The sequence below is a fragment of the Streptomyces mayonensis genome, from assembly GCF_018982965.1.
Classification (GTDB): domain Bacteria; phylum Actinomycetota; class Actinomycetes; order Streptomycetales; family Streptomycetaceae; genus Streptomyces; species Streptomyces mayonensis.
The window spans coordinates 1-56,015 of sequence record NZ_JACBYP010000027.1 but is presented as its reverse complement, the minus strand read 5'-3'; the positions used below and the strand labels follow the sequence as shown (position 1 = coordinate 56,015).

The 56,015-nt window shown below is 72.7% G+C and carries 54 protein-coding genes; 28 read left to right on the top strand and 26 right to left on the bottom strand.

Annotation, left to right across the window (positions count from 1 at the left end):
• The first annotated feature begins 168 nt into the window (after positions 1-168).
• The 4 genes from HZS56_RS13295 (at position 169) to HZS56_RS13280 (ending at position 4,915) form a co-directional block, all read left to right on the top strand.
• Positions 169-2,070 (top strand): SpoIIE family protein phosphatase, encoded by a 1,902-nt coding sequence (locus HZS56_RS13295; RefSeq protein ID WP_216720901.1) that lies wholly within the window; start codon positions 169-171, stop codon positions 2,068-2,070.
• 198 nt (positions 2,071-2,268) lie between these two features.
• A complete protein-coding gene (locus HZS56_RS13290; protein WP_216720900.1) occupies positions 2,269-2,724 on the top strand; it encodes a hypothetical protein in 456 nt (151 codons plus the stop codon).
• 112 nt (positions 2,725-2,836) lie between these two features.
• Positions 2,837-3,514: a class F sortase gene (locus HZS56_RS13285; protein WP_216720899.1), complete on the top strand. Its 678-nt coding sequence runs from the start codon at positions 2,837-2,839 to the stop codon at positions 3,512-3,514.
• 246 nt (positions 3,515-3,760) lie between these two features.
• The gene (locus HZS56_RS13280; RefSeq protein ID WP_216720898.1) at positions 3,761-4,915 is read left to right on the top strand and encodes a SchA/CurD-like domain-containing protein; all 1,155 of its coding nucleotides are present in this window, start codon (positions 3,761-3,763) and stop codon (positions 4,913-4,915) included.
• Positions 4,916-5,106: 191 nt separating this feature from the next.
• Here the strand turns inward: HZS56_RS13280 and HZS56_RS13275 are convergent, their stop codons facing one another.
• Both HZS56_RS13275 and HZS56_RS13270 read right to left on the bottom strand, forming a co-directional pair.
• On the bottom strand, positions 5,107-6,135 hold the full coding sequence (locus tag HZS56_RS13275; protein WP_216720897.1) for a methyltransferase: 1,029 nt from the start codon (positions 6,133-6,135) through the stop codon (positions 5,107-5,109).
• 56 nt (positions 6,136-6,191) lie between these two features.
• Positions 6,192-7,262: a right-handed parallel beta-helix repeat-containing protein gene (locus tag HZS56_RS13270; RefSeq protein ID WP_216720896.1), complete on the bottom strand. Its 1,071-nt coding sequence runs from the start codon at positions 7,260-7,262 to the stop codon at positions 6,192-6,194.
• A gap of 74 nt (positions 7,263-7,336) precedes the next feature.
• Between HZS56_RS13270 and HZS56_RS13265 the strand changes: the two genes are divergently transcribed.
• Positions 7,337-7,873 carry a cysteine hydrolase family protein gene (locus tag HZS56_RS13265; protein WP_216720895.1) on the top strand — a complete coding sequence of 179 codons (537 nt, stop codon included), beginning with the start codon at positions 7,337-7,339 and terminating at the stop codon, positions 7,871-7,873.
• A gap of 43 nt (positions 7,874-7,916) precedes the next feature.
• Here HZS56_RS13265 and HZS56_RS13260 read toward each other — a convergent pair whose 3' ends face one another.
• Both HZS56_RS13260 and HZS56_RS13255 read right to left on the bottom strand, forming a co-directional pair.
• On the bottom strand, positions 7,917-8,405 hold the full coding sequence (locus tag HZS56_RS13260; RefSeq protein WP_216720894.1) for a DUF5949 family protein: 489 nt from the start codon (positions 8,403-8,405) through the stop codon (positions 7,917-7,919).
• 73 nt (positions 8,406-8,478) lie between these two features.
• Positions 8,479-8,790: a hypothetical protein gene (locus HZS56_RS13255; RefSeq protein ID WP_253914177.1), complete on the bottom strand. Its 312-nt coding sequence runs from the start codon at positions 8,788-8,790 to the stop codon at positions 8,479-8,481.
• Positions 8,791-8,897: 107 nt separating this feature from the next.
• Between HZS56_RS13255 and HZS56_RS13250 the strand changes: the two genes are divergently transcribed.
• Together HZS56_RS13250 and HZS56_RS13245 are read left to right on the top strand one after the other, a co-directional pair.
• Entirely contained in the window at positions 8,898-10,367 is a 1,470-nt protein-coding gene (locus tag HZS56_RS13250) for a sialate:H+ symport family MFS transporter (protein ID WP_216720893.1), read from the top strand.
• A gap of 94 nt (positions 10,368-10,461) precedes the next feature.
• Positions 10,462-10,827, top strand: coding sequence for a transglycosylase family protein (locus HZS56_RS13245; protein WP_216720892.1), 366 nt, complete (start codon positions 10,462-10,464; stop codon positions 10,825-10,827).
• 265 nt (positions 10,828-11,092) lie between these two features.
• Here HZS56_RS13245 and HZS56_RS13240 read toward each other — a convergent pair whose 3' ends face one another.
• The 3 genes from HZS56_RS13240 to HZS56_RS13230 form a co-directional block, all read right to left on the bottom strand.
• The gene (locus tag HZS56_RS13240) at positions 11,093-12,004 is read right to left on the bottom strand and encodes an ABC transporter ATP-binding protein (protein WP_253914176.1); all 912 of its coding nucleotides are present in this window, start codon (positions 12,002-12,004) and stop codon (positions 11,093-11,095) included.
• Positions 12,005-12,247: 243 nt separating this feature from the next.
• The gene (locus tag HZS56_RS13235; protein ID WP_216720891.1) at positions 12,248-13,633 is read right to left on the bottom strand and encodes a cytochrome P450; all 1,386 of its coding nucleotides are present in this window, start codon (positions 13,631-13,633) and stop codon (positions 12,248-12,250) included.
• Between the two features lie 187 nt (positions 13,634-13,820).
• A complete protein-coding gene (locus tag HZS56_RS13230; RefSeq protein WP_216720890.1) occupies positions 13,821-14,573 on the bottom strand; it encodes a sulfite exporter TauE/SafE family protein in 753 nt (250 codons plus the stop codon).
• Between the two features lie 348 nt (positions 14,574-14,921).
• On the opposite strand from HZS56_RS13230, the gene HZS56_RS13225 reads away from it, so the two are divergent.
• From HZS56_RS13225 to HZS56_RS13200, 6 genes are all read left to right on the top strand, one after another.
• Complete coding sequence (locus tag HZS56_RS13225; RefSeq protein WP_216720889.1) at positions 14,922-16,103, top strand: sensor histidine kinase; 1,182 nt, start codon at positions 14,922-14,924, stop codon at positions 16,101-16,103.
• A complete protein-coding gene (locus HZS56_RS13220) occupies positions 16,100-16,501 on the top strand; it encodes a roadblock/LC7 domain-containing protein (protein WP_031032694.1) in 402 nt (133 codons plus the stop codon). The genes HZS56_RS13225 and HZS56_RS13220 overlap by 4 nt, the downstream gene beginning before the upstream one ends.
• The gene (locus HZS56_RS13215; protein ID WP_216720888.1) at positions 16,498-16,875 is read left to right on the top strand and encodes a DUF742 domain-containing protein; all 378 of its coding nucleotides are present in this window, start codon (positions 16,498-16,500) and stop codon (positions 16,873-16,875) included. The genes HZS56_RS13220 and HZS56_RS13215 overlap by 4 nt, the downstream gene beginning before the upstream one ends.
• Positions 16,850-17,440, top strand: coding sequence for a GTP-binding protein (locus tag HZS56_RS13210; protein WP_216720887.1), 591 nt, complete (start codon positions 16,850-16,852; stop codon positions 17,438-17,440). Before HZS56_RS13215 ends, HZS56_RS13210 begins: the two co-directional genes overlap by 26 nt.
• Before the next feature lie 15 nt (positions 17,441-17,455).
• On the top strand, positions 17,456-18,802 hold the full coding sequence (locus tag HZS56_RS13205) for a cytochrome P450 (protein WP_216720886.1): 1,347 nt from the start codon (positions 17,456-17,458) through the stop codon (positions 18,800-18,802).
• Between the two features lie 207 nt (positions 18,803-19,009).
• Complete coding sequence (locus HZS56_RS13200; protein ID WP_216720885.1) at positions 19,010-20,137, top strand: tryptophan dimethylallyltransferase family protein; 1,128 nt, start codon at positions 19,010-19,012, stop codon at positions 20,135-20,137.
• Positions 20,138-20,211: 74 nt separating this feature from the next.
• Here HZS56_RS13200 and HZS56_RS13195 read toward each other — a convergent pair whose 3' ends face one another.
• The 3 genes from HZS56_RS13195 to paaI all read right to left on the bottom strand — a co-directional run bounded on the left by HZS56_RS13195 (position 20,212) and on the right by paaI (position 23,473).
• Positions 20,212-21,510, bottom strand: coding sequence for a flavin-containing monooxygenase (locus tag HZS56_RS13195; RefSeq protein WP_216720927.1), 1,299 nt, complete (start codon positions 21,508-21,510; stop codon positions 20,212-20,214).
• A 152-nt stretch (positions 21,511-21,662) separates the two neighbouring features.
• Positions 21,663-23,009, bottom strand: coding sequence for a phenylacetate--CoA ligase PaaK (gene paaK / locus HZS56_RS13190; RefSeq protein ID WP_216720884.1), 1,347 nt, complete (start codon positions 23,007-23,009; stop codon positions 21,663-21,665).
• Positions 23,006-23,473: a hydroxyphenylacetyl-CoA thioesterase PaaI gene (gene paaI / locus HZS56_RS13185; protein ID WP_253914186.1), complete on the bottom strand. Its 468-nt coding sequence runs from the start codon at positions 23,471-23,473 to the stop codon at positions 23,006-23,008. Before paaI ends, paaK begins: the two co-directional genes overlap by 4 nt.
• A 227-nt stretch (positions 23,474-23,700) precedes the next feature.
• Here paaI and paaA point away from each other — a divergent pair, with 227 nt between their 5' ends.
• The 6 genes from paaA to HZS56_RS13155 all read left to right on the top strand — a co-directional run bounded on the left by paaA (position 23,701) and on the right by HZS56_RS13155 (position 29,109).
• Entirely contained in the window at positions 23,701-24,687 is a 987-nt protein-coding gene (gene paaA / locus HZS56_RS13180) for a 1,2-phenylacetyl-CoA epoxidase subunit PaaA (protein ID WP_216720882.1), read from the top strand.
• A complete protein-coding gene (gene paaB / locus HZS56_RS13175) occupies positions 24,684-24,986 on the top strand; it encodes a 1,2-phenylacetyl-CoA epoxidase subunit PaaB (RefSeq protein ID WP_216720881.1) in 303 nt (100 codons plus the stop codon). Before paaA ends, paaB begins: the two co-directional genes overlap by 4 nt.
• A gap of 9 nt (positions 24,987-24,995) precedes the next feature.
• Positions 24,996-25,823, top strand: a complete 828-nt coding sequence (gene paaC, locus HZS56_RS13170) for a 1,2-phenylacetyl-CoA epoxidase subunit PaaC (protein WP_216720880.1) — start codon at positions 24,996-24,998, stop codon at positions 25,821-25,823.
• Positions 25,817-26,332 (top strand): 1,2-phenylacetyl-CoA epoxidase subunit PaaD, encoded by a 516-nt coding sequence (gene paaD, locus HZS56_RS13165; protein WP_216720879.1) that lies wholly within the window; start codon positions 25,817-25,819, stop codon positions 26,330-26,332. The genes paaC and paaD overlap by 7 nt, the downstream gene beginning before the upstream one ends.
• Positions 26,332-27,438: a 1,2-phenylacetyl-CoA epoxidase subunit PaaE gene (gene paaE / locus HZS56_RS13160; protein WP_216720878.1), complete on the top strand. Its 1,107-nt coding sequence runs from the start codon at positions 26,332-26,334 to the stop codon at positions 27,436-27,438. Before paaD ends, paaE begins: the two co-directional genes overlap by 1 nt.
• A gap of 192 nt (positions 27,439-27,630) precedes the next feature.
• Positions 27,631-29,109, top strand: coding sequence for an alpha/beta hydrolase family protein (locus HZS56_RS13155; protein WP_216720877.1), 1,479 nt, complete (start codon positions 27,631-27,633; stop codon positions 29,107-29,109).
• Positions 29,110-29,239: 130 nt separating this feature from the next.
• Here the strand turns inward: HZS56_RS13155 and HZS56_RS13150 are convergent, their stop codons facing one another.
• Entirely contained in the window at positions 29,240-29,803 is a 564-nt protein-coding gene (locus HZS56_RS13150) for a tellurite resistance TerB family protein (protein ID WP_216720926.1), read from the bottom strand.
• 245 nt (positions 29,804-30,048) lie between these two features.
• On the opposite strand from HZS56_RS13150, the gene HZS56_RS13145 reads away from it, so the two are divergent.
• Positions 30,049-30,465 carry a GtrA family protein gene (locus tag HZS56_RS13145; protein ID WP_216720876.1) on the top strand — a complete coding sequence of 139 codons (417 nt, stop codon included), beginning with the start codon at positions 30,049-30,051 and terminating at the stop codon, positions 30,463-30,465.
• Between the two features lie 15 nt (positions 30,466-30,480).
• On the opposite strand, the gene HZS56_RS13140 is transcribed toward HZS56_RS13145, so the two are convergent.
• Both HZS56_RS13140 and HZS56_RS13135 read right to left on the bottom strand, forming a co-directional pair.
• Complete coding sequence (locus HZS56_RS13140) at positions 30,481-30,927, bottom strand: hypothetical protein (protein ID WP_216720875.1); 447 nt, start codon at positions 30,925-30,927, stop codon at positions 30,481-30,483.
• Positions 30,928-31,194: 267 nt separating this feature from the next.
• Complete coding sequence (locus tag HZS56_RS13135) at positions 31,195-32,031, bottom strand: sulfite exporter TauE/SafE family protein (RefSeq protein WP_216720874.1); 837 nt, start codon at positions 32,029-32,031, stop codon at positions 31,195-31,197.
• 94 nt (positions 32,032-32,125) lie between these two features.
• Here HZS56_RS13135 and HZS56_RS13130 point away from each other — a divergent pair, with 94 nt between their 5' ends.
• Positions 32,126-33,022, top strand: coding sequence for an AraC family transcriptional regulator (locus HZS56_RS13130; protein ID WP_216720873.1), 897 nt, complete (start codon positions 32,126-32,128; stop codon positions 33,020-33,022).
• On the opposite strand, the gene HZS56_RS13125 is transcribed toward HZS56_RS13130, so the two are convergent.
• The 4 genes from HZS56_RS13125 to HZS56_RS13110 form a co-directional block, all read right to left on the bottom strand.
• Positions 33,019-33,708 (bottom strand): GntR family transcriptional regulator, encoded by a 690-nt coding sequence (locus HZS56_RS13125; RefSeq protein ID WP_216720872.1) that lies wholly within the window; start codon positions 33,706-33,708, stop codon positions 33,019-33,021. The genes HZS56_RS13130 and HZS56_RS13125 overlap by 4 nt on opposite strands.
• A 126-nt stretch (positions 33,709-33,834) precedes the next feature.
• Positions 33,835-34,560: an aspartate/glutamate racemase family protein gene (locus HZS56_RS13120; protein ID WP_216720871.1), complete on the bottom strand. Its 726-nt coding sequence runs from the start codon at positions 34,558-34,560 to the stop codon at positions 33,835-33,837.
• Between the two features lie 72 nt (positions 34,561-34,632).
• The gene (locus HZS56_RS13115; protein WP_216720870.1) at positions 34,633-36,120 is read right to left on the bottom strand and encodes an NCS1 family nucleobase:cation symporter-1; all 1,488 of its coding nucleotides are present in this window, start codon (positions 36,118-36,120) and stop codon (positions 34,633-34,635) included.
• Positions 36,121-36,618: 498 nt separating this feature from the next.
• On the bottom strand, positions 36,619-37,674 hold the full coding sequence (locus HZS56_RS13110) for a LacI family DNA-binding transcriptional regulator (RefSeq protein WP_216720869.1): 1,056 nt from the start codon (positions 37,672-37,674) through the stop codon (positions 36,619-36,621).
• Positions 37,675-37,864: 190 nt separating this feature from the next.
• Here HZS56_RS13110 and HZS56_RS13105 point away from each other — a divergent pair, with 190 nt between their 5' ends.
• From HZS56_RS13105 to HZS56_RS13090, 4 genes are read left to right on the top strand one after another with little or no spacing between them, the layout of a single operon-like run.
• A complete protein-coding gene (locus HZS56_RS13105) occupies positions 37,865-39,238 on the top strand; it encodes an extracellular solute-binding protein (protein WP_216720868.1) in 1,374 nt (457 codons plus the stop codon).
• Between the two features lie 21 nt (positions 39,239-39,259).
• Entirely contained in the window at positions 39,260-40,201 is a 942-nt protein-coding gene (locus tag HZS56_RS13100; RefSeq protein ID WP_216720867.1) for a carbohydrate ABC transporter permease, read from the top strand.
• A gap of 2 nt (positions 40,202-40,203) precedes the next feature.
• Positions 40,204-41,103 carry a carbohydrate ABC transporter permease gene (locus tag HZS56_RS13095; protein WP_216720866.1) on the top strand — a complete coding sequence of 300 codons (900 nt, stop codon included), beginning with the start codon at positions 40,204-40,206 and terminating at the stop codon, positions 41,101-41,103.
• Positions 41,104-41,155: 52 nt separating this feature from the next.
• Positions 41,156-42,976: a glycoside hydrolase family 2 protein gene (locus tag HZS56_RS13090; RefSeq protein ID WP_216720865.1), complete on the top strand. Its 1,821-nt coding sequence runs from the start codon at positions 41,156-41,158 to the stop codon at positions 42,974-42,976.
• A 23-nt stretch (positions 42,977-42,999) separates the two neighbouring features.
• On the opposite strand, the gene HZS56_RS13085 is transcribed toward HZS56_RS13090, so the two are convergent.
• The 6 genes from HZS56_RS13085 to HZS56_RS13060 all read right to left on the bottom strand — a co-directional run bounded on the left by HZS56_RS13085 (position 43,000) and on the right by HZS56_RS13060 (position 49,425).
• The gene (locus HZS56_RS13085; RefSeq protein ID WP_216720864.1) at positions 43,000-43,938 is read right to left on the bottom strand and encodes a TauD/TfdA dioxygenase family protein; all 939 of its coding nucleotides are present in this window, start codon (positions 43,936-43,938) and stop codon (positions 43,000-43,002) included.
• A 338-nt stretch (positions 43,939-44,276) separates the two neighbouring features.
• A complete protein-coding gene (locus HZS56_RS13080; protein ID WP_216720863.1) occupies positions 44,277-45,110 on the bottom strand; it encodes a class II glutamine amidotransferase in 834 nt (277 codons plus the stop codon).
• Between the two features lie 34 nt (positions 45,111-45,144).
• On the bottom strand, positions 45,145-46,623 hold the full coding sequence (locus HZS56_RS13075) for a glutamate-cysteine ligase family protein (RefSeq protein WP_216720862.1): 1,479 nt from the start codon (positions 46,621-46,623) through the stop codon (positions 45,145-45,147).
• A gap of 149 nt (positions 46,624-46,772) precedes the next feature.
• Positions 46,773-47,270, bottom strand: coding sequence for a peptidylprolyl isomerase (locus HZS56_RS13070; RefSeq protein ID WP_216720861.1), 498 nt, complete (start codon positions 47,268-47,270; stop codon positions 46,773-46,775).
• Between the two features lie 49 nt (positions 47,271-47,319).
• On the bottom strand, positions 47,320-48,318 hold the full coding sequence (gene gap, locus HZS56_RS13065) for a type I glyceraldehyde-3-phosphate dehydrogenase (RefSeq protein ID WP_216720860.1): 999 nt from the start codon (positions 48,316-48,318) through the stop codon (positions 47,320-47,322).
• A gap of 150 nt (positions 48,319-48,468) precedes the next feature.
• Positions 48,469-49,425, bottom strand: coding sequence for a GlxA family transcriptional regulator (locus HZS56_RS13060; RefSeq protein ID WP_216720859.1), 957 nt, complete (start codon positions 49,423-49,425; stop codon positions 48,469-48,471).
• 67 nt (positions 49,426-49,492) lie between these two features.
• On the opposite strand from HZS56_RS13060, the gene HZS56_RS13055 reads away from it, so the two are divergent.
• Positions 49,493-50,017 (top strand): DUF2975 domain-containing protein, encoded by a 525-nt coding sequence (locus tag HZS56_RS13055; RefSeq protein ID WP_253914173.1) that lies wholly within the window; start codon positions 49,493-49,495, stop codon positions 50,015-50,017.
• Positions 50,018-50,024: 7 nt separating this feature from the next.
• Here the strand turns inward: HZS56_RS13055 and HZS56_RS13050 are convergent, their stop codons facing one another.
• The 3 genes from HZS56_RS13050 to HZS56_RS13040 all read right to left on the bottom strand — a co-directional run bounded on the left by HZS56_RS13050 (position 50,025) and on the right by HZS56_RS13040 (position 53,401).
• On the bottom strand, positions 50,025-51,389 hold the full coding sequence (locus HZS56_RS13050; protein WP_216720858.1) for an MFS transporter: 1,365 nt from the start codon (positions 51,387-51,389) through the stop codon (positions 50,025-50,027).
• Positions 51,390-51,456: 67 nt separating this feature from the next.
• Positions 51,457-52,374, bottom strand: coding sequence for an amidohydrolase family protein (locus HZS56_RS13045; protein ID WP_216720857.1), 918 nt, complete (start codon positions 52,372-52,374; stop codon positions 51,457-51,459).
• 1 nt (position 52,375) lies between these two features.
• Entirely contained in the window at positions 52,376-53,401 is a 1,026-nt protein-coding gene (locus HZS56_RS13040; protein WP_216720856.1) for an amidohydrolase family protein, read from the bottom strand.
• A gap of 298 nt (positions 53,402-53,699) precedes the next feature.
• Here HZS56_RS13040 and HZS56_RS13035 point away from each other — a divergent pair, with 298 nt between their 5' ends.
• Positions 53,700-54,359 (top strand): response regulator transcription factor, encoded by a 660-nt coding sequence (locus tag HZS56_RS13035; protein ID WP_216720855.1) that lies wholly within the window; start codon positions 53,700-53,702, stop codon positions 54,357-54,359.
• Positions 54,360-54,369: 10 nt separating this feature from the next.
• The gene (locus HZS56_RS13030) at positions 54,370-55,818 is read left to right on the top strand and encodes a sensor histidine kinase (protein WP_216720854.1); all 1,449 of its coding nucleotides are present in this window, start codon (positions 54,370-54,372) and stop codon (positions 55,816-55,818) included.
• Positions 55,819-56,015 lie beyond the last annotated feature (197 nt).

Sequence of the window (56,015 nt, the reverse complement as noted above, 5' to 3'; positions counted from 1 at the left end):
GGGCTTCCGAGGTCCGTACCCGGACGTCGGGCGCGCCTGCGGGAGAGCGGGCCGCCGGGCGACCCGAATACCGGCCGGCGCCTCCCTCCTTCGGCCCAGCGGAGCGGTTCGGCCCCGCCCGCTGAGGGAACCTGGCGACATGGACGGCATCGGAAGGCTGTGAGGGTCGTGACGTCACGCTGGGCGGGCCCGCCGGGGGACGGCGAACCGGGGCATGAACGGGCGGACCCCCCTTCGGACCCGGACCGCGACTTCCCCCGCGCCGTCCTGCGCGCCCTCGGCGCCGGCGTCCTCACCCTCGGGCCCACCGCCCGGATCACCTCTGTCAACCCCTGGGCCGAGCAGCTGCTCGGCCGGACCGCGGCGGAGATGCTCGGACACGACGCCCACGACCTGCTGCACCGGCACGCCGACGGAAGCCCCGTGCCGCGCGAGCGGTGCGCGCTGCGCAACCCCCTGCACGGGGTGCCCGCGGAGGAGGGCAGCGACGAGTACTTCCAGCGGGCCGACGGCACCGTGGTCCCCATCATCTGGGCGGCCACCCCGCTGGTCCGCGAGGGACGGCGGGAAGGGCTGGTGCTCGTCTTCCAAGACTTCAGCCTGCACCGCAGCGCCGCCGAGGAGAACCGGGCGAGGACCACCGCGCTCGAGGCACTGACGGCCCAGCTGCACCTGGTCGCCGAGATCTCCACGGTGCTGGTCCCCACCGAGCGCACCTCCACCACGCTCCGCCGCCTCCTGCGGCTGCTGGTGCCGGAACTGGGGCAGTGGGCCGCCGTCGACATCCACCCGGGGCAGTCGGACCTCCTGGACCGGGTCGCCGTCCGCAGCAGCGAGCACCCGGAGCGGGCCCGGCGGCTGCGCGGCCCCCTGACCGAGCTCCCGGACCGGGCCCGCACCGCGGTCGCCCTGCTGATCAACGGGGAACGGCCGGTCGCACTGAGCGCGGCAGACCTGTTCCGGGACCCGGAGAGCCCGCTGGCCGCCACCCACCGGGACCTGTTCGAACGGCTCGGCGGACACACCGCCGTCCTCGTCCCGCTCGGCACCCGGCAACGCCCCTACGGCCTGCTGACCGTGGCCCGCACCGCGGACCACCCCGCCCACACCGGGGCCGAGACCACCCTGCTGGCCGACATCGGCCGCCGCGTCGGACTGGTCCTGGACAACGCCCGGCTCTACCACGAGCAGCGGAACGTCGCCGAGACCATGCAGCGCCAGCTGCTCACTCCCCTCCCGCAGGTCGACCACCTGCGCATGGCCGCCCGCTACTGGCCCGCCGAGAGCGCCCTGGAGGTCGGCGGCGACTGGTACGACGCCATCCTGCTCGGCGACGGTGTGCTGGCCCTGGTCATCGGCGACGTCGTCGGGCACGACCTCCAGGCCGCCGCCCACATGGCCGAGGTGCGCAACATGCTGCGTGCCCTGGCCTGGGACCACCAGGAGCCGCCCAGCGTGATCATGGGCCGTCTCGACGAGGCCGTGACCAACACCAGCGACGCGCCCATGGCCACCCTCGTCTTCGCCCGCGTCGAGGGCGCCGAGGGCGGCCCCTGGCAGCTCCACTGGGTCAACGCCGGCCACCCGCCCCCGCTGCTGGTCACCCGGGACGGCGAGCCCAGGTTCCTGGAGGGCGGCCACGGCCCGCTCATCGGGATGAGCGCCACCCTGCGCCTCGGTCTTGACTGGCCCGACGCCCACGAGGAACTCCCGCCCGGGAGCATCCTGCTGCTCTACACCGACGGTCTGGTGGAGAGCCGCGAGCGCCCCATCGACGTGGGCATGGACCAGCTACGCCACCACGCCGGCGTGCTCGCGCGGCAGCTGCACAAGTGGGGACCGGACGACTTCTGCGACGAACTCCTCGCCCGCATCGCGCCGCGCGGCGACGACGTGGCCCTGCTCGCGCTGCGCGTGCCCGCCGCGGGCATGGGCGCCCCCGGCGACACCGCACCGCCCCCGCCGCCCCAGTCGGGACACAGCGAGGCCACCTCCGACCGGGCCGCCCCGGGTTCCCGCCTCCAGCATCCCGAGGTGCAGGACCCGACCCGCGCCGACCCCGAGCAGTAGGCGAGGGAGCGAAGAGGGGAGGGGAGCGAAGGGGGGCGCGGCGGGCACGTGGGGCACCCCGTCCGGCGGAGGGGATCACCCGGCTGAGCGCCTTGAGTGGTGCGAGAACGACCACGGGCTGACGGTGATTCACGTCGGGGCCGGGTCACCTCAGCTGACGAAGCACCAGCTGCCCGGTCGTGACGGAAGGAACCTCAGATGCGTTCTGCTCGCATGCTCCTGACCACTGCCGCGGCCTCGGCCGTGTTCGTCCTCGGCGCCCCCGGCGCCTACGCGGCGGCCGGCGGTGACTGGGACCACGACGACTCTTCCTACAGCAAGGAGCACGACAACGGAGGCAAGCACGACGAGCCGCGCGGCGGGATGCACACGGGCGGCGGCGCGCTGGCCGCGGTGAGCCAGGGCGACCACGACGGCGGCGGCCGTGAGGGCGGCGGCCGCGAGTCCGAGCAGGGCTCGCAGACCTACCAGCAGGACGAGGGCGAGAAGTCCTGGGGCGGCGGGGAGCACGAGAAGCCCCGCGGCGGGATGCACACCGGCGGCGGCGGACTCGACACGCCGACCACGACCGCGGGCGGCCTGGCCGTCCTCGCCGTCGCGGGCACCGGCCTGTACGCCGTCCGACGCAAGAAGTCGGCCCACGGAACGGCCTGAGCCGTGCCGGGCGCGATAGCAGCCGGGCCGCCACCCGGGACACCCCGTGGCGGCCCGGTCCGCACCGCCCGCCATGTCCGTCCCGGTGCCGTGCCCCAGCGAGGAGACCCCGATGGCAGTCCCCCCTTCCGCCCCCGCAGACGACGAGACCGCCCCCGCCGCACCGGGCTCGCGCCCCGGTCTGATGGTGCTGTGCGCCGTGGCCCTGCTGGTGCTGGCGGTGAGCCTGGTCGGCGGCAACAACACCTCGGCCGACTCCATCGCGCCCCCGCTTCCCGCGCGGCCCGGCACGTCTGCATCCTCCGCGCCCTCCGCGACGGGGCCGGCCGGACCGGCGCTGCCCCGCTCGAAGCCGGTGCGCCTGCTGATTCCGGAGATCTCCGTCGACGCCCCCTTCACCGACCTCGCCATCGGGAAGAACGGGCAGCTGGAGCCCCCGCCCGCCGCCGACACCAACCTCGTGGGCTGGTACGCGGGGGGCGTCTCGCCGGGGGAGAAGGGCACCTCGGTCATCGCCGGGCACGTGGACACGAAGACCTCCGCCGCCGTCTTCGCCCGCCTGGACCAACTCGACGAGGGCGACGTCTTCCGGGTCGAGCGCGCCGACGGCCGCAAGGCGTCCTTCGTGGTCGACTCCCTGGAGACCTTCGAGAAGGACGACTTCCCGAGCGAACGCGTCTACGGCGACGCGGACCGCCCCGAGGTGCGGCTCATCACCTGCGCGGGCGACTACGACCACAAGGCCAAGGACTACACCGACAACCTGGTCGTCTTCGCCCACCTCGCCTGAGCCCATCCTCCTTGCTCGGGCCCGCCCTCCTTGCTTGGACCCGCCCGGCCCCGTCGCCCGAGCCCGCCGGCCGCGCCCGGTGCCGCCGGCCACCGCCCGCACGCCGCGCCCGCCGGACGTGCCGGTCACCCGCGCAGTGCACACGGGTCGCGGGCCGCCGCACCCGCGCCGAGGATCGAGGCAAGCCGGCGTCGCATCACCGCGGCCGACGTTCAGTTCCGCCCCCGCGAAGGAGATGTGCGCAGGATGACCACCACCTCCACCCCTGCTTCCGACCCGCTGACCCGTCAGGTCTCGCACCAGGTCTCCCAGTCCGTCTTCGACGGCTCCCGCCTGCGGGTGGTCCTGCTGGTCGAGGTCTACGACGGTGCCCAGCAGCAGTTCCTCCAGACGTACGAGAACCTGCGCAGCCACGTCGAATCCGTCCCCGGGCACATCGGCGAGCAGCTGTGCCAGTCCATCGAGAACCCCTCGCAGTGGCTCATCACCAGCGAGTGGGAGAGCGCCCCGCCGTTCCTGAACTGGGTGAGCAGCGAGGAGCACGTGCGGATGGTCGAGCCGCTGCACAGCTGCGTCCGGGACACCAGGTCCCTGCGGTTCCACGTGGTCCGCGAGACCGGTCACCGGACCGCCTCCGCCGACCGGAGCGGCAGGGGCGGACTGCAGGCGGCCCCCCGCGTCGGCGACGGCGTCATCCGGCACGCGATCACCTTCACGGTGAAGCCGGGCAGCGAGGAGGCGGTCGGCAGGATCCTCGCCGACTACGCCTCGCCCGAGCCGCGGGTCGACGACTCCACGCGGCTGTGCCGCACGTCCCTGTTCCTGCACGGCAACCGGGTCGTACGGGCCATCGAGGTCCGCGGCGACCTGCTGGCGGCGCTGCGGCACGTCGCCGAGCAGCCCGAGGTACGCGCCGTCGAGGAGGCGATCAACCCCTACCTGGAACAGGACCGGGACCTCGCCGACCCGGAGTCCGCCCGGGTCTTCTACACGCGGGCCGCGCTGCCCGCCGTGCACCACGTGACCGCCGGGCAGGAGGGGCCGGTCGCGCAACGCCACGCGCTGTCGTACCCGGCCCGGCCGGGCTGCGGCATGCGGCTGGCCCAGCTCCTCGCCGAGCGCGACGAGGCGGCGGCGGACGACCCGCTCAGCCCCGTCCTGTCCAGCACCATCTTCCAGCGCGACGACGTCGTGGTGCGGCTGGTGGACCTGCGGAGCGATCTGCACGCGGGCGATCCCGCCACGACCCTCGGCCTCCCGGACCGGGACCGGGCGGCGGAACTGACGACCCTTCTGGACGGTTTCACCGACGCCGGCTCCCCGGCGGGCGGCGGCCTGGTCCGCGCCCTGGAGGCCGCCCGCATGGAGCTGGTCACCGACCGCCGCGCGCCGGACGCCTGAGCCGCCCGCGCGGCCCGGACACACGTCGGCCGCCCGCCCCCGCCCCGGGGGGGGCGGGGGCCCGGCCGCCCGGGGGCCCCCGGGGCGCGGCCGGCGCCCCGCGGCCCGCGGGGGGCCGCTCCCCCGGGGGGCCGGCCGCCGCGGGGGGGGGGGGGGGGGGGGCCCGGCGCGCCGTGTCCCTCCGGGTCAGCTCACTCGGGCACGGTGCAGTCGAAGGCGTGCAGGTACGGGTTGACCGGGCGGATGTCGTCGATGACGAGGCCCGCGTCGGTCAGCCGCCCCACCATGCTGTCGGTGGTGTGCTTGGCGCCGCCTACGTTCAGGAGCAGCAGCAGGTCCATGGCGGTGCTGAACCGCATCGACGGGGTGTCGTCGACGAGGTTCTCGATGACGACGACCCGCGCCCCCGGTCCGCCGGCCGCCATGACGCCCCGCAGCGCCCGGGCGGTGCTGTCGTCGTCCCACTCCAGGATGTTCTTGATGACGTACACGTCGGCCTGCACGGGCACGGCCTCGCGGCAGTCGCCCGGCACGATCCGCACCCGGTCGGCGAGCGGGCCGCCCTCGCGCAGCCGGGGGTCGGCGTTCTCCACCACCCGGGGCAGGTCGAGGAGGGTGCCGTGCATGGCGGGGTACTTCTCGAGGAGGCTCGCCACCACGTGTCCCTGGCCGCCGCCGATGTCGGCGACCGACGAACTCCCGGACAGGTCGAGGAGCGCCGCGACGTCCTCGGCGGACTGCCGGCTGGACGTCGTCATGGCACGGTTGAAGACCTCGGCCGACTGGGGAGCGTCCTCGTTGAGCCAGGTGAAGAACTCCTTGCCGTACAGGCCCTGGACGACGTTCTGGCCGGTGCGCACCGCCTCGTCGAGCAGGGGCCAGGCGTCCCAGGTCCACGGTTCGGTGCACCACAGGGTGATGTTGCGCAGGCTGTGCGGGTCGTCCTCGCGCAGCAGCCGGGACATGTCGGTGTGCGCGAAAGTGCCGTCGCCCTGCTCGGCGAAGACCCCGTAGCAGGTCAGGGCGCGCAGCAGCCGGCGCAGCGGCTTGGGCTCGGTCTTCACCGCAGCGGCGAGGTCCTCGACGGTCGCGGGGGTGTCGCCGAGGGCGTCGGCGACCCCGAGCCGTGCGGCCGCGCGGAGGGCGGCGGCGCATGCCGCCCCGAACACGAGCTCCCTCAGCCGCATGGGCGGGGGTGGGGCGGTCTGTGCGGTCGTCATGCGCCGCCTTCCTTCCTTCTTCGATGCCTCTTCGGCACGGGGTGGTTACGGCCGGCTCAGCACAGGCCCGCGGGCTTGGAGGCGCCGCAGGCGTTGCCGGAGAAGGTGTTGCTCCTGGCGGTGTCGCCGGTCGTGGCGTCGACCAGGTCGGCGGGGGAGTTCTCGCGCAGCCGGTTGCCGTTGACCTCGTTCTTCGAGTTGGCGGCGCCCACCATGCTCGCGGCCAGCACGATGCCGCCGGACATCGACGACTTGCCCGAGTTGCCCTCCACCGTGTTGTCGGCGACCAGGACCTTCTCGACGCCGGTCAGGACGATGCCGGACCCCTGGAGGGCCTCCAGCCGGTCGGTCTTCGGGCAGGACTTGTTGTTGCGCAGCACCCGGTTGTCGCGCACGACCAGGTCGCCGGCCCGGGGGGTGTTCTCGTCGCCGACGACGAACACGCCCGCGCAGTTGCCGGTGATGTGGTTGTCCGCGACGGCGAGGTTGCGCAGGCGCCGGACGGTGACACCGATGCGGTTGCCCTCGAGCCGGTTGTGCGCGACGAGCGTGCCCTCGGTGTCGGCGGCGCCCTCCTCGGTCTTGACGGTGTTGGCGAGGAAGATGCCCGCGTCGCCGTTGTCCCGGGCGGTGTTGCCCCGGATGACACCGTGTACCGACCGCTCCTGGGCGATGCCCCAGACGCCGTTCCCGACCGCGTTCACGTTCCGCACCGTCAGCCCGTCGGTGGCCATGGAGAACACGCCGGTGCGGGTGAAGCCGGTCACCGTCAGGTCGGCGACGGTGACGCCCTTGACGTTCTTGTCCTTGGTCCCGATGACACAGATGCCGTTGCCGCCCTCGGCACAGGTGTTGTCGGCCGCCTTCTGCGTGCCGGGCTTGAGGACCGTGCTGCGGCCCACGCCGCGCAGGGTGAGCCCGGGGGTGCTCACCTTGACGCTCTCGCGGTAGGTGCCGGGGGTGACGAGCACGGTGTCGCCCGACTCGGCGGCGTCCACCGCCTTCTGGATCGACTCGCCGGGGTGGACCACGTGGGTCATGGGGACGGAGGAGGCCGGAGCCGCGCCGAGCCCCGTCCCGATCATCGCTGCGGTGCACACCAGGTACACGACATGGCATTTCTTCATATTCGGAAAGATATGCCTGGAATATTGCGGCTCCTTCGGGATGCGCCATCCGACGGCGTGTCAACCTGTGGAGCATGAGCAAGACCGCGCTGATCGTCATCGACATGATCAACACCTACGACCACGAGGACGCGGACTCCCTGATCCCCGCCGTGCGTTCCGTACTGCCGCGCATGACCGGTCTGCTGGAGCGGGCCCGGCGCGGGGGCGTCCCCGTGGTCTACGTCAACGACAACTTCGGGGAATGGCGCTCGCACCACGGCGAGATCCTCGACAAGGCCCTGTCGGGACCGCACTCGGGACTCGTCGAGCCGCTGCGGCCCGACGATTCCTCCCTCTTCGTGGTCAAGGCGCGCCACTCGATCTTCTTCGAGACGCCGCTGACCTATCTCCTCCACCAGCAGGGGATCGACCGGCTCGTGCTCTGCGGGCAGGTGACCGAGCAGTGCGTGCTCTACTCCGCGCTCGACGCCCACATCCGCCACCTCCAGGTCATCGTCCCCCGGGACGCGGTCGCCCACATCCACGCCGATCTCGCGGACGCCGCGCTGCGGATGATGGAGCGGAACATGGGCGCCCGGGTGTGCGACAGCGGCGAGTTGTGGACGTGAACGGGCCGTCGGCGGGGCGGCGGGCCGGGCAGGGAATCCGGCGTCAGCTCCGCAGAGTGCGTACGGGGAGGACGAGTTGTGCCGAAGTTTTGAGCGTGTCCTCGTGGTTGGCGAACGCGGCGACCGCCTGGGCGTCGCCGGGCTCGCCGCCGGTCCAGGGGCGGGTGGCGAAGATGAGACAGGCGTAACCGCGCTCGTCGACCGCCGCCCGCCACTGCTCGGTGGGAACGAACTGGGCGTTGACTCCGGGCATGGTGAGGGCCGCCGCCCCGGGCACCACGAGCAGTCCCACCGGCAGGTCGGGCAGGCCGGTCGCGTCCAGGACGCCGTCGCCCACGGCGATCCCGGAGCGGCTCAGCAGGCCTTCGACGGCGGCCGGGGCCGCCTCGGGGCCGCCCTCGCCGTCGCCGAGGGAGCAGGCGAGGAGGAAGGGGACGTCGCCGTCGGGCGTCTGGCGGCTCCAGGACATGATGACGACCGTGCCGAGGTCGGCGGGGCGCAGGGGGCGGGGGTCAGCGGTGATCGAGGTCATCGCGAAACCGTAAGCGCGGGCCCGCCCGGCCGGGCCCGCCCGTCACCCGCCCGGAGTACGTCCCCGGGGTTCTTCACACGAACGAGGGGCGCGCCCGGTGCGGCGCCGGCCGGCCGCGGGCGTCGTCGAAGTGCCGGTGCACGGCCGTCTCCGCGGCCTCGGCGTCCCCCGCGCGCAGAGCCTCGACCCCCACGCGGCGCCTCGCCCTCACCGCCCTCGCCGGCGTCCCCGCGCGCACGGCCTCGACGACCACGGCGTGTATCGGCGCCGGTTCCTCGCCGCCGGCCGCCGCCCACCTGCTCGGCCGCGTCGACTGCCCCGCCACCGCCGCGCCCCGGGTACCGCTGGACGATCCTGCCGCGGCCCGGGCCCGCGACCGGCTCACCGAGGCCGGCCTCCCGCGACCCCGGACCGGGACCGCCGCTTCGCCCCCGGTCCCGCCTGCGTCCCGCCCCTGCCCACGCGCGTCTCCCCACTCCGCATTGGACCGCCATGTCACCTGTGCGCACCACCGCGACCTCCCGGCCCTGGTACAGAGAGATCACCCGGGAGAAGTGGAAGTCCTTCTTCGCCGCCTGGATCGGCTATCTCCTCGACGGCTTCGACTTCGTCCTCATCACCCTCGTACTGACCGAGATCGCCGACGACTTCGGGCTGTCGGCCGTCGAGTCCGCGAGCCTGGTCTCCGGCGCGTTCATCACCCGCTGGCTCGGCGGCGCCGTGCTCGGCGCGCTCGGCGACCGCTTCGGCCGCAAGAGCGCCATGGTGGCGAGCATCCTGCTGTACTCGGTCGGCACCTTCGCCTGCGGGTTCGCCTGGGACTACACCAGCCTGTTCACCGCGCGCCTGCTGATCGGCATGGGCATGGCCGGCGAGTACAGCGCCAGCGCCACCTACGTCCTGGAGAGCTGGCCCGCCCGGTTGCGCAACCGCGCCTCGGGCTTCCTCATCTCCGGCTTCTCGCTGGGCGGCGTCCTGGCGGCCGAGGTGTACGAGCACGTGGTACCGGCGCACGGCTGGCGGTGGCTGTTCTACATCGGCCTGTTCCCCGTGCTCGTCGCCCTGTGGGTACGGCGGGCGCTGCCCGAGGCCGACGACTGGGAGGCCGAGGTGGGGGCCACCGGTGAGCGGCCCAACCCCTTCCGGCCGCTGTTCGCGGGCCGGCGCAGGGCGAGTGCCAACACGGTGCTGGCGGTGGTCGCCACCGGTTCGCTGTTCGCGGTGTTCACTCCGCTCGGCGCCGGTGCGGTGCCGGTCCTGTCCGTGGTGGCGGCGGTCTGCCTCGTGGCCTTCGCCGTCCAGCTGGGCGGGCGCAGGAGGTGGCTGCTGTTCGTCGCGCTCTGCGTCACCGTGTTCTGCGCCTTCCTCTACAGCTGGCCGGTCCAGGCCCTGCTGCCCACGTACCTCAAGACCGAGCTGGGCTTCAGCCCGGCAGAGGTCAGTGACGCGCTGTACTACGCGGGGTTCGGCACGATGGCGGGCTGCATCGTCACCGGGTTCGCCGGCGACCGCTTCGGGACCCGCAGGGCGTACGCCTGCACGCTGGCGGTCGGGATCGCCTTCGTCTTCCCCGTCTTCGCCGTCCGCGACAGCCAACTCCAGCTGGGCATCCTGCTGTTCCTGATGCTCGCCTGCATGCAGGGCGTCTCCGGGCTGCTGCCGAAGTACATCGCCGGGCACTTCCCGACCGGGACCCGGGCCGCGTCCCTGGGCTTCACCTACAACGTCGGCGCGCTGGGCGGCGCCGTCGCGCCGGTGCTCGGGGCCGGGCTCGCCTCCTCGATGCCGCTCGGCCGGTCGCTGGCGGTGCTGACCTTCTCGCTGACGCTCGTGGTCATCCTGCTGATCGGGTTCGACGTGCCCAGCCGCCTCAACCGGCTGGTCGACCCTGAGGCCGTGCCGGACTACCTGGCCACGGAGGCGGCGGCGGACGGCGCGCCGTCCGTGCCGTCGGCGAAGTGAACACGGGCGGCGGGGTGGTTCGTGTGCTCCGACCGGCGTAGGACCGCGGCGGACGGGGCGGCACCCGGTCGTCGCGTGCGGTAACAGTCCCCATATGATCTGTAGACGAAATGCTCTTCAGGGCAACGCGCGGCGCTCGCACGGTCGCACGGTCCGGACCGCCGTGACGGTCCTCCTCGCCGCCGCCGCACTCGCCGCCCCCACCGGGGCGGCCGCCTCCCCTTCGGGCTCCCTGCGCACGGACTGGGACTCCATCGCGGCCTGCGAGTCCGGCGGCGACTGGCAGGCGAACACCGGCAACGGCTACTACGGGGGCCTGCAGTTCGCGCCGTCGAGCTGGATCGCGGCCGGAGGCCTGAAGTACGCCCCGCGCGCGGACCTCGCCACCCGCACCGAGCAGATCGCCGTCGCCAGGCGCCTGGCCGACCTGCAGGGGATGTCCGCCTGGGGCTGCGCCTGAGGTTCCGGCAGCGGGCGGACCGGCGGACGTCCAGGACGGGACGGGGACCCGTGCGGACCGCGGTCACCCACGGGTTGACCGCGGTCACCCGCGGGCGTGAACCGGGTCCGTCCTCCACGGTGTTCCGTTTGCTCCGGCCGCCGAGCGGGCAGTCCCCGGCGGGGGAGCCGAGGGGCGGCCCCGGACGTACCGCACGCCGACACGTCCGGGACCGTCCCGCTCCCCGGCGGACGGCCGGTGAGCCGCCTCGGCGTCGCGTCCGGCTTCAGGGGAAGCGGGGCGCGCCGACGCGACCTACCCCTCCCCGGCGTTCGCGGCTTCCACCGCCGGACCGGGCCTGACCGCGGGTGCGCCGGCCGGAGTAGGCCGACCAGCGTCCGTCCCGCCTGGCCACCGTGATCTCGCGGCCGAAGCAGGCGGTCAGCAGGTCGTCGGTGAGGACGTCGTCCACCGGTCCCCGGGACAGGATCCGGCCCTCGCGCAGCAGCAGGCTGTGGCTGACGGCCGGGAACAGCTCCTCCAGGTGGTGGGTGACCGTGACCGTGGCCAGCCTCGGGCGCCCTTCGGCGAGCTGGTGCATCGCCTCGACGAGATCCTCGCGGGACGGCAGGTCCAGGGCGTTGAAGGGCTCGTCCAGGAGCAGCAGCGCCGGGTCGGCCATCAGCGCCCTCGCGATGAGGATCCGCGCCCGCTGGCCGCCCGAGCAGACGCCGTACGGCCGGTCGGCCAGCTCCTTGACGCCGAGCTCGGTGAGCAGGTCGCGGGCCCGTTCCCGCACCTCGTCGCCGTACGTCCGCCACAGGGGCTGGACGGTGCCGCTGTGACCGGTGAGCACGACCGCGTGCCCGGTGAGGTCCTGCGGCACCCGCTGGGCCGAGTTCACATGGCCGATGCGCGTCCGCAGCTCCCGCACGTCCACCCGGCCGAGCAGGCTGCCGAGAACCTCGACCGTGCCGGTCGTGGGGTGCATGAGCGCGCCCAGCAGCCGCAGCAGGGTCGTCTTGCCGGCGCCGTTGGCCCCCAGCAGGGCCCAGTGCTCGCCGGGGCGGACGGTCCAGTCGATGCCGTCCAGGATCAGCTGGTCGGTGGTGAAGCGGCGGACGCTCACGTCCCGGAGCCGGAGTACGGCGGCGCCGTCGTGGTCGGTCGTGGGGGAGCTGGCGGTCCGGCCGGTCATGCCGTGACTCCTTCGTGCGGGACGTCCTCGGTCACCGCGCACAGTAGATGTATCCACCACATGCCTGCTGGGCCGTCCGGTTCCTGGACGCCCGCCGACGGTGCGCGCCGCCACGGGGAGCGGGCGGCGCCGGTCACCGCGACCCGGGCGGCCGCGCCGCCGCCGTCGGCAGGGGGGGGCACGGACGTGCTCGGCGGCTGGGGCGTACCGCGCTCACCCCGCCGGGGCGGGCCGGTCGCCGTCTCAGCCGGCGGGGGCGGGTGCCGCGTCCCCCGCCCGTCCGCTCTCCTTCCCGCGGACGGTCATCAGCAGCGTGCGGGGCCGGACCGTGGCCGCGGCGACCGGGCGCACCGTCTGGCCGGGGGCGAGCTCCAGCCGTACCCGCCGCACGATCGTGGCGACGGCGGTGACGAGTTCGGTGAGCGCGAACCGGTCCCCGATGCACTTGTGCTTGCCCGCGCCGAAGGGCAGGAACCCCTGCGTGGGCCGTGGCCCCGGTTCGTCGAGCCAGCGGTCCGGGTCGAACTCCAGCGGGTCCCGGAACAGCAGCGGGTCGCGGTGCAGGGCGTGCTGGCAGTAGGCGAGTTCGGTCCCGGCGGGCACCGTCCAGGGACCGAGCCGGGTCTCCGTGACGGTGCGGCGGGTGACGAGCCACCCGGTGTGGTGCATCCGCAGCGTCTCCTCCACCACCCGGCCCAGGTACGGCAGCCGGCCGAGGTCGTCGAAGGCCACCGGCCGGTCGCCGAGGACCTCGTCCAGCTCCGCCAGGACCCGCGCCTCGATCTCCGGGTTGCGGGCGAGTTCGTACAGCATCCAGGAGAGCACCGAGGCGGTGGTCTCGGTGCCGGCGACGGCCAGGGTGAGGATCTCGGAGGAGATCTGGTGGCCGGTCAGCGGCTCTCCGGTCTCCTCGTCGGTGGTGCGCAGCAGCAGGGAGAGCATGTCGCCGGTGTCGTGGCCGGAGGCCTGGAGGTCGCTCACGGCGCGGTCGATGGTGGCCCGTACGGCGTCGCGGGCCGCGTTGAAGCGGCGGTTGGCGGGCAGCGGAAGCCGTTCCACCCAGTCGGGCAGCATGACGCGGGCACCGACGCCGTTCATCACGATCGACAGGTCGGCACGCAGCCTGCGGAACGTGGCGTCGTCGAGGCTGCCCGAGAAGACGGTCTTGGCCAGCATGTTCAGGCTGAGCCCGACCATGGCCTCGCGCACGTCGAGCCGCCGGCCGGGGACCCAGCCGTCGACGGCGGCGTCCGTCTCGGTGCGCATGGTGTCGACGTAGCGGGCGATCTGCTCGCGGGCGAAGGCGGGTTGCAGCTGGCGTCGTTTGCGGACGTGGACCTGGCCGGCCGCGGTGACGACGGAGTCGCCGAGCAGCTGTCCCATCTTCTCGAAGAACCGGCCCTTGTCGAGGCTCGGTCCCAGGTCGGTCAGCATGGTGCGGATGAGGCCGGGGTCCTGCACGACGAGGGTGCGGGTGCCGGGCTGGAGGGTGATCTCGACCAGGGGGCCGTAGGTGGTGCGCAGTGCGGCGACAAAGCCGAGGTTGTCGCGCATGAGCTGTACCGCGTGACCCAGGAACGGCAGCGAACCCGCTGCCCTGGGTATGGGGGGAGGCGCTACGGGCGTCACGGGGGGTCTGTCCCTTCGAGTCGATCACGGGCGCTCCATGGCTTCCCTGATCCCGCCCGCGGTCAATCGGCCGGGGGACGTGGTATGTGCCACGTGTAACCGATGGCCGGAAATGATTGGCCAAGGAAGCGGTGGGCAGATTCCACACCCGGCCGCGCCCGACACCCCGGCCCGCGCCGGTCGCTTCCTAGCGCAGCAGCAACTGCACGAGGGCGACCGTGCCGACCGTCACGACCAGGATCCGCAGGACCAGGGGGCTGAAGCGGCGGCCCACCTTGGCGCCGAAATGGCCGCCCAGGGCCGAGCTGACCGCGAGCAGACCGACGGCGGTCCAGTCGAAGTCCGCGGCGAAGAGGAAGAACAGCGCGGCAACGGTGTTGACGACGGCGGCCAGGACGTTCTTGACGCCGTTGAGGCGCTGCAGGGGTTCGTCGAGGAGCATGCCCATCAGGGACAGGTAGATGATCCCCTGGGCGGCGGTGAAATACCCGCCGTAGACGCTGGCGAGGGTCAGGCCGACGAGGAGCAGCGGGCCGCCGTCCCGGCGCGCAGAGGCGCCGGTGCGCTCGCGGCGGCGCTGGACCAGCCTGCCGATCTGCGGCTGCAGCGCGACCAGCACGAGAGCGAGGCCCACCAGCACCGGCACGATCGTCTCGAAGGCGTCCGGCGGCAGCGACAGCAGCAGCGTCGCCCCCGCGAGACCGCCGAGCAGGGCACCCGCGCCCAGTTTCAGGACGCGCCGGCGCTGGCCGGTCAGCTCCTTGCGGTAGCCGACGGCGCCGCTGATGGAACCGGGGATCAGACCCAGGGCGTTGGACACCGTCGCGGTCACCGGTGACAGTCCCGTGGCCAGCAGCACGGGAAAGGTGATCAGGGTTCCGGAGCCGACGACGCTGTTGATGGCACCGGCCCCGACGCCCGCCGCGAAGACCGCGGCCATGGCCTCGGGCGTCACCCCGCGCCGCCGCGCGCCGAGCCCGTGCCCGTGCCCGTGCCCGTACCCGGCCGGAAGGTGTCTGGTGCATCTTTCACGGGGCCGACTGTACCCATCGCGCCGGACGGTCCGGTCGCCGGTCTCAACCGGTCCGTGATGGGCGCTTCTTGACGTAAATTCACCTGATCATGCGGTGATACGATCACCGCGTTTGCGAGCGGGCGGATGGGTGAAAGACGGCATCCCCGACTTCAGGGACAGCCCGGGCCGTCGCCCCGGTGCGGGCGGTCCGCCGGACCGCCCGCGTGGACGGGAACGCAGCAAACCGGCCGTCAGTCGCCTGAAGAGAGTCTTATGACGGAATACACGGGAAACCCACTGCTCTGGGTCCTGCTCGTCGCCCTCGTCGCCGCCGCCGTGCTCGTCGGTCGCCAGCGCAGGGCGGCCCGGGCGTTGCGGCAGCAGGTACAGGGGCTCCGGGACCACTACACCGAGCTGGAGAACGATTACGGGAAATCCGTACAGGCCGCGCAGGAGCGCGCCGAGGACGAGACCAAGACCGTCCTGAAGTCGGCCATGCGGACCCTCCAGGGTCTCGCCGCCGAACAGCAGCTGGTGCTCTCCCGGCTGCAGAGCAAGTACGGGGACTCGGCCCTGCTGCAGGACCTGCTGGAGATCGACCACACCAACTCGCAGTTCGGCCGCCGTGCGCAGTCCATCGCCGTCCTGTGCGACGGCTGGCTGGGCGGCCGGCGCGACACCGCCTCGGTGTACGACGTGGTCCGCAGCGCGCAGGGACGCATCCGGCACTTCCGCCGGGTGGACATCCTCTCCCAGGTCGACTTCGGCATCACCAGCCGCGCCGTCGAACCCGTCGCGCTGGCCCTCGCCGAACTGCTGGACAACGCCACCAGCTACTCCAGCCCGGACACCGTCGTCGAGATCAACATCCGCACCGTGCCCAAGGGCATCTGCGTGGTCGTGGACGACGCGGGTGTCGGCATGAGCGACGAGGAGCGGGCCCGGGCCGACAAGCTGCTCGCCACCGAGCGCGCCTCGGGCGTGGCGGGCCTCGGCAACCCGCCGCAGTTCGGCTTCGCCGTCATCGGCCTGCTGTGCGAACGCTTCGGCTTCGAGGTGTCGGTGGACTCCTCCTCTCCCTACGGAGGTGTACGGGCGGTGGTCCTGCTGCCGCACGAGATGCTCACCGCCATGCCGGAGAAGAAGACCCCCGCGCCGGCCGCCCGCCCCGCCGCCCGGCCGGTACCGGACGGCGGACCGGAGGCCGCGCCCGCCGCGTCCCGCACCGACGACGGTCTGCCCCGGCGGCGCCGCAAGCGACCGATGGCCATCGTGCCCGGCAGCTCCTCCACCCCGCGCCCGGCGGGCCGCTCCGACTCCGAGCAGGCCCAGGTCATGGGCGCCTTCCAGCGCGGAACGCGGTCCGGCCGGGGCGCCGAGCCGGAGAACGCCGAGAACGCCGACCGGACGAGCAGCACATCCGGTGCAAGCAGCGAAGGACATGAGGTCTCGTGAACGACGATCTGTCATGGATGCTCGACAGCGCCCTGGAGATTCCCGGGGCCCTGCACGCGGTCCTGATATCCGCCGACGGCCTGCTGATGGCCCGGACGCAGGACTTCGACAAGGACGACGCCGACCGGGTCGCCGCCGCGATGAGCGGTGTGCAGTCACTCAGCCGAACCCTCTCCTTCTTCTGTGAGGACCCCGGCCAGAACTGGCGGCAGACCCTGGTCGAGTTCGACGGCGGCTGGGTGTTCCTGATCTCCGCGGGAGAGGGCGCCTACCTCGGCGTCTCCGCCTCCCCGGAGGTCGACATGGCCGACATCACCTTCCGCATGCAGCAACTCGTCGCCCAGCTGGGCAAGCGGCTGACGACACCGCCGCGCGAGAACCTCGGCGCCCGATCATGACCGGCCACGACGGCTGGGCACCCGAGTCGCCCGAATTAGTACGGCCGTACGTCATCACCAAGGGCCGCGGACTGCCCGACGAGGACGACCTCTCGCTCATCACCCTGGTCACCGCGTCCGCCGAGGAGACGCGGCGGCCCGCCCGGCTCTCCCCCGAGGAGCAGAGCCTGCTCGACCTCTGCTCCGCCGGCTACCTGTCGGTCGCGGAGATCGCCGGGCACACCCGCTTCCCGCTGGGCGTGGTGCGGATCCTGCTGGCGTCACTGATGGAGGGCGGGCACCTGACGACCCGTCCGCCGGTGGCCCGCGCCCGCCTCGCGGACAAGGAGATCCTGGAGGAGGTGCTCAATGGGCTCCGCGCCAAGTTTGGATGAGCGCGACTACGTACGCGAGGGAGCGACCCAGACCGCGGTCAAGATCCTCGTCGTCGGGCACTTCGCGGTGGGCAAGACCACCCTCATCGGCTCCATCTCCGAGATCGAGCCGCTGTGCACCGAGGAGACGATGACGCAGGCCGCCGAGCCGGTCGACGACCTCAAGGGGGTCCAGGGCAAGACCACCACCACGGTCGCCATGGACTTCGGCCGCCTCACCATCAGCGACCGCATCGTGCTGTACCTGTTCGGCACCCCCGGCCAGCAGCGGTTCGTCCAGATGTGGGAGGACATGGCCCGCGGCGCGCTCGGCGCCCTCGTCCTGGTCGACCCCGAGCGGCTGGCGGACTCCTTCCCGGTGATCGACCTCATCGAGCACTACGGACTCGACTACGCCATCGCCGTCAACCACTTCGACGGCGCGCCGCTGCGGGACGAACGGGCGCTGCGCGAGGCGCTCGACCTGCTCGACGACACCCCCGTCGTCACCTGCGACGCCCGCGACGAGCAGTCCTCGGCCGCCGCACTGACCACCCTCGTCCGCCATCTGCTGGACAGAGCCTAGGAGCTGGGAGCAGACATGAACGCCCACGACACCGCGCCGGTGCCGCCGCCCGGCTGCCCGGCCCACGGATCCGGTGCCCGGGTGCCGCTGCACGGGCCGGAGTTCGCCGCCGATCCGCAGGCGTACTACGAGTACCTGCGCCACTACGGGGCCGCGGCCCCCGTCGAACTGGCCCCCGGCGTCGAGGCCACGCTGGTCACGGACTACGCGGCGGCGCTCCAACTGCTGCAGGACTCCGGCACCTTCCGCAAGGACGCCCGCCGCTGGCGGGCCTTCAACGAGGGCAAGGTGAGCCCGGACAGCCCCGTCGCACCCCTGCTCGCCTACCGGCACAACTGCATGTTCACCGACGGCGCCGACCACCTCCGACTGCGCCAGGCGGTCACCGACAGCATGGCGCGGGTCGACACCCGGCGGCTGAGCCGGAGCACCGAGCAGATCTCCCGCTACCTCATCTCGCAGTTCGCCGCACGCGGCTCCGCCGACCTGCTCGGTGACTACGCCAAGCAGCTGCCGCTGTTCGTGTTCAACGAACTCTTCGGCTGCCCCGCCGACATCGGCGACCGGGTGCTGTTCGGCATCTCCGGCATGTTCGACGGGGTCAACGCCGAGAAGGCCACCGAGGTGCTGTTCCAGGCGGCCGGGGAACTCGTCGCCCTCAAGCGCGCCAAGCCCGGTGACGACGTCACCTCCTGGCTGATGCGCCACGAGGCGGCGCTCGACGACGAGGAGATGGTCCACCAGCTCGCGCTGCTGCTCGGTGCGGGAGCCGAACCCCTGCGCAACCTCATCGGCAACACCCTGCACCGGCTCCTCACCCACGAGCGGTACGCCCGCGAGGGCGGCCTGATCGACGAGGCACTCGACGACACGCTGTGGGAGAACCCGCCGATGTCGAACTACGCGCCGCACTACCCGGCCGCCGACACCGAACTCGCCGGACACCAGCTCCAGGCGGGCGACCTGGTCCTGGTGAGCTTCGCCGCGGCCAACACCGGACCGGCCCTCAAGGCCTCGCGCCAGGCCGGCAGCAACCGCGCCCACCTGGCCTGGAGCGCGGGGCCGCACGCCTGCCCCTCCAAGGAACCGGCCCGGCACATCACCGTCACGGCCGTCGAGCACCTGCTCAACGAACTGCCCGACGTCGCACTCGCCGTTCCCGAGGACAGCCTGGCCTGGCGCCCGGGCCCCTTCAACCGGGCGCTGGCCACGCTCCCGGTCCGGTTCACCCCCGCCCGCGCCACCCGGCCCGCCGACGCCCGGCCGGCCCCGGCGGCCGAGCAGGAGAAGGCGGCCGCCCCGGCCCGCCCGGCCGAACGCGGCGGCATGTGGAGCCAGTTCCTCACCTGGCTCACGCGGTGATCTGCGCAACACCTCCCCAACCCGCACCATTCGCATGAAGTTCGAACGGCGGGGGTAGTGAGCAACGCGGCATTCAAGTTGCTTACGAGTAAAAGGAGGTGTCGTGGACCACATACCCACGAACGCCGCTTTCCCGCCGCTCAGACCCCCGATACCCGCCTCGTCAGGCGGGTATCGCTTTGTGCGGGTGCGACCGGGGAGGGGACGGTGACGGCCGCACCGACGGGCGCGGCCCCGCGGGGCACACCGACGCTCGGGGACCTCACGGCCGGGCAGTTGCGAAGACTCGCGGCGGTGGCCGGACTGTCCGGGACGGACACCGCGGCCTACGTGCGGGTGCTGACCGACTCGCTGGGGCCGGTGGCCGAACGGCCGCTGAGCCTGCCGCCGCCGACCCGGACCTTCCTCTCCGACGACCACACCCCCGTCGAGTACTCCCTCTCCTTCCGGTCCGACGCGCCCCCCGCCCTGCGGGTGCTCCTGGAACCCGGCTGCGGCGCAGGCAGCCTGGCCCGCAACGGACGCGCCGGACTCGAGTCGGTCCGGCAGATGGCGCGGCGCTGGGACTTCGCCACCGACGCACTCGACGAGATCGAGGACCTGTTCCTGCCGCCGGACCCGCACGGGCCGCTGGCCCTGTGGTGCGCACTGGAGCTCAGGCCCGGCGGCGTACCCGGCGTCAAGGTCTATCTGAACCCGGCGGCGAACGGGGCGGAACGTTCCGCCGCAACGGTGCGCGAGGCCCTGCACCGGCTCGGCCACCGGGGGGCCTTCGCCGTCCTGCCCCAGGGAGCCGGATTTCCGTTCCTCGCCCTCGACCTGGGGGAGTGGGCGCAGCCCCGGGTGAAGGTCTACGTGCGGCACGACCACCTCACCGCCGGCCGGGCGGGCCGGCTCTCCCGGATGGACCAAGGGCCGGGGCCCGCCGCGATCGAGGGGTTCTTCCGCGCCGCGGTCGCGTCCGGCCCCGACACGACCGGTCTGGACAGACGGCCCGGTCTGTCCTGCCACTCCTTCACCGACCCCGCCGCCGCCCGGCCGAGCGGCTTCACCCTGCACATCCCCGTACGGGACTACGCCCGGCACGACGGTGAGGCCCTGGCCCGGGCGGCGAGCGTGCTGCGGCACCACGGCACGGACCCCTCGGTGCTCGTCCGCGCGCTGGCCGCCGTCACGCGGCGGCGCCCCGAGGACGGCGTGGGACTCCTCGCCTACCTGGCGCTGGCCCACCAGCGGGACCGTCCGCCACGGGTGACCGCGTACCTCTCCGCGGAGGCGTACGCGGTCAGGCCCGCAGTGCCGGGGAGCGCTCCCACGATCGTGCCGGTGGGCTGAGCGGACCGTTCGGACACGGCAGGGCTCCCGGCGGACGCCGCCGGAAGCCCTGCCGCGGGGTGTGCGTCCGGGGCCTACACGGGCAGCGACTCCCGGAACTGAGCCAGGTACGGGCCCACGTCGACCTGGATCGAGGCGCCGGGCGTGCGGCCGTAGCGCTGGGCGATGCCGGTGAGGTACCTGCCGATCTCCTCGCGCATCTCCCCGGCCGACGGCAGGTCCGCGTCGCCGTCGACCAGCCGGGCCACCCACTGGGCCTGGGCCTCCACCAGCCGGGTGATGGAGCCCACGGGGCGGACCAGTCCGACGAAGTACAGGCCCGGCAGGCCGGCCGGGACGACCCGCCGGTACAGCTCGACCGAGCCGTCCGCCGCCAGCGGGCAGCCCGGCGGCAGGAAGGGGAACGTCATGCGGAAGCCGGTGCAGTAGACGACGGCGTCCGCGGCCACGGAGGTGCCGTCGGTGAAGACGACCCGGTCGCCGTCGAAGGAGCCGATCGCGGGCTTCGGGGTCACGGCACCGTGCCGGATCCGGCTGAGGATCTCGTCCGAGAGGGTCGTCGCGGACGAGAACACCGGGTGGTCCGGCTCGGGCAGGCCGTAGTCCCCGAGTCTGCCGCGGGCGACGAGCAGGGCCTGCTCCACCCACCGGCGCTGCTCGGCGAAGGACATCTCGGTCCACCAGGGCGCCTCGGCGATCTCGTCGACCGACATCCCGAAGAGCTGCTTGGGCACGATGTGCAGCCCGCGCCGCACCGACAGCACCGTCTGCTCGGCGTGCCGGGAGAGGTCCGCGGCGATGTCCACCGCCGACGCGCCGAGGCCCACCACGACGACGCGCCGGCCGTCGAAGTCCCTGCCGTCGTGGTAGTCGAGCGAGTGCAGAATCGTTCCGGTGAAGGAGTCGGCGCCGGTCGGCAGGGGATCGGGCAGGGCCGGGTCGGTGTGATGACCGGAGGCGACGACCACCTGCTCGAACCGGCGTTCCTCCTCCGTGCCGTCCGCGTCCCGGCTGACGACCGTCCACCCGCGGTCCGCGTCCCGGCGCACGGAGACGGCCTCGGTGCGCAGTTCGACGTGGCCGAGCAGACCGGCCCACTCGGCGAAGGAGCGCAGATAGGCGGCGAACTGGCTGTGCCGGGGGTAGAGCGGATACGAGGACGGCATCGGGAAGTCGGCGTACCCGGTCAGCTGCTTGGCGGTGTTGAGGTGCAGCGACCGATAGCCCGGCCCCCGCTCGCCGGCCCCCGGCTGCCGCCAGATGCCGCCCACGTCCGGCGCCTTCTCCAGGCAGACGAAGGGGATGCCGCGCTGTTTGAGGGCGTGCGCCACCGCCAGTCCCGACAGACCTGCACCGATCACACACACGCGCACGGGATGTCCCCCCAGAATGCTCACCCTCCCCCGATCATGGACTTCCTGCCCATCCGCACCGACTCGCACACCGGGCCGACCACCGAACAGACGTGTCCGTCCTCACGTTTCGCGCGTCGGGCCACGCGTCGCGTCACGCGTCACGCCTCGTGTCAGGCGTCGCGGAGGTCCTTGACCCGGTGCAGCTTGCCCAGGGAGCGCTCCAGGGTCTCCGGGTCCACGATCTCCACCTCCACGCTCACGCCCACCCCGTCCTTGACGCCCTGCCCGATCGCCCGCGCGGCGGCCTCGCGCTGCTCGGGGCCGGCGTCGGGGCGGGCCTCGACGCGTACGGTCATGTGGTCCATGCGGCCGCGGGCAGTGAGCCGGATCTGGAAGTGCGGGGCCACGCCGGGCGTGCGCAGCACGATCTCCTCGATCTGGGTGGGGAAGACGTTCACCCCGCGCAGGATGATCATGTCGTCGCAGCGGCCGGTGACCTTGCTCATCCGCCGGAAGGCGGGCCGGGCGGTGCCGGGCAGCAGCCGCGACAGGTCGCGTGTGCGGTAGCGGACGACGGGGAGCGCCTCCTTGGTCAGGGAGGTGAAGACGATCTCCCCCTCCTCGCCCTCGGGCAGCACGGCGTCCGTGAGCGGGTCCACCACCTCGGGGTAGAAGTGGTCCTCCCACACGTGCAGTCCGTCCTTGGTCTCCACGCACTCCTGCGCAACGCCCGGGCCGATCACCTCCGACAGCCCGTAGATGTCGACGGCGTGGATGCCCATCCGCTCCTCGATCTCGCGCCGCATCTCCTCGGTCCACGGCTCCGCGCCGAAGATGCCGGCCTTCAGCGAAGTGGTGCGCGGGTCGATGCCCTGCCGTTCGAACTCGTCGAGCAGCGTGAGCAGGTAGGAGGGCGTGACCATGATGATCTCGGGCCGGAAGTCCTGGATGATCTGCACCTGGCGCGCCGTCATCCCGCCGGAGGCGGGGATCACCGTGCAGCCGGCGCGTTCGGCGCCGTAGTGTGCGCCGAGGCCGCCGGTGAACAGGCCGTAGCCGTAGGAGATGTGCACCTTGTGGCCGGGCCGGCCGCCCGCGGCCCGGATCGAACGGGCGACGACGTCCGCCCACACGGAGAGGTCGTTCTCCGTGTACCCGACCACGGTGGCGCGGCCGGTGGTGCCGCTGGAGGCGTGCACGCGCCGCACGTCGGCCATCGGGACGGCGAACATCCCGAACGGGTAGGTCTCCCGCAGGTCGGCCTTGGTGGTGAAGGGGAACCTCGCCAGGTCCGCCAGGCTGCGGCAGTCGTCGGGCCCGACCCCGGCGGCGTCGAACTTCTTGCGGTACAGCTCCACGTTGTCGTAGGCGTGCCGCAGGGTCGCGCGCAGCCGGTCGAGCTGAAGCTCCTGGAGCTCCTCGCGGGAGAGCCGCTCGGCGTCGTCGAGCAGATCGTGGGGGAGGGGCTCGCCCCGGCGGGGTGCCGGGGCCGCCCCGGTCGTCGGCTCGCTGCTCATCGCGACTCCTTCGTCGTCGTGCCCGGCGTCTCGCACGCCGTGCCCTCCCGCGCGCGGTGGGTGTTCTCGTCGTCCCGCGCGCGGTGGCCGGCCCCGCCGTCCCGCACGGTGCGGCTGCGGCCGCGGAACTCCGCGATCACCTCGTCGCCGCGCCGCACGCTCACGTCGTAGATCCCGCTGCGCCCGTAGCGGGCGCGCTCCTCGGCGCGGGCCACGAGCACGTCGCCCTCCCGGGCCGGGGCGACGAAGACGATGTCGGCGCCGGCCGCCACGGTCACGGGTCCGTGGGTGTTGCACGCGCAGGCGAAGGCGGTGTCGGCCAGCAGGAACAGGAAGCCGCCGTGGGCGATCCGGCGGCCGTTCACCATCGCCGGGGTCACGGTCATCCGGACGGCGGCGGCCCCCTCGCCGTGCTCCACCAACTCGATGCCGAGCCCGCGTGAGGCCCGGTCCGCGGCGAACATCGCCTCCGCGGGCGTCTGCTCAGTGACCTCCGACACGTCTCCGATCACCCCATGTCCCGACCGATATCCCGACCGACCATTCGGTTCGCCTGCGGCCCTGGCCCAGTAATCCAGTCGCCCGCTCGCGCTGTCAAGAGTGGTGACGGCGGGGCCCCGGGGTCTTGCCCGGCGTCCGGAAAGCAGTCACACTGATACCGAACGAATGGTCGGTTGGGAAGCTGGTGACGATGACCACGAAGCACGCCGCCGAGACGCCGCCCCCGGACGGGCCGGACGGACTCCAGGAGCACTTCGACACGACGATCGCGCGCGACCAGCGCGTCGAACCGCGCGACTGGATGCCCGACGGCTACCGCAGGACGCTGGTCCGGCAGATCGCCCAGCACGCGCACTCGGAGATCATCGGCATGCAGCCCGAGGGCGAGTGGATCACCCGTGCCCCGTCACTGCGCCGCAAGGCGATCCTGTTCGCCAAGGTCCAGGACGAGGCGGGACACGGGCTGTACCTCTACTCGGCGGCGGAGACGCTCGGCGCGGACCGCGACGACCTCACCGAGCGGCTGATCGAGGGCCGCCAGAAGTACTCCTCGATCTTCAACTACCCGACCCTGAGCTTCGCCGACATCGGCGTGATCGGCTGGTTCGTGGACGGCGCCGCGATCTGCAACCAGGTGCCGCTGTGCCGCAGCTCCTACGGGCCTTACGCGCGCGCGATGGTGCGCATCTGCAAGGAGGAGTCCTTCCACCAGCGGCAGGGCTACGAACTGCTGATGACGATGATGCGCGGCACCCCGGCCCAGCGCGGGATGGTCCAGGACGCCGTGGACCGCTGGTGGTGGCCGTCCCTGATGATGTTCGGCCCGCCCGACGACGCCTCGCCCAACTCGGCACGGTCGATGGCCTGGAAGATCAAGCGGCACAGCAACGACGAACTGCGCAGGCGCTTCGTCGACATGACCGTCCCGCAGGCCGAGAAGCTCGGCGTCACCCTGCCCGACCCCGAGCTGCGCTGGAACGAGGAGACGGGCCACCACGACTTCGGCACCCCCGACTGGGACGAGCTGACGCGGGTCATCAAGGGCGAAGGGCCGTGCAACGCGCAGCGCGTCCAGCGGCGGCGCACCGCCCACGAGGAGGGCGCCTGGGTGCGCGAGGCGGCCACCGCCCACGCCGCCAGGCAGGCCGCCCGCGCGGAGAAGGGAGCGGTGGCGTGACCCCCGAACAGCCGGGGAGGCAGGGCTGGCCGCTGTACGAGGTGTTCGTACGCGGCAAGCGCGGCCTCAACCACGTCCACGTCGGCTCGCTGCACGCCGCCGACGACGCCATGGCCCTCACCCACGCCCGCGACCTCTACACCCGGCGCAACGAGGGCGTGAGCATCTGGGTGGTGCGCTCCGAACACATCGCCGCCTCCACCCGGGACGAGAAGGACCCCTTCTTCGCCCCGAGCGCCGACAAGGTCTACCGCCACCCGACCTTCTACGACATCCCCGACGACGTCCCCCACATCTAGGAGCAGGGCATGAGCGACGACCACGTCTACCTCACCCTGGCCGAGGGACACGAGGACGACACCCGCTGGGCCTACGGCACCGGTTTCGAGGACCCGCTGCACGGCGTCGACACCGCCGTGCCCGAGGGTGTCGACGCCGGTGAACTGGCCGCCCAGTGCGTGGCGCTGGCCGACGACGCCCTGGTAGGGGCCCAGCGGCTCGCCGAGTGGATCACCCGCGCTCCCGAGCTGGAGGAGGAGGTGGCGCTGGCCAACATCGGCCTCGACCTGCTCGGCCAGGCCCGCCTGCTCTACACCCGCGCCGGCCAGGTGGACGGCACCGGCCGGGACGAGGACGCCTACGCCTACTTCCGAGACCCTGCCGACTTCCGCAACGTGACCCTGGCCGAACTGCCCGGCGGCGACTTCGCGTTCACCGTCGTACGGCTGCTGGTGCTCTCCAGCTGGCGCCTGGCGCACTTCCGGCGGCTGACGGGCCACCCGGACCCCGTCCTCGCGGCGGTCGCGGCCAAGGGCGTCAAGGAGCTGACGTACCACCGGCAGTACGCCGCCCAGTGGTGCGTACGCCTGGGCGACGGCACGGACGAGTCGCACCGCCGGATGCGGGCGGCGCTGGAGCAGGTCGCCCCGTACCTCGGTGAACTGCACGCGGCCCACGACGTACGGGACGAGGTCGCCGACGACCTGCGCCAGGTCACCGGCGCCGCCGGACTGACCCTGCCGGTCCACCGCCCGCTGCCCGGTCGCGGGCGCGCGGGCGAGCACACCGAGCACCTGGCGCCGCTGCTCACCGAGTTGCAGGGCGTCGCCCGCGCCCACCCGGGGGCGACATGGTGACCGGCGGTCCCGCGCTCCTGGACGCCCGCCGCGCCCGGCGCGTCGCCGAGCGGGTGCCGGACCCCGAGCTGCCCATGCTGACCCTCGCCGACCTCGGTGTCCTGCGCGACGTCGAGGTACGGGCGGACGGCACCGTGGTCGCGAGCCTGACCCCCACCTACTCGGGGTGCCCCGCCATGGCGGAGATGCGGGCGGACGTCGCCGCGCGGCTGCGCGCGGCGGGATACGCGCGCGTGGAGATCCGCACGGTCCTGGACCCGCCCTGGACCAGCGACTGGATCACCGGGTCCGGCCGCCGCAAGCTCATCGAGCACGGCATCGCCCCGCCCGGCCGCGCACCCCGCGGGCCGGTCCCGCTGGTGCTGTCGCCCACCCGGCCCGCGGTGCCCTGCCCCCGCTGCGGCTCCCGGGACACCGAGGAGACCTCGCGCTTCGCCGCCACCTCCTGCAAGGCCCTGTGGCGCTGCCGCTCCTGCCGCGAGCCGTTCGAGTACGTCAAGGAGATCTGATGGCCCCAACCGCCCCCGTCCCGGCGGCCCCCGTGCGCACCCGCCGCCGGCCCGTCTTCCACCGGCTGCGCGTCGCGTCCGTCGAGCGGCTGTGCGCGGACGCCGCCGCCGTGAGCTTCGAGGTCCCGGACGAGCTGGCCGGGGAGTTCGCCTTCGCGCCCGGTCAGTCGCTCACCCTGCGGCGCGAGGTCGACGGCCGGGACGAGCGCCGCTCCTACTCGATCTGCGCGGCCGCCGGTTCGCAGCCGCGCATCGGGGTGCGGGTGGTGCCGGGCGGTCTGTTCTCCGCGTGGCTGGTCGAGGAGGTGCGCCCGGGCGACACCGTCGAGGTGATGACACCCACCGGTCTCTTCACGCCCGACCTGACGGTGCCGGGCCACCACGTGCTGGTCGCGGCCGGTTCGGGCATCACACCGATGGTGTCCATTGCGGAGTCGGTGCTCGCCGCCGACACCCGCTCGACCGTCACCCTCTTCTACGGCAACCGCCGCACCGGCACGGTGATGTTCGCCGACGAACTGGCCGACCTGAAGGACCTGTACCCCACCCGCTTCCACCTCGCCCACGTCCTGTCCCGCGAACCGCGCGAGGCCGAGGTGCTCTCCGGGCGCCTGGACGCGGAGCGGCTGGCGGCGCTGGTCGCCTCCCTGGTGGACGCGGCGGCCGCCGACCACTGGTGGCTGTGCGGACCGCAGGGCATGGTCGCGGACGCTCAGCAGGTCCTGGCCGGCCTCGGTGTTCCGGCGGACCGCGTCCACCGGGAACTCTTCTTCGCCGACGACGAGCCCGTGCGCGAGGTCCACCACGAGGAGAGCGGCCCGCGGGGACCCGTCAGCGAGGTCACCGTCACCCTGGACGGCCGCTCCACCACCGCGTCCCTGTCCCGGGAGCGGAGCATCCTCGACGGCGCCCAGCAGACCCGGCCCGACCTGCCCTTCGCCTGCAAGGGCGGCGTGTGCGGCACCTGCCGCGCCCTGGTCACCGACGGCCAGGCCGAGATGCGCCGCAACTACGCGCTGGAGGCGGCCGAGGTCGACGCCGGCTACGTCCTGACCTGTCAGTCCTACCCGGTCTCCGAGCAGCTGACCGTGGACTACGACAGCTGAGACCCGGGCGGCCGGAGCGCACGGAGGCCGGGCGCGCGCCCGACGGCCGTGCCCTGCGGGCCGTCGCCGGAGCGGGGGAACACTATGAACGCAATGATCCAAGGGCTGGTCACGGCACCGGGCGGTTCCTAACATCCCGGCTCGCAGGGCGATTTTCCGCGCCCTCACGCAGCACGTCACAGGAGCCGCACCTTGATCACACCCCACGCTCCCACGCCTGTCACAAGGGCGGTGCGCCGCAGAAGCCGCCCGGCGCTGGTGGCCGCCGCACTGGCGGCCGTGTTCCTCGGCACCCTCGGCAACGTCTCCGCCGCCCCCGCACGGGCGGCCGAAGAACCGGCGGCCGGGCAAGCGGCGGCCGCCGACTGCCCGCCCGCCCTCGCCGAGAAGGCCACCTGCTACACCGGCCGGGACGAGAACGGGGCCCACTACACGATGGCCGTGCCCCACCACTGGAACGGCTCCCTCGTCGTGCACGCCCACGGCGGCCCCGACCTCGGCGACACCTCCGACCCGGCCCGCAGCACCGAGGACCTGGAACGCTGGGCGGTGATGGTCGACGAGGGGTACGCGTGGGCCGCCTCCTCCTACCGGCGCGGCGGCTACGGGGCCCGGATGGCGGCCGCCGACACCGAGAACGTACGGCGCCTGTTCACCGACCGGTTCGGCCGCCCGGAGCGCACCTACCTGCACGGCCAGTCCTGGGGAGGCAACGTCGCGGCCAAGGCGGCCGAGACCTACGGGAGGCGGCCCGGCGCCTACGACGGGGTGCTGCTCACCAACGGCGTCCTCGGCGGCGGTTCGCGCGGCTACGACTACCGCGTGGACCTGCGGGTGGTCTACCAGTACTACTGCCACAACCACCCGCGTCCGACCGAGCAGCAGTACCCCCTGTGGCAGGGGCTGCGGGCCGGATCCACGATGACGACCGCCGGGCTGCGCGCCCGCCTCCAGGAGTGCACGGGCTTCGCGTCCGAACCGGCGGACCGGAGCGAGGTGCAGCAGCGCAACCTCGACGACATCCTCGCCGTCACGGGCATCCCCGAGCGCACCCTGGAGTCACACCTGCGGTTCGCCACCTTCACGTTCCGGGACATCGTGACCAACCGGCTCGACGGGCGGAACCCGTGGAGCAACCGGGGCGTGCGCTACAGCGGTTCGCACGACGACAAGGCGCTCAACGCGGGCGTCGAACGCTTCTCCGCCGACCCGACGGCGCGCCGTGACCTGTCCTACGACAGCGACCTCACCGGCAGGGTCTCCCTCCCCGTCCTCACGATGCACGCCGTCGACGACCCGACGGCCTTCGTGGAGCACGAGTCGGCCTACCGCGCCACCCTCCGGGGCGCCGGCCGGGGCGGGAACCTCGTCCAGACGTTCACCAAGGAGAACGAGCACAGCTCGCTGAGCGACTCCGAGTACGCCAACTCCCTCTCCGCGCTGGACGCCTGGGCCCGCACGGGCCACCGGCCGAGCCCGCAGTCGATCGCGGCGTCCTGCGCCGCCTTCGACGCGACGTACGGCGACGGCTGCTTCTACGACCCCGGCTTCCGCCCCGCGCCGTACGCCTCGCGGGTGCAGCCCCGTCCGGGCGGCCTCGCCTGGCCCGCCATGACCGCCGCACAGGAGCGGGCGTGGGGCAGGATCCCGGGCGTGGGGATCGCGCCCTGAGCCGACGCCCCGGCCCCGCCCGGTGTGTCCCGGTGCCCTCACGGGGCGGGGCGCGCAGTGCGGCGGGGGCGGTCCGCGCCGCCACGTCGAGTGTGGCGGGCGGGCCGCCCCCGGCGGGTCCTCGCCCCGGTCAGACGCCGAACTCCGAGGGCGGGACGCCGAGTGCGCTGCAGGCCTCGCGGATCGCCTGCTGCTCGGACGGCTCGAAGGCCCCGTCCGCGCCGGCGACGACCATGCCGGTCTGGACGACGGCGCGGGCCTCCTCGGGCTTCTTCGACGCCTTGGCGATCACCTGCAGGGCCTCGCTCCGGCCCTGCGCGAAGTCGGCGAGCAGCCGGTCGACGTGCTGGTTGAACCGCTGACGGAGCTGGTCCGCGGGGAAGTTCTGCAGCACCTCGTTGGAGACGATCAGCTCCTCCACCCGCGTGCGCTCCGCCGGGTCCACATGTCCGTCGGCCGCGGCGACCAGTGCGCACATGGCCATGCTGGCGTCCCGGTAGGCGCCGCTCTTGAGCTCGTTCTTCGCCGAGGCGAGCTGGGACTTGAACATCCCGAGCAGCTGCGTCCGGGAGCCGCCGGACGATCCCGGCCGGCCGCTGCCCTGCGCGCCCGGGCCGGATCCGCCCGCTCCCCGAGTGCCCTGGGACTGCTGGAAGGTCTTGGCCTGGTCCTTGATCTTGTCCCACATCGCCACTCGTGCCACCTCGGCTTCTGTTGTTGTGCGTCGGGCTGTTGTGCGGTCGGTCGTCGTGCCTTCGACTGTCGGGCGTGCGGCCCCGGTGCGGCCGCGACTCCCCTCGGGTCCTCGGCGGCCACCAGGTTGAACGCGCCCGGCCACCACAGGGTTCCCTAACGGCAAAGAAAAGGCAAAGGACCTGATGAGGGGGATAGGCTGCGCCGACAGAAGTCGCCGAACGGGCAGTTGGGTGGGGACGCACGGTGTGGTCGCGGCAGGTCGGCTGGTTCGTCGCGATCGGCGTCGTGTCGACCGCGGGGCAGGCGCTGCTGTACTGGGCGCTGCGTCTGTGGTGGCCCCCGGCCGCGGCCAACCTGGTCTCCCTGCTGGTGCTGACGGTCCTCAACACCGAGGCGAACCGCCGGCTGACGTTCCGTCGGGCCGCGACCCGTCCGGCCCGCGCGCACCTGGGCGCCGGCGGCCTCTTCCTGCTCGGCTACCTGGTCACGTCCGGCGCGGTGCTGTGGTTCGCACACGCACGGCCCGGGGCCTCGCCCGCCGCCGAGACCGTGGTCCTCGCCTGCACCTCGGTCGCCGTGACCGTCGTACGCTTCGTCGTCCTGCGGCTGGCCGTCTTCCGCGGTCCCGGCCGCGCGCAGGACCCCACCGCCCGTTGCTGACGGCCCGCCGAAGCCCTACTGCGGCGCCGGGCGGGCCCGGTCCCGGCCCGCGGTGTCCGTCCGGCGGCGGCAGGAGGCGTCGTGCCGGGTGCCCAGCGAGGTCCACCAGCGCTCGCAGCAGTCCTCGTACCGGGGCACGGTCACGCGGGCGGCTGCGGGGCGGGTGCAGTCGGGTCCGTGCACGGCACCGCCGGAGTTGCGCCAGAACGCGCAGCACGGCTGCGGCCAGGCCCCGGGCGGCCCGTCCGGGCAGGGCCGGGCCAGCCACTCGGCACGCCGCGCCCGTACGGTCCTGCGCCGGTGCTCCGCCTGCTCCCTCGCGGCACACCAGGCCAGTACGCCGGCCGTGTACAGGCCGGGGAGGGCCAGCCAGAGGCTGTGCGTGGCCGCGTATCCGGAGACGGCGACGAGGAGAAGGGCGGCGGCACGGAAGGCGCGGGCGAGGCGCAGGCTCGGCGTCACGGAGGACTCCCGTCGTCGGCGGCGGAGCAGGGGGCGTGCGGAGGGCGGAATACGGAGGAGGAAAGGAAAAGCCCCTTCGGGCTCCCGTATGCCCCCGGTTTCCGGTTCTACGTCCACGAAGCGTGACCGACGTTTCCACGTCCAACGAAGCGTGGCCGACGTTTCCACGTCCAGCGAAGCGTGGCCGACGTGCCGGACGGGTGAGGGGCCGGGACGTACCGGTGCGGGCCCTCGCCGGGCGGCCGCCCCGGGCACGCCCCGCCGGCGTCAGGGCAGCATCGCCACGGTCACCGCACCGAGCAGCGCCACGTACGTCCAGGCGTGGACGCGGTCGGGGATGCGGGGCGGGCGGCGGCGCAGCACCGCGATCACCGGCAGGGCGCCCAGCAGGAGGGCCGCGGCCGCCCGGAGGTCCACCAGGCCCACCAGGTCCGGGTGCGCGGGGGCTCCGGCGGGGCCCCCGGTGCCGCCCAGGAAGACGACGGCGGCCGGGAGCGCGACGGCCAGGGTCAGTGGATTGGCCAGCGCGGTCGCCACCTGCATGGTGTGCCCGGAGCGCCGCATCGCCGGCACGGTCATGACGCTGCCGCCGACACCGAGGAAGGCCGCCACCGCGCCGACGGGTGCGCCGACGAGCGCCGGGAGCGGGCGCGGTGCCCGCGCGACCGGTTCCGGCTCGGGCCCCGGCCCTGCCGTCGGGCCCGCAGGCGCGGCCGGGGCGTGCGGGCGCAGGAAACCGGGACGCAGCAGCAGGTCCACGACGGTGAGGGCGACGTAGCCGACGAACGCCCAGCGGATCAGCCCCGCCGGGGCGTGGCGAGCGGCGAGCGCCCCGGCCGCGGCACCGGCGCCGAGCAGGGCGAGCAGCGGGCCGCCGCCGCGCAGGGCGCCCAGCACCCGCCGCGGCGTGACGGCCGTCGCGAAGGCGGCGTTCACCACCATCACCACGGCCGAGGTGGCCGTGGCCACGCGGATCGCGTCCGTGCCCAGGGCGGCGTCCGCCCACACCACGACCGGGACGGCGACGAAGCCGCCGCCGAATCCGAACAGCACGGTCGTCGCGCCGGTGAGCAGCCCGATGCCGAGCAGTGCCACAAGGTCCATGAGGACCACCTCACCAGCGCCCGGCAGCCGCCCGCATTCGATGCCCGGCACCTTTCCTTCGAGACTCGGCCAGGACGGCCGTAGGGTGGCCCGGGTGAAGAACGTTCCCCTGGCCGACGTCGACCACGTGGACCGGGCCGTCCTGCCGATCGGCACCGACTACCCGCCGGGCCACCTCCTGGACTGGCACGAACACCGGCGCGCGCAGTTCCTGTACGGCGCCACCGGCGTCATGGTCGTCGACACCGCCGACGGCACCTGGACCGTTCCGCCCGAGCGCGCCGTCCTGGTCCCCGCCGCCACCCGGCACCGGGTGCGCATGCTGGGCGTGAGCACCCGCAGCCTCTACGTCGAGCCGGCCGCCGTGCCCTGGTGGCCCCGCACGTGCAAGGTCGTGGACGTGCCGCCGCTGCTGCGTGAACTGCTCCTGGCCGCAGTCGAGTTCGAGGCCGACTACAGCCTGTCGGGGCGGGCGGGCAGCATCGCCGACCTCCTCCTGCACGAGATCGCGGCGCGGGCCCCGCTCCCGTTCCACGTGGCGATCCCCGCCTCAGCCGTGCTCTCCTCGCTCTGCCGGGAGTACCTGGCGGCCCCGGACGCCGGCGTCACCAACGCCGACTGGGCCGCGCGGGCGGCGATGAGCGAACGGGCCTTCACCCGGCTCTTCCGCACGCAGACCGGCGACAGCCCCGCCGTGTGGCGGGCCCGCGCACGCCTGCTCGCTGCGGTGCCGCTGCTGCGCACCGCGCCGGTCGGCGAGGTCGCCGGCCGCCTCGGGTACGCGACGCCCGCCGCGTTCACCGCCGCCTTCACCCGCACCTTCGGCCTTCCGCCGTCCCGTTTCACGACGGGCGAGCGGGGCCCTGGCCGGGACCGCTCCCACCGGGACCGCCCTCGCGGCGACCGTTCCCAACAGGACCGCTCCCCCCAGAACCGGACCGACCGGGACCGCTCCCTCCAGGACCGGTCCGGTGGCGACCGTTCTCGCTAGGACCGGTCCGACCGGGACCGCTCCCGTTCTTCGCGGGTCGCGCGTTCCTGCGCGTGGTGGCCCAGGGCCGCGCTGCGGCTGGTCGACAGGTGGTGCAGGACGAGTTCCTGGACGCGCTCCACGTCGCGCGCCGCGATGGCCCGGCACAGGGCGTCGTGCTCCAGCGCGACGGCCAGCAGGTCGTCGTGCTGGCCCAGGAGCCAGCGCAGCCGGCTGCGCAGGACGCGTTCGAGTTCGCTGAGCAACTCGTTGGCGGCCAGCGAGATGACCGTCTGGTGGAAGTCGGCCGCCGCCCTGCGGGCCCGTACCGCGTCACCCGCGCGGGCGGCGTCGAGTTCGGTGTCCACCGTCGCGCGCAGCCGGTCGAGGCCCTCGCGCGTGTGCCGCTGGGCCGCGAGCCGGAACCCCAGCGTCTCCAGCCCGGAGCGGACCTCGTCGAGGTCGGCGATGTCGCTCGTGGTGAACTCCCGCACCACCGCCCAGGTCCGCGGCCTCGGCGTCACGAGCCCCTCCGACACCAGGATCCTGAGCGCCTCGCGGACGGGGAGGCGGCTCACCCCGAGCGACTCGGCCAACTCCCTTTCGACCAGGCGGCTGCCCGGCCCCCGCACGCCGTCGATGATCTCGTCGCGCAACCGCCGCGTGACCCGCTCGGACTCGGGCGTGAAGCCCTCTGACGCAGCCATCGCCGTCCCTCGTCGCTCTTCCCGTACCCGGTACGCCGACCGCGCCGGGCGGGGGCGGCGGTCGGGCGGCCCGTCAGAATACCCCGGGGCGGGTCTGCGGCCGGGGCGGCAGGAGGCGGGGACGGGTCAGCCCGTCCGCGGCGGCCAGTTGACGATCCGCTTGGGGCGCGGACGCGCGTACGTGCGGACCTTGGACGTGGACAGCCCGAGCCGGACCAGGGACTCGGCGACCGTCACCGCCGCGGCGACGCCGTCGACCACGGGGACGCCGGTGCGTTCCACCACGCGTTCGGCGAGACCGGCCATGCCCCCGCAGCCCAGGCAGATCACCTCCGCCCGGTCCTCCTCCACGGCACGGGCGGCCTGTTCGGTGATGGCGTCCACGGCGGCCCGCTCGTCCCGCTCCAGTTCGAGCACGGCCAGCCCGCTGGCGCGCACCGAGGCGCACCGGTCGCTCAGCCCGGCCACCGCCAGGCGTTGCTCGATCAGCGGGACGGTACGGTCGAGGGTGGTGACGACGGAGTACCGGCGCCCCAGGAACTGGGCGGTGCTCGCGGCGGCCTCGGTGATGTCCACGACGGGGACGTCCAGCAGCTCCTGGAGGCCTTCGCGGCCGTGCTCGCCGTAACCGGCCTGGATCACCGCGTCGAACGGCCCCGGGTGGGCCCGGACCGCCTCCATCACGGCGACGGCGGCCAGGTAGCTCTCGTAGTTGCCCTCGACCGACTCGGCCCCGAAGGCCGGTGTGAGCGGGACGATCTCGGTGCCCTGGGCGGCGGCACCGGCCGCCTGCCGGCCGATGGCGTCGGTGATGGACTGCGTGGTGTTGACGTTGACCACGAGGATGCGCATGCGTGGGTCGGCCTTCTGCTCGGGGGCTCGGGGTGACGTGGCGCGCGACGGGGGCGTGGTCGCGGCGCGGGGCTACTCCGCCGCGACGGCGATGGCCTCGCCGTCCACGTCGCGGACCGGTGCGGCGCGGTCGGCGACGGCGGCGTACAGCACGGCGGCGACGATCGCGCCGATGAACCAGGAGAAGCCCGCCGCGGCGTGGAAGAACGGGACCAGGGCGACGACGACGGCGATCGCGGCGGCGGGCACGAAGGCGGCGACCGCCCGCGGGTTGTAGCCCCGGCGGTAGTGGTACTCGGCGCCCGCCTCCTCGGTGTAGAGGGCCGGCACGTTCACCCGGGACCTGCGCAGCAGCCAGTAGTCCGCCATGATCACGCCGAACAGCGGGCCGAGCAGGGCGCCGAGTCCGCCGAGGAAGTAGTTGACGACGACCGGGCTGTTGTAGAGGTTCCAGGGCGTGATCACCAGGCCGAGCACCGCGCTGACCAGACCGGCGCGGCGGAAGTCGAGGCGGTGCGGGAACAGGTCGACCAGGGCGTAGATCGGCGCCACGAAGTTGGCCAGGAGGTTCACCGCCACCGTGAGGGCGATCAGACAGAGGGAGGCCACGGCGAGCAGGAACATGTTGGGGATGGTCCTGACGATGTCGGTCGGACTGGTGATGACGTGCCCGTCGAGGCTGAACTGGGCGCCGCTGAGGACCGCCACGATGCCCGCGAAGAACAGCATGTTGACCGGGATGCCGATCACGTTGCCCCGGACGATGGAGGCGCGGCTGCGCGCGGACCGGGTGAAGTCGCAGAAGTTCAGTACGAACGTCCCGTAGATCACCACCCACAGGGCCGCCGCCTGGAGCACCTGCAGCCACATGGCGCCGCCGGTCAGCGGATCGCCGACGGAGACGGAGACCGAGCCGTCGGCCCGGACGAACATCCACACGGCCAGGGCGCACATCGTGATCAGGGTGGTGGGCGCCGCGAAGGCCATGTACCGGCGGATCATCTGCATGCCGTAGCTGACGATCAGCACCTGCAGGGCCCACAGCACCATGAACGTGATCCAGCCGAGCGTCGACTGGCCGAGCAGGGAGTTCGCGTCAAGGGAGGCCAGCGACGGGAACATGGCCACCAGGAGAGCACTCAGCACGGCGGACGCCAGATAGGTCTGGATACCAAACCAGGCGATCGCCACGGCGCCCCGGACGGCCGCCGGAATCTTGGCTCCCCTGATGCCGAAGGCGATGCGGCTCATGACCGGGAACGGCACGCCCGTCTTGTGGCCCATGAATCCGGACAGGGTGAGCAGGAGGAAGAGCAGGACCGAGGCCAGCGCGAAGGCGGCGAGGATGCCCCACACGTTGAGCCCCAGCGCGAACAGCCCGATGGCGAAGGCGTAATTGCCCAGGCTGTGCACGTCGTTGGCCCAGAGCGTGAAGACGTTGTACGCGCCCCAGCGGCGCCCGTCGCGCTTGGTCGGGGCCAGGTCGTAGGTGTAGAGGCCGGGGCTGGTGGCGTTCTCGCCGGTCCGCCCGGGGGAGCAGCGGTCTTCCAGGGCAGTCATACGGGACTCCTGGGATCAGGTGCGGGGGAGTTGGAGAGTTCCACAAAGCGAAAGTGGCTTTCCGGTGAACAGAACGTAGTTTTCGCCAAACCGCACCGTCAAGGGGTCTGTGGCAAATGGAATACCATTTTTGGCTCCAGGGGCAGTCCAATGGCGCACCCCTGCCCGAGGCCTGGAGCAGGCCTGCTCCGACGGCCGGTCATCCTGTCTGCGAAAGCACCACGAGGCCGACGAAAGGTCATGGAGTCGTGAACGCGCCATGGAGTGACGAAGGCACCACGGAGTCGGCGAAGGCGCCACGGAGTCGGCGAAGGTGCCGAAGGAGTCGGCGAAGGCACCACGGAGTCGGCTGAGGCGCCACGGAGCCGGCCAAGGTGCCACGAAGTCGGCCAAGGCACCCCGGGATCGATCGAAAGCACCACGGAGGGGACGCGTACCTGCGGGCCGGGCCGGCCCGGCCCGGCCCGCAGGAACCGACCCGCCCGGTCGGGCGGCCCGTCAGTGCTCGCCGCGGCCCTGCGTGCTCTCCCTCAGGACGAGCCGGTGCGCCACGATGCGGTCCTGGGTGGAATGCGCCCCCGCCTCCGTGCCGTTGCGGGTGGCGTCCGGGTCCGTCGCCTCCTCGATGCGGCGCCGCAGCAGCTGCACGGCGACCTTCGCCACCGCCGCCTTGTCCGGCGCCACCGTGCTCAGCGTCGGCACACTGAACCGCCCGCCCTCCACGTCGTCGAAGCCGATGACGGCGACGTCCCCGGGCACCCGGACCCCGTGCTCGTACAGCGTGCGCAACGCCCCCAGCGCCAACTGGTCGTTGAGGCACAGCAGCGCGTCGAACCGCGTGCCGTCCCGCAGCACCCGCGCCACGGCGAGGGCGCCGGCGGGCATCCGGAAGGAGTCGACCGGCACCAGGGCGGCCGGGCCGGGGGCGAGTCCCGCCTCCGCCAGCGCGGCACGGTAGCCCCGGGTGCGGGCCTCCGCCGTGCCGAGACCCGGGGCGTCGACACCGCCGACGGCGAGGACGGTGCGCCGTCCCAGGCCGATCAGGTGGCGGGTCGCCTCGTACGCGGCACGCTCGTTGTCGATGGCCACGTGGTCGGCGCCCTCCTCGAGCAGCTCACCGAGGAGCACGGTCGGCGGGAAGCCGTCGCGGTCGCGCAGGTCGTCCGCGGTCAGGGCGAGCGGACTGAGGATGATCCCGTCCACGAAGGTCGAGCCGAACCCGGCCAGCGCGGCCAGCTCATGGGCGCGGTCCGCCCCCGACTGGTGGATCAGCACGGTCAGGGAGCACTTCTCGGCCTCCCGGATCACATGCCGGGCCAGCTCCGCGAAGTACGGTATGTCCAGTTCCGGAACGACCAGCGCGATGATGCCGGTTCGGCCCTTGCGCAAGTGCCGGCCGGCCAGGTTGACCCGGTACCCGAGCTGCTCGATGGACGCGCGCACCAGCGTCCGCGTGCGGTCGGAGACATGGGCGTAGTCGTTGATGACATTGGACACCGTCTTCTCCGACACGCCCGCGTGACGTGCGACGTCCTTGATCCTGGGCCGTGCCACCGAGACCTCCCTGCCTCCTGCGCGCTGCCAGAGTCTATGTCCCGGCGGGCCGTCGGGCTGCGGCACGGCCGGCCGTGCCGCCCCGTTCGCGGTCGCCGGCGGTCCATCCCTGCCCTCAGCTCTTTACAGCCAATGTACATCGATGTAAAAACAAGCCACCGCATGAGCTCCGGCCGTCGAAAGGTCCGCGATGAGTTCCCGTTTTCCTGCCCAGGGGGTGCCGGCCGTGTCCGATCCCGTACGCCGCATCGGCCGCCGCCGGCTGCTGCGACACGCCATGGCCGGAGCGGGTGCCCTGCTCGCCGCGGGCCCGCTGTCCGGCTGCGCCTCACCGGCCTCGGCCTCCGGGGCGTCCTCGCTGAGCGTCTGGGACCTGTTCCAGGGCGGCGACGGCATGCTGATGGACGACATGATCGCGGCGGTGTCCAAGGGCGCCGGGGGTGCCGAGGGCTTCGAGATCGACCGCACCATCCTCGACTGGGGCCCGTCGTACTACACCAAGCTCGCCATGTCCGCCGCCGGCGGCCGGGCCTCCGACGTGGCGGCCATGCACCTGTCCCGGCTGGCGGGCTACGCGCCCGGCGGCCTGGTCGACGCCTTCGACCTGGACCTGCTCGCCGAGTACGGCGTCAGCGAGAAGGACTTCACCCCGGCGGTCTGGTCGCGCACGCAGCACGAGGGCACCGTCTACGCGATCCCGCTGGACGTCCACCCCTTCATCGTCTTCTACGACAAGAAGGCCGCGGACAAGGCCGGACTCCTCGACTCCTCCGGCGCGCTGGCCCCGATGGGCTCGCCCGAGGCGCTCCTCGAAGCGGGCAAGGCCCTCGCCGAGGCGACCGGCCAGGCGGGCATCCTCTTCGGCCACGTCACCGACACCGCGCAGAACTGGCGGCTGTTCGCCGGTCTCTACGCGCAGACCGGCGCCGAGTTCACCCTGCCCGACGGCGGCCCCGCCGAGATCGACGTCGACGCCGCCGTACGCGTCGTCACCTTCATGACGCAGCTCCTGGACGGCCGGACCAACCCCAACAACCTGGACTACTACGGTTCGGTGGCCGCCTTCACCAGCGGCCGCGGCGGCATGGCCATGCTCGGCGAGTGGGAGCTGCCCGCGCTGAAGGAGTTCGACATCGACCTGGGCGCGGCCCCCTTCCCGCAGGTCTTCGACAAGCCCGCCGTCTACACGGACAGCCACAGCCTGGTCCTCCCGCACCAGAACAGTCCCGACCCGGCCCGGCGCCGCGAGGCCCACCGGTACGTCGCCGCGATCCTCAAGCAGAGCCTCACCTGGGCGAGCGCCGGGCACATCCCCGCCTACCAGCCCGTCCTCGCGAAACCCGAGTACGCGGCCCTGGAACCCCAGTCCTCCTACGCCGACGCCGCGAAGGTGGCGGTGCTCGACCCGCCCAACTGGTTCACCGGCGCCGGTTCGAACTTCCAGAACCGGATGTGCCAGCCGCTCCAGTCGGCGCTGCTGGGCAACACCACCCCCGAGAAGGCGGTGCGGCAGATGGTCCGCGAGGCGGACACGCTGCTGCGGCAGCCCAACCCGGTGGCCTGACCAGCAGAAGGAGTGACCGACGTGACCACCACCGCACCCCTCGGCGCCGAGGAGCAGACCGACGCGCCCGCTGTTCCCGCGGGCGGCCGCCGCACCGCCCGGCGCCGCATACCGACCGGCAACGGCCTCGTCTTCGTCCTGCCGTTCCTGCTCGTCTTCGCCCTCTTCATGGTCTGGCCGATCGTGCAGGGCCTCTGGATGAGCTTCACCGACAGCTCGCTCGCCCTGCGCGACACACACTTCGTCGGCCTCGACAACTACACCGAGGCCTTCGGCGACCCCGACGTGTGGAGCAGCCTCGGCAACACCGTCTTCTTCACCCTCATCTCCAGCGTGCCCCTGGTACTCGTCGCCCTCGCGATGGCCCTGCTGGTGCACAGCGGACTCGCCGGACAGTGGGTGTGGCGCCTGTCGTTCTTCGCCCCCTACCTGCTGCCCGTCACCGTCGTGACCCTGATCTGGACCTGGCTCTACCAGCCGGAACTGGGCATGGCCAACCAGCTCCTCGACACCCTGGGCATGGCACCGGTCGGCTGGCTGTCCGACGAGTCCGTCGCCATGTGGTCCGTCGCCGCCCTCACCGTCTGGTGGACGGTCGGCTTCAACTTCCTGCTCTACCTCGCGGCGCTCCAGTCCCTGCCCACGACCTTCGACGAGGCGGCGGCACTGGACGGTGCGGGCGCCTGGCGGCGGCTGTGGTCCATCACCCTGCCGCAGCTGCGCCGGACCACCGGCCTGGTGGCCATGCTCCAGATCCTGGCCTCCCTCAAGGTCTTCGACCAGATCTACATCCTCACCAAGGGCGGCCCCAACGGGTCCACCCGGCCGGTCCTCGAGTACGTCTACGACGTGGGTTTCACCGGCTACCGCCTCGGCTACGCCTCCGCCGTCTCGTACCTCTTCTTCGCCCTCGTCGTCCTCGTCTCGCTCGTGCAGTTCCGCCTCTTCCGCCGGGAGGACTGACCGTGTCCGCAACCGCCACCCCGCTCCGCACCCGGCGCCGTCCACCCCGGGAAGCGGCCGGCTCCCCCCTCCTCCTCGGCCACGGACGGCTGCCCCGCGTCCTGGCCGGCACGGCCCTCGTCGTCCTCGCGTTCGTCTGGCTGGTGCCGTTCCTGTGGGCGGTCATCACCTCCGTCCAGAGCGAGGAGGACATCAACACCACCGGGCTGTGGCCCTTCAAGGGCGCCTTCACCCTGGACGCCTACCAGCAGATCCTGGAACGCGGCAACGTCTCCGTCTGGGCCTTCAACAGCTTCCTGATCGCCGGCCTGGTCACCCTGATCACCGTCGTGGTCTCCACCCTCGCGGCGTACGGCTTCTCGCGCGGCACCTTCCGCGGCCGCCGGTGGCTGCTCGCGGTCACGGTCGCCGCCATCATGGTGCCGCCGCAGCTGCTCGTCGTGCCGCTGTTCGAGCAGATGCTGCTGTTCAACCTGGTCGACACCTACGCGGCGGTCATCCTGCCGCAGGTCGTCGCGCCGATGATGGTGTTCATCCTCAAGCGGTTCTTCGACGCCGTTCCCAAGGAGCTGGAGGAAGCGGCCAGGATCGACGGCGCCTCCGAGTTCCGGGTCTTCACGTCGATCGTGCTGCCGCTGTCCCGGCCGATCGTGGCCGCGGTGTCGATCTTCGTCTTCATCGGCGCCTGGAACAACTTCATGTGGCCCTTCATCGTCACCAACGACCCCGACCTCATGACCCTCCCGGTGGGCCTGGCCACCGTGAAGGACGCCTACGGCATCGAGTACGCGCAGTCCATGGCCTCCGCCCTGCTGGCCGCGCTGCCGCTGATCGTGGTCTTCCTCTTCTTCCAGCGCCGCATCGTCAACTCCGTGGCCACCACCGGCCTCGGCGGTTCGTGACCCCGCCCCACCCCGCCCCCACAGCTGTACCCACCGATCGACTGGAGCTCGTGTGCCCACCCCCTCCGTACCGCGCCCGGAGTACCCGCGACCGCAGTTCGTGCGCCGCGACTGGCTCAACCTGAACGGCGCCTGGCAGTTCGAGACCGACCGGGGCGACAGCGGCATCGAACGCGGTCTGCTCGGCCGCGAGCTGCGCGAGGAGATCCTCGTCCCCTTCCCGCCCGAGTCCGAGCTGTCCGGCGTCGGCGACACCGACTTCCTGGAGTCCGTCTGGTACCGGCGGGCCGTCACCCTGCCCGCCGACTGGGCCGGACGCCGTGTGCTGCTGCACTTCGGCGCCGTCGACCACGACACCACCGTGTGGGCCGACGGCAGGGAGGTCGTCCGGCACCGCGGCGGCTTCACCCCCTTCACCGCCGACCTCGGTGACATCGCCGGGGCGGGGGAGGAGGTCGTGATCACGGTCCGAGCCCGGGACACCAAGTCCGGCCCGCAGGCGCGCGGCAAGCAGGCGGTCCAGTACGCCAACCACGACTGCAACTACACCCGCGTCACCGGCATCTGGCAGACCGTCTGGCTGGAGCCCGTGCCCGACGTGCACCTGCGGCGCCCCCGGATCACGCCGGACCTCGCCGGCTCCGCCTTCCACCTCGAACTGCCCCTGTCCGGCAACCGCCCCGGCCACCGGGTGCGGGCCGTCCTCAGCGACGCCGACGGCGAGGTGAGCCGCGCCGAGGCCCGCGCCGACCTCGACCTCGCCCCGCGCCTGCACCTGCCCGTGCCCCACGACCGGCGGCGCGAGTGGGGACCCGGGGACCCGCACCTGTACGACCTGCGCCTCGAACTCCTCGACGCCGCCGGAGAGGTGCTCGACAGCGCCGAGAGCTACGCCGGTCTGCGCGCGGTCGGCCTGCGCGGCAAGGCCGTCCTCATCAACGGCCGTCCGCTCTTCCAGCGTCTCGTCCTCGACCAGGGCTGGTACCCCGACGGGCTGATGACCGCCCCGACGGACGAGGCCCTGGTCCGGGACATCGAGCTGGGCATGGCGGCCGGCTTCAACGGGGCCCGGCTGCACCAGAAGGTCTTCGAGGAGCGCTTCCTCTACCACGCCGACCGCCTCGGCTACCTGGTCTGGGGCGAGTTCGGCGACTGGGGCTGCGAGAGCGGCGGCTCCTCGGGAGACAACCAGAAGCCCGACGCCTCCTACGTCGCCCAGTGGCTGGAGGCACTGGAGCGCGACTACTCGCACCCCTCGGTCATCGGCTGGTGCCCGCTCAACGAGACGTACCAGAAGCTGCACGACCGCATCACCCAGCTCGACGACGTGACCCGAGCGATGTTCCTGGCCACCAAGGCGATGGACACCACCCGGCCGGTCGTCGACGCCTCCGGCTACGCCCACCGGGTCGCCGAGACGGACATCTACGACTCCCACAGCTACGAGCAGGACCCGGCCGCCTTCCGGGAGCAGATGGCGGGCCTCGCCAAGGACGAGCCCTTCGTCAACGCCTACGAGAACGGCGCCGCCTACTCCCAGCCCTACCGCGGCCAGCCGTACTTCGTCAGCGAGTTCGGCGGCATCTGGTGGGACCCGGAGGCCGCCGCCGCCCAGTCGGGCGAGGACCGCACCCTCTCCTGGGGCTACGGCGAACGCGTCCGCGACGAGGACGAGTTCCACGAGCGGTTCAGCGGCCTGACCGAAGTGCTGCTCGGGGACCGGGACATGTTCGGCTACTGCTACACGCAGCTGACCGACGTCTTCCAGGAGCAGAACGGCATCTACCGCTTCGACCGCGGCGAGAAGCTCGACGTCTCCCGCGTACGGGCGGCCCAGCTGCGCCCCGCGGCGATCGAGGAGCCGGAGGTCTAGCGCCGACCGGTCCGGGGCCGTGCTCAGAACGGACGGTCGCCCTCGATGGCGACGCGTTCGGCCACCCGCCGCTCGGAGCCGTAGTCGCCCACGGCGTAGTGCTGGGTGGCCCGGTTGTCCCAGAAGGCGACGTCGCCCGGCTGCCAGCGCCAGCGCACCTGGTACTCCGGCACGTGCGCCTGCTGGAAGAGGAACCTCAGCAGACGGTCGCTCTCGTCCCGGTCCATCCCGGTGATGTGCGTCGTGAAGGACGTGTTGACGAAGAGCATGCGCCGCCCCGTCTCCGGATGGGTGCGTACGACGGGGTGCTCCACGGGCGGGAAGAGGTCCTGGTGCGGCAGCAGCCGCTCGGGCCCGTAGAACCGCGCGAAGCCCGGGATGAAGTCGTGCACGGCGCGGGCGCCGTCGACACGGTCCTTCACCTGCTGGGGCAGGTTGTCGTAGGCCGCCGCCATGTCCGCCCACATCGTGTCCCCGCCGAAGGGCGGAACCTCGCGCAGCTGGAGCACGGCACCGAGCGCCGGCCGCTCGCGGAAGGTGACGTCGGTGTGCCACACGTTCTCGTACGTCGGCGCGGCGCCCGCCCCCTTGTCGAACCGGACGACGTCGTCGCTGGAGCCGGCCGCGAGCAGCGGGTTGGTCTCCAGCGGACCCCAGTGGGCGGCGAAGTCGCGCTGCTGGGCGGAGGTGAGGTGCTGGGCGCGGAAGAAGAGCACCTTCCACTCCAGCAGGGCGCGGTTCAACTCCTCGCGCAGGACGGGGGTGAGCGGACGGGAGAGGTCGACGCCCCTGATCTCGGCGCCGATGGTGCGGGCCTGGGGGACGGCCTCGAAGTGTGCGTAGGGCCGTTCCTCCCGGCCCTCGGGCAGCCGGCGCAGGATGCGGCGGCCCTCGTAGATCCCGTCCCCCGGGATGCGTGCTTCGCGCAGGACGGTGCTCGGGCCGGTGGCCGTGACGGTCATGGGAATCCTCCCCTTGTGCGACGGTACGCGTGACGCCCGGCCCGGGCGGCGTGCGGTGTCGCCGCCGGACAGCCGGGAAGACGAAGGCGTCAGAAGTGCTCCGGGCGGTGGACCGGAGAGAAGACCGACCCGGCGCGGCACGGCGGGCGGACAACGCGCCTGCCGCCGGCGCTGCGGATCGGTGGTGCGAAGAGGGCCGTTATCGGCCGGAACGCTCACATCCGGATCGCTCGGGCACGCGGGGACACTCCGCGGTGGTGCCGAACCGGTATGTGGTCATGCCAGTGATTGTGTGATCTTCTGCCGCCCGTGTCAACGGGTGGTGCGGGTGGCAGGGGTCACGGGGGGCGGGGAACGAAGGGGAGCAGGTCGTCGCCCTCGGGGGAGACGACCCCGTAGCTGCTCTCGGGCACCTTGTTCCACACGCCGGGCAGATCGCCGAGGAGCTCCGACACGATCAGCCGGGTGCCGTCGGAGGCCTGGCGCAGGAACGGCATCCCGGGGTGCAGCGCCCTCAGCGTCTCCACGGCGGTGCTGTAGTACAGCGACCGCGACTCTCCCCCGCTGGAGTAGCGGAACGCCCACAGTTCCCGGCCCTCGGTCACGGCGACGGTCATCTGCAGCGGGTACTCCACCCCGTGTGCGTGCCCGATCTCCTCCACCAGCCCCGCCATCCGTGCCACGGCCCCCGGCGGGTCCTGCTCCAGACCGAGGGTGAGGGCCAGGAAGAACATCATCTCCGAGTCCGTCGATCCCTCGATGCCGAGGAAGAGCCCCGGGTCGACGGCCAGGGCGAGATCACGGCGCATCCGGCGGAAGCCGGCGATTGCGCCGTTGTGCATCCACATCCAGCGGCCGTGCCGGAACGGATGGCAGTTGGTCTGCTGCACCGCGCTGCCGGTGGAGGCGCGGATGTGCGCGAAGAACAGGGGCGAGCGGACATGACCGGCGATCTCCCGCAGATTGCGGTTGCTCCACGCCGGGCCCACCTCCCGGACGATCGCGGGGGTGCGCATCTCCGGGCCGAACCAGCCGACCCCGAAGCCGTCCCCGTTGGTCGTCTCCACCCCCATCCGGGAGTGCAGGCTCTGGTCGATCAGCGAGTACTCGGGCTCGTAGAGGAGGGTCTCGAGCAGCACGGGTGTTCCCGAGTAGGCGAGCCATCGGCACATCGTCTGCCGCCTCCCTGGGCACGGCGGGTGGCCGTCAGTCGACCGGCCAGGTGTGGACCGGGGCGTTGAGGTGCATGTAGTCCATGTACTGCTGGGTCATCCGGCGCAGGGCCTCGTGGCGGTCCGGCCGGGCGGTGGCGTCGATGTGGTGGAGCATCTCCTTCTGCCAGACCGCGCCGTTGCGGCCGGTGACGCACCGCTGCTCGATGATGCCGAGCAGCGGCTCCCGCCACGCGGAGTCCATGCCCGACAGCTCCAGACCCCGGTGCGCCAGCGGCAGCAGCCGCCGCAGGACCAGTTCGGGCACGGTCACCTCGCCCACGCCCGGCCAGTACAGCTGCGCCTCGATGCCGTGCCGGGCCGCGGTGTGCAGGTTGTCCTCGGCGGCCGAGAACGACATCCGCGACCAGACCGGCCGCTCCTCCTCCACCAGGGCACGGGTCAGCCCGTAGTAGAAGGCGCCGTTGGCGAGCGTGTCGGCGACGGTCGGTCCGGCGGGGAGCACCCGGTTCTCCACGCGGATGTGCGGCTTGTCGTGGGCGACGGCGTACACGGGCCGGTTCCAGCGGTAGATGGTGCCGTTGTGCAGGGTGAGTTCGCCCAGTTCGGGAATGTCGCCGCGGTCCAGGGTCTCGGCGGGGTCCTGTTCGTCGCACAGGGGCAGCAGCGCCGGGAAGTAGCGCACGTTCTCCTCGAAGAGGTCGAAGACGCTGTTGATCCACCGTTCCCCGAACCACACCCGGGGCCGCACGCCCTGTGCCTTGATCTCCTGCGGCCGGGTGTCGGTGGCCTGCTCGAACAGGGGGATGCGGCTCTCGTGCCAGAGCTCCTTGCCGAGCAGGAACGGCGAGTTGGCCGCCAGCGCCACCTGCACACCGGCGATCGCCTGGGCCGCGTTCCAGTAGTCGGCGAACTCCTCGGGAGCGACCTGGAGGTGGAACTGCGTGCTGGTGCAGGCGGCCTCCGGCGTGATGGCGTCGGCGTAGGTGCGCAGCCGGTCCACGCCGTCCACCTCGATGTGCAGGTCCTCGCCCCGGGCCGCGAATATCTGGTCGTTGAGCAGCCGGTAGCGGGGGTTCTCCGACAGGGCGGCCTCGCCCACGTCGGACTGGCGCAGCGTGGGCAGGATGCCGACCATGATGAGGTGTGCGCCGACCGACGTGGCACGGTCCTCGGCGTGGTTCAGGGCGGCCCGGATCTCGGTCTCCCACGCGTCGGGGCCGCCCGCCGTCAGCCGGCGGGGCGGAATGTTGATCTCCAGGTTGAAGCGGCCCAGCTCGGTGGACCAGGCCGGGTCCGCGATCGCCTCGAGCGCGTCGCTGTTGCGCATCGCCGGCTCGCCCCGGTCGTCGACCAGGTTCAGTTCGATCTCCAGGCCGACCTGGGGCCGCTCCGTCTCGAACCGGGACTCGCGCAACATCTGCGCGAAGGCCTCCAGGCACTCCTGCATCTTGATCCGGTACCGGCGGCGGTCCTCGCGGGTGAAGACCAGCGCCGGGACGTCCCGTCCCATCGGTCCTCCCGGGTCGGCGGCCTCGGACACCTCTGTCGTCCCAGCGTCGCACCACCGGGCGCACGCCACCAGACGAAACGGAACGGGGCCCGCCGCAGTGTGTGCGGCGGGCCCCGTCGGTTCCGGCCTCCATGCGGCCGGTCAGGTACTTACAGCTTGCCGGAGGCGCGCACCGTGATCTTCGCGGAGGTCTTGCCCGCGGGCGAGGAGCCGTAGCCCTCGATCTTGTCGACGACCTCGGTGCCCTCGACGACCTTGCCGAAGACGACGTGCTTGCCGTCCAGCCAGGGGGTGGGGACGGTGGTGACGAAGAACTGCGAGCCGTTGGTGTTCGGACCCGCGTTGGCCATCGAGAGCAGGTACGGGCCGGTGTGCTTCAGCTGGAAGTTCTCGTCCGCGAACTTCTCGCCGTAGATGCTCTTGCCGCCGGTCCCGTTGCCCGCGGTGAAGTCACCGCCCTGGAGCATGAACTGCGGGATGACGCGGTGGAAGGAGGAACCCGCGTAACCGAAGCCGTGCTCGCCGGTGGACAGCTCGATGAAGTTCTTCGCGGTCTTGGGGGTGACGTCCTCGAAGAGTTCGAAGACGATGCGGCCCGCATCCTGGCCGTCGATGTCGATGTCGAAGTAAACCTTGGAATTGCTCATCGCACCATTGTGACGTGCGGGCACCCGCGATGCCGAATCGGCTGCCCGTTCACCGCGAGGCGAGCAGTTCGAGCGTGTCGATCACCCGGTTCGAGAAGCCCCACTCGTTGTCGTACCAGGCGACGACCTTGATGTGGCGGCCCTCCACCCGGGTCAGTGCCGAGTCGAAGACCGACGAGGCCGGGTTGCCGGTGATGTCGGAGGAGACCAGCGGGTCCTCGGAGTACTCGAGGACACCGGCGAGCGGCCCCTCGGCGGCGGTGCGGTAGGCCGCCAGCACGTCCTCGCGCGTCACGTCGCGGGCGACCGTCGTGTTCAGCTCCACGATGGAGCCGACGGGCACCGGCACGCGGATCGAGTCGCCCGACAGCTTGCCGTCCAGGTTCGGCAGCACGAGACCGATCGCCTTCGCGGCGCCCGTCGTGGTCGGCACGATGTTCACCCCGGCGGCCCGGGCCCGCCGCGGGTCGCGGTGCGGGCCGTCCTGGAGGTTCTGCTCCTGGGTGTAGGCGTGCACCGTCGTCATGAAGCCGTGCTCGATCCCGGCCAGCTCGTCCAGGACCGCGGCGAGCGGCGCGAGGGCGTTGGTGGTGCAGGACGCGTTCGAGACGATGGTGTGGGCGGCCGGGTCGTACGCGTCGCTGTTCACGCCGTACGCGAGCGTCACGTCGGCACCGGCCGAGGGCGCGCTGACCAGGACCTTCCGCGCCCCCGCCGTGAGGTGGGCGCGGGCGGCGTCCGCCGAGGTGAAGCGGCCGGTGGCCTCCAGGACGATGTCGACGTCCAGTTCCGCCCACGGCAGCCGCGCCGGGTCCCGCTCGGCGAGGACCCTGATGCGCCGTCCGTCCACGACGAGGGTGTCCCCGTCCACCGTCACCGGGCGGCCCAGCCTTCCGGCCGTGGAGTCGAAGGCGAGCAGGCGGGCCAGCGCGGCCGGCTCCGTGAGGTCGTTGACGGCGACGACCTCGACCTTGGAGTCGCGTTCGAGCAGTGCCCGCAGCACGTTGCGCCCGATTCGGCCGAACCCGTTGATGCCGATGCGCGTCATAAGTGTGTGCCCCTTCGTTTCGCCACCAGATCCTTCGCCCCCACTGTCGCGCGCCCCGTCCACCGGTGGCAGCGGCACGAGTGCCATGGTTCGAAAGGATCACGCCAGCGCCCTGCCGCACCGGCCGGGCCGCCCGCCGGGACCGGTGTGCTAGTCGCCCTCGGCGAAGGTGCGCCGGTACTCGCTCGGCGTGGTGCCGAGGATGTGCTGGAAGTGCAGCCGCAGGTTGGCGCCGGTGCCGAGGCCCACGTCGGCGGCGATCTGCTCGATGCCGCGCTCCGAGCGTTCCAGCAGCTCGCGGGCCATGTCGATGCGGGCGCGCATCACCCACTGCATCGGGGTGCAGCCGGTGTCCTCGACGAAGCGCCGGGAGAAGGTGCGCGACGACACCGCCGCGTGCCGGGCCAGGGCCTCGAGAGTGAGCGGATCACCGAGCCGCCGCAGCGCCCACTCCCGGGTGGCGGCGAACCGCTCGCCCAGCGCCGCGGGCACGCTGCGGGGCACGTACTGGGCCTGGCCGCCGCTGCGGTAGGGCGCCGCGACGAGGCGCCGGGCGGCGTGGTGGGAGGCGCCCACGCCCAGGTCGCCGCGCAGGATGTGCAGGCACAGGTCGATGCCCGAGGCGGCGCCCGCGGAGGTCAGTACGCTGCCCTCGTCCACGAACAGCACGTTCTCGTCGACCCGCACCCGGGGGTGCTTCGCCGCGAGCGCCCGGGTGTAGTGCCAGTGCGTGGTGGCCCGCCTGCCGTCGAGCAGGCCCGTGGCCGCCAGTGCGAACGCGCCGGTGGAGATCGCGGCGAGCCGGGCGCCCCGCCCGTGGGCCGCCGTCAGCGCGTCGACGACCGTGCGCGGCGGGTCGTCGACGTCGGGGGACCGGTAACCCGGGAGGAAGACCAGGTCGGCCCACGTCAGCGCGTCCAGACCGTGGGCGACGTGGTACGACAGGCCGTCGCCGCCGGTGACGAGGCCGGGCGAGGCGCCGCACACCCGCACCTCGTACGGCATGCTCGCCCGGGTCGTGAACACCTGCGCCGGGATGCCGACGTCGAGCGGCTTCGCCCCTTCGAGCACGAGGACGGCGACGCGGCGCAGCGGGGAGGACGGCACGGGAACAGCGTACGCGGGAAACCGCAAGTCGATTGATTTTCGATCGGTTTCCATCGATAATCGATACATGAATCCTCTGTTCCTCGCCAACCGCTACATGCACCGGCTCTTCATCGCCGCGCTCCGGGTCGGCATCGCCGGCGCGTTCTTCCTCGGCCTCGTCGGGCAGTTCGTCGTCATACCCGCGAACGCGGCCGCCGAGGTCGACCGCTTCCCACCGTACGAGCCCTACGCCGTGCCCTACACGGTGATCGCGATCGCCGGCGTCGCCTGCGTCCAGGCCGTGCTCGTCGCCGTGTGGATGCTGCTCAGCATGGTCGAGAGCGACGCCATCTTCACCCGGCGTGCCTTCCGCTGGGTCGACACCGTCATCGGCGCCACGCTGGTGGCGACGCTGCTGGCGTTCGGCGTCACCGTCCATCTGCTGGTGGCCGACATCCCGACGCCCGACGCCATGACACTGGACGGCGCCCTGGCCTCAGGGGTCATGTGCGTCGGTGTCGGCGCCGCGTTCGTCATGCTCGTCGTCGTCATGCGCGGCCTCCTGCACAAGGCGACGCAGCTGACGACCGAGATGGCCAAAGTGGTCTGAGACCGCCTCAGCCGGGCACGGTGTCCTGCTCCCGGCCGGGCGCGGCGGCGACGGTCCGCGTCGGCTTGGTCCGCGGCCCGAAGACTGCGAGCGCGATCGCACCGACCAGCCAGGTGCCGGCGATGAAGTAGAAGACGCTCTGGTAGCCGTGGGAGTTGTAGAGCGCCGCCACGATCAGGGGACCCGCGGCGTTCGACAGCCGGCCCAGCCCGTACGACACGCTGGTGCCCAGCGAACGCCCGCGCGTGTCGAAGAGTTCGGGCGAGTAGGCGTAGCCGAGGGCCGTGTAGCCGCGTTCGAACAGGTTGACCAGGAAGCCGAAGACGATGATGAGCACCGGGTTGAAGGTGAGGCCGTACAGGAGACCGCACCCGGCGATCAGCGTGCCGAAGGCGACCAGGCACCACTTGCGCTCGAACCGGTCGGTCACCAGGGCCGCCAGATACGAGCCCAGCGGCGCCCCGACGGTGGTCAGCGCCACGTAGAAGACCGACTTCTCGACGCTGAAGCCCTCCTTGGCCAGCAGCGTCGGCGCCCAGCTCGAGTAGCCGAAGAAACCGATGGTCTGGGTGACCCACACCACGGTGAGCAGCAGCGTCGGGAACAGGTACTTGCGCTGGAGCAGCAGCCGCAGCGGCGCCTTGGTCACCGGCTCCTCCTCGATCGGCGGCGCCGGCTGTGCCAGCGGGCCGTGCTCCGCCTCGGCCCCCGCCTCGATCTCGCGCAGCACCGCGTCCGCGCTCGCGTGGTCGCCCCGGCTCTCGTGCCAGCGCGGCGACTCCTTCAGGTGCCGGGTGAACAGGACGAGCAGGATGCCGAGGGAACCCCACAGGTAGACCAGGCGCCACGTCCAGTCGGCGAGCGGCACGACGCCGCTCGCGACGAGGTTGGTGACCGGGGTGCCGCAGATGCCGATGACGATGGCGTACGCCTGGTACTTGCCGCGCACGGCCGACGGGTACATCTCGTTGACGTAGATGACCGCGACCACGGTCATCGCCGCGAGCCCGGCCGAGGTCAGCACCCGGAAGACGGTGAGCGACGCCAGGTCCCAGGAGAACGCCGACGCGAACGAGAAGACACCGAAGAACAGCGTCGTCAGCAGCAGCGTCCGTTTGCGGCCGAGACGGTCGGCCACCGTCCCGGCGACGATCGAGCCGAGGAACATGCCGACGAACGACAGCGAGGTGACGTAGGCGACCTGGTCGACCGAGATGCCCCACAGGTCGACGAGCTTGGGGGCGGTGGTCGCGAACGTGTTGATGTCCGCGAACTCGAAGAAGTACGCGAACGACACGGCGAGCAGGGTGACCTTGTGGAACCGGGAGACCGGCAGGCGGTCCAGCCGGTTCAGCGAGTTGGCGTGTTGCATGACGGGGTCCTTGTCGCGGGGTTCGGGGACGTCGACGGCCGGGGCGACGGCCGGGCGGGGGAGCGGCTCACCGGTCGCCGGGCCAGTACAGGCGCGTCGGGTTGTCGACCAGCAGCCGCTGCCGCTGCTCCCCGGTGACGGCGATCCGCCGCACGTGGTCGACGAGGAGCCCGTCGTCGGGCATGTGGTCCCTGAGGTTGGGGTGCGGCCAGTCGGTGCCCCACAGCACGCGGTCGCCGAACTCCTCGACGACCCGGCGGGAGAACGGCAGCACGTCGGCGTACGGCTCCCGCTCCCCGTCCAGCGCGGCGGGCCCGGTCACCGTCAGCCGCTCGGGGCAGGACACCTTCACCCACACGTCGCCCCGGTCGGTGAAGCGCAGGAACCGCGAGAACCCGGGACCGTCCACCGGCTTCGTGACGTCCGGCCGCCCCATGTGGTCCACGACCAGCGGCACGGGGAGCGAGGCGAAGAAGTCCTCCAGCTCGGGCAGGTCGGCACTCTCGAAGTACAGGACGACGTGCCAGCCGAGCGGGGCGATGCGCCGCGCGATCGTGCGCAGGGCGTCCTTGGGCGACGCGTCGACCAGCCGGCGCACGAAGTTGAACCGCACCCCGCGCACGCCCGCCGCGTCCAGCGCCCGCAGCTCGGCGTCGGTGACGTCCGGCCGGACCGTCGCCACGCCGCGGGCGCGGCCGCCGCTCGCGCGGACCGCGTCGAGCATGGCGCTGTTGTCGGCACCGTGGCAGGTGGCCTGCACGATCACCTGACGGTCGACGCCCAGGTGGTCGCGGAGGGCGAAGAGCTGTTCCCTGCCCGCGTCGCACGGCGTGTACTTGCGCTCCGGAGCGAACGGGAACCGGGCCTGCGGGCCGAAGACATGGCAGTGCGCGTCGACGGCGCCGGGCGGCAGCCGGAAGCCGGGCGCGGACGGGTCCGGGTGCCAGTCCAGCCAGCCGGGGGTCTTGGGAGCGAGGTCGGTCATGTCAGCGCCCCTGTCGCTTCAGCAGCGCGTCCAGGCGCGGGTACACGGCACGGGCGTTGTGCTCCTGCACGGCCGCCACCTGGTCCGCGGACAGCGCGGAGGCCTCGACGTAGCGCCGGGTGTCGTCGAAGTGGTGGCCCGTGCGCGGGTCGACGCCCCGGACCGCGCCGATCATCTCGGAGGCGAACAGCACGTTGCGGGTGGGGACCACGTCGAGCAGCAGGTCGATGCCGGGCTGGTGGTAGACGCAGGTGTCGAAGAAGACGTTGCCGAGGACGTGCTCCTCCAGCGGAGGCTTCCCCAGCGCCGCCGCCAGCCCCCGGAACCGGCCCCAGTGGTAGGGCACCGCCCCGCCGCCGTGCGGGATCACCAGCCGCAGGGTGGGGAAGTCCGCGAACAGGTCGCCCTGCACCAGCTGCATGAAGGCGGTGGTGTCGGCGTTCAGGTAGTGGGCACCGGTGGTGTGGAAGGCCGGGTTCACGCTGGTGCTGACATGGACCATCGCGGGGACGTCGTACTCGACGAGCTTCTCGTAGAGCGGGTACCAGGAACGGTCGGTGAGCGGGGGAGCGGTCCAGTGGCCGCCCGACGGGTCCGGGTTGAGGTTCACCGCGACCGCGCCCAGTTCCTCGACGCAGCGCCTCAGCTCCGGCACGCAGGTCGCCGGGTCCACGCCGGGCGACTGCGGCAGCATGGCGGCGGGGGCGAAGCGCCCGGGGTAGAGACCGGCGACCCGGTGGCACAGGTCGTTGCAGAGGGCCGCCCACGCGGCGGACGTACGGAAGTCGCCCACGTGGTGGGCCATGAACGACGCCCTCGGGGAGAAGACGGTCAGGTCGATGCCGCGCTCGTCCATCATCCGCAGCTGGTTCGGCTCGATGCTCTCGCGCAGCTCGTCGTCGCCGATCCGCAGGTCGGCGGGCGAGGGTGCCGCCGCGGGGTCGGCCAGGGCGGCGGTCTGCCGCTCGCGCCAGGCGGCCAGGGCCGGCGGGGCCGTGGTGTAGTGACCGTGACAGTCGATGATCATGCGCTGGTCCTTCGGGTCCTGTCGTCCTCGACCGCGGCAGCCTCCCCCCGGCCGCCGGACGCCGGGAGAGAGCCGGACACAGAACTAACCTCGCCTTAACAAAGCGGCCCGCCGGCCCCGCCCACCCGGCGGACCAGGCGAAACGCACCGCCGGACGTGGTCTACATTCGGACGGAGAGATGAGAGACGGAGCGACGCGGACAGACCCGGAGAGACGGGGAGGGATTCCGGCCGGATCCTTCCGGAACCGGTCCGGACGCGGGCGGCACCGACACCGACGGAGGGAGGCGGCAGGAGGATGGAGATACTGCTGGCCGAGGACGACGACGGGGTCGCCGGAGCGCTCGTGGAGGTCCTGTACGACCACGGCCACGTCACCCGGCGGGTCACCCGCGGCAGGGACGTGCTGACCTACCACCGCAGCTCGGACCTGCTCCTCCTGGACCTCGGGCTGCCCGACGTCGACGGCCTCGAGGTGCTGCGCAGGCTGCGGGCGGTCAGCGACCTGTCCGTGGTGGTGCTGACCGCACGCGGGGACGAACGCTCGGTGGTGCGCGGCCTGCGGCTCGGGGCCGACGACTACCTCGTCAAGCCGGTGCGGCTGACCGAACTGCTCGCCCGCATCGAGGCCGTCACCCGGCGCACCGCCGCACAGGTGCCGCGCGCCGCCCGGACCGTGCGCGTCGGCGACGTGGAGATCGCCCTCGACGCCCGGCAGGTCCGCGTCGACGGGACGGAGGTCGAGCTGACCGCCAAGGAGTTCGACGTCCTGGCCGTACTGGCACGCCGGGCCGGGACCGCGGTCAGCCGCGAACAGGTGCTCGACGAGGTGTGGGGCGACGCCTACCACGCCGTGTCCCGCTCCCTGGACGTGCACCTCACCCAGCTGCGGGCCAAGCTGGGCCGCCCCGAGCTGCTCACCACGATCCGGGGCTTCGGCTTCCGACTGGGCGCCTGAGGCCCGGCTCGTGCGTACCCGGGTCCAGACGGTGCTGCTCGTGTTCGGCGTCCTCGCGGTGGCCGCCTTCGCCGTCCCGCTGCTGCTGTTCACCGCCTCCGACCGCACCCAGCAGCTGGTCCTGGCCCGCAGCGCCGACCTGGACCGCTTCACCTCGCTGATGGACCGGGCCGCCGGCACCCAGGACACCTCGGCGATCGCCCTGGAGGCCCGCCGCTACACCCGGGTCTACGGCGAGCCCCTCGTCGTCACCGACACCCGCGGGCACCCCGTCGTGCAGACCGGCGGCATGCGGGCCGCCGACCCCGACGTGGCCCGGCTCGTCGACACGGCCCTGCGCAACCAGACCGCCCATCCGCGCGCCGCCCTGCGGCCCTGGTCCGGGGGCCACCGGATGTTCGCGGCGCCGGCGGGCACCGGCACGCAGATCTCCGGCGCCGTCGTGCTGCGCGCCGACGTGGACGCGGCCGCCGGGGACGTCGCCCGGCGCTGGGCCGCCGTCCTGGCCGGCACCGCACTGGTCGCCCTCGCCTGCACGCTCCTGGCCCGCGCGGCGACCCGCTGGGTGGTGAGCCCGCTGAGCCGGCTGGAGGGGGCGGTGGGCGAGCTGGCGGCGGGACTCCCGCCCGAGCACACCCTGCCCGGCGCACCGCCGGGCAGGCGCGGCTCCGCCGCCGTCGGCGGCCCGCCCGAGCTGCGGCGGCTGGCCACCGGCTTCAACCGCATGGCCCGCACCGTCACCGCCGCCCTCGAACAGCAGCGGCGGCTGGTGGCCGACACCTCGCACCAGATGCGCAACCCCATGGCGGCGCTCCGGCTGCGGGTGGACGCCCTGCGCTCCCACCTGCGGCCCACGGGCGAACGCACCTACGCCGGGGTCAACGCCGAGCTGGACCGCCTGGAGACCCTGCTCGACGACATCCTGGCCCTCGCCGCCGCCGAACACCGGGCGGGCGAACTCACCGTCACCGACGACCCGGACGTCCGCTGCGACGCCGCCGAGACCGTCCGCAGCCGGCACCGCCTGTGGGAACCGGTCGCCCGGCGCGCCGGAGTGCGCCTCACCGCCGACACCGACCGGGCCGCCGGGCCGGTCCCGGCGGCCTGCACGGACCGTGAACTGGCGCAGGTGGCGGACATCCTGCTGGACAACGCGATCAAGTACGCCGGAGACGGCACCCACGTACGGCTGAGCTGCGCCGAACAGGGGCCCTGCGTGGTGGTCACCGTCACGGACGACGGCCCCGGACTGCGGGCGGAGGAGCTCGACCGGGCCACCACCCGGTTCTGGCGTTCGGCCCGCCAGGCCGGGACCTCCGGCACGGGTCTGGGCCTCGCCATCGCCGAGCAACTCCTGGCGGGCCGCGACGGCCGCCTCGACCTGACCCCCGCCCACCCGCACGGCCTGCGCGCCCGCGCCGTCGTACCGCGCGCGGGCTCCGGGGGAGGCGGCCGGTGACGCGCGCGGGGTGCGCTTCCGCGGGCGGCGGTGCTCCGGGGCCGGCCTCCTCCGGCGCCGGGCGCCGGGGCCTGCAGGGTCCGGGGAGGCCCTCGGCGCCGCGTTCGGGGCCGGGCGGCGGGGCGCGTGCTCGGCACGCAGGACGGCACGCCGGTTCACCGGGCACCGCCCGCCGCCGGTGCACCACTCCCGAGAAC

Coding starts and splice junctions, on each gene's coding strand:
- HZS56_RS13290 (WP_216720900.1), top strand. CDS start 2,269: ATGCGTTCTGCTCGCATGCTCCTGACCACTGCCGCGGCCTCGGCCGTG.
- HZS56_RS13285 (WP_216720899.1), top strand. CDS start 2,837: ATGGCAGTCCCCCCTTCCGCCCCCGCAGACGACGAGACCGCCCCCGCC.
- HZS56_RS13280 (WP_216720898.1), top strand. CDS start 3,761: ATGACCACCACCTCCACCCCTGCTTCCGACCCGCTGACCCGTCAGGTC.
- HZS56_RS13275 (WP_216720897.1), bottom strand. CDS start 6,135: ATGACGACCGCACAGACCGCCCCACCCCCGCCCATGCGGCTGAGGGAG.
- HZS56_RS13270 (WP_216720896.1), bottom strand. CDS start 7,262: ATGAAGAAATGCCATGTCGTGTACCTGGTGTGCACCGCAGCGATGATC.
- HZS56_RS13265 (WP_216720895.1), top strand. CDS start 7,337: ATGAGCAAGACCGCGCTGATCGTCATCGACATGATCAACACCTACGAC.
- HZS56_RS13260 (WP_216720894.1), bottom strand. CDS start 8,405: ATGACCTCGATCACCGCTGACCCCCGCCCCCTGCGCCCCGCCGACCTC.
- HZS56_RS13250 (WP_216720893.1), top strand. CDS start 8,898: ATGTCACCTGTGCGCACCACCGCGACCTCCCGGCCCTGGTACAGAGAG.
- HZS56_RS13245 (WP_216720892.1), top strand. CDS start 10,462: ATGATCTGTAGACGAAATGCTCTTCAGGGCAACGCGCGGCGCTCGCAC.
- HZS56_RS13240 (WP_253914176.1), bottom strand. CDS start 12,004: ATGACCGGCCGGACCGCCAGCTCCCCCACGACCGACCACGACGGCGCC.
- HZS56_RS13230 (WP_216720890.1), bottom strand. CDS start 14,573: ATGGCCGCGGTCTTCGCGGCGGGCGTCGGGGCCGGTGCCATCAACAGC.
- HZS56_RS13225 (WP_216720889.1), top strand. CDS start 14,922: ATGACGGAATACACGGGAAACCCACTGCTCTGGGTCCTGCTCGTCGCC.
- HZS56_RS13215 (WP_216720888.1), top strand. CDS start 16,498: ATGACCGGCCACGACGGCTGGGCACCCGAGTCGCCCGAATTAGTACGG.
- HZS56_RS13210 (WP_216720887.1), top strand. CDS start 16,850: ATGGGCTCCGCGCCAAGTTTGGATGAGCGCGACTACGTACGCGAGGGA.
- HZS56_RS13205 (WP_216720886.1), top strand. CDS start 17,456: ATGAACGCCCACGACACCGCGCCGGTGCCGCCGCCCGGCTGCCCGGCC.
- paaK (WP_216720884.1), bottom strand. CDS start 23,009: ATGAGCAGCGAGCCGACGACCGGGGCGGCCCCGGCACCCCGCCGGGGC.
- paaI (WP_253914186.1), bottom strand. CDS start 23,473: ATGTTCGCCGCGGACCGGGCCTCACGCGGGCTCGGCATCGAGTTGGTG.
- paaA (WP_216720882.1), top strand. CDS start 23,701: ATGACCACGAAGCACGCCGCCGAGACGCCGCCCCCGGACGGGCCGGAC.
- paaC (WP_216720880.1), top strand. CDS start 24,996: ATGAGCGACGACCACGTCTACCTCACCCTGGCCGAGGGACACGAGGAC.
- paaD (WP_216720879.1), top strand. CDS start 25,817: ATGGTGACCGGCGGTCCCGCGCTCCTGGACGCCCGCCGCGCCCGGCGC.
- paaE (WP_216720878.1), top strand. CDS start 26,332: ATGGCCCCAACCGCCCCCGTCCCGGCGGCCCCCGTGCGCACCCGCCGC.
- HZS56_RS13135 (WP_216720874.1), bottom strand. CDS start 32,031: ATGGACCTTGTGGCACTGCTCGGCATCGGGCTGCTCACCGGCGCGACG.
- HZS56_RS13125 (WP_216720872.1), bottom strand. CDS start 33,708: ATGGCTGCGTCAGAGGGCTTCACGCCCGAGTCCGAGCGGGTCACGCGG.
- HZS56_RS13120 (WP_216720871.1), bottom strand. CDS start 34,560: ATGCGCATCCTCGTGGTCAACGTCAACACCACGCAGTCCATCACCGAC.
- HZS56_RS13115 (WP_216720870.1), bottom strand. CDS start 36,120: ATGACTGCCCTGGAAGACCGCTGCTCCCCCGGGCGGACCGGCGAGAAC.
- HZS56_RS13105 (WP_216720868.1), top strand. CDS start 37,865: ATGAGTTCCCGTTTTCCTGCCCAGGGGGTGCCGGCCGTGTCCGATCCC.
- HZS56_RS13085 (WP_216720864.1), bottom strand. CDS start 43,938: ATGACCGTCACGGCCACCGGCCCGAGCACCGTCCTGCGCGAAGCACGC.
- HZS56_RS13080 (WP_216720863.1), bottom strand. CDS start 45,110: ATGTGCCGATGGCTCGCCTACTCGGGAACACCCGTGCTGCTCGAGACC.
- HZS56_RS13075 (WP_216720862.1), bottom strand. CDS start 46,623: ATGGGACGGGACGTCCCGGCGCTGGTCTTCACCCGCGAGGACCGCCGC.
- HZS56_RS13070 (WP_216720861.1), bottom strand. CDS start 47,270: ATGAGCAATTCCAAGGTTTACTTCGACATCGACATCGACGGCCAGGAT.
- gap (WP_216720860.1), bottom strand. CDS start 48,318: ATGACGCGCATCGGCATCAACGGGTTCGGCCGAATCGGGCGCAACGTG.
- HZS56_RS13055 (WP_253914173.1), top strand. CDS start 49,493: ATGAATCCTCTGTTCCTCGCCAACCGCTACATGCACCGGCTCTTCATC.
- HZS56_RS13050 (WP_216720858.1), bottom strand. CDS start 51,389: ATGCAACACGCCAACTCGCTGAACCGGCTGGACCGCCTGCCGGTCTCC.
- HZS56_RS13045 (WP_216720857.1), bottom strand. CDS start 52,374: ATGACCGACCTCGCTCCCAAGACCCCCGGCTGGCTGGACTGGCACCCG.
- HZS56_RS13040 (WP_216720856.1), bottom strand. CDS start 53,401: ATGATCATCGACTGTCACGGTCACTACACCACGGCCCCGCCGGCCCTG.
- HZS56_RS13035 (WP_216720855.1), top strand. CDS start 53,700: ATGGAGATACTGCTGGCCGAGGACGACGACGGGGTCGCCGGAGCGCTC.